This window comes from uncultured Sulfitobacter sp. (genome assembly GCF_964021855.1).
In the GTDB taxonomy this organism is placed as follows: domain Bacteria; phylum Pseudomonadota; class Alphaproteobacteria; order Rhodobacterales; family Rhodobacteraceae; genus Sulfitobacter.
In genome coordinates, this window is sequence record NZ_CAXHZD010000009.1 from 1 (window position 1) to 55243 (window position 55243).

General features: G+C 54.2%; 60 protein-coding genes and 1 pseudogene. 22 read left to right on the forward strand and 39 right to left on the reverse strand.

What is annotated here, in order from left to right:
• Positions 1-32 precede the first annotated feature (32 nt).
• From AADJ11_RS18625 to AADJ11_RS18635, 3 genes are read left to right on the forward strand one after another with little or no spacing between them, the layout of a single operon-like run.
• A complete protein-coding gene (locus AADJ11_RS18625) occupies positions 33-614 on the forward strand; it encodes a transposase (RefSeq protein ID WP_341235913.1) in 582 nt (193 codons plus the stop codon).
• Positions 601-2844, forward strand: coding sequence for a relaxase/mobilization nuclease domain-containing protein (locus AADJ11_RS18630; protein ID WP_341235914.1), 2244 nt, complete (start codon positions 601-603; stop codon positions 2842-2844). The genes AADJ11_RS18625 and AADJ11_RS18630 overlap by 14 nt, the downstream gene beginning before the upstream one ends.
• Positions 2845-2852: 8 nt before the next feature.
• On the forward strand, positions 2853-4829 hold the full coding sequence (locus AADJ11_RS18635) for a type IV secretory system conjugative DNA transfer family protein (RefSeq protein WP_341236001.1): 1977 nt from the start codon (positions 2853-2855) through the stop codon (positions 4827-4829).
• A gap of 107 nt (positions 4830-4936) precedes the next feature.
• Here the strand turns inward: AADJ11_RS18635 and AADJ11_RS18640 are convergent, their stop codons facing one another.
• The 5 genes from AADJ11_RS18640 to AADJ11_RS18660 all read right to left on the reverse strand — a co-directional run bounded on the left by AADJ11_RS18640 (position 4937) and on the right by AADJ11_RS18660 (position 8540).
• On the reverse strand, positions 4937-5692 hold the full coding sequence (locus AADJ11_RS18640; RefSeq protein ID WP_341235915.1) for a hypothetical protein: 756 nt from the start codon (positions 5690-5692) through the stop codon (positions 4937-4939).
• A 357-nt stretch (positions 5693-6049) separates the two neighbouring features.
• Positions 6050-6544: an SRPBCC family protein gene (locus tag AADJ11_RS18645; RefSeq protein WP_341235916.1), complete on the reverse strand. Its 495-nt coding sequence runs from the start codon at positions 6542-6544 to the stop codon at positions 6050-6052.
• 35 nt (positions 6545-6579) lie between these two features.
• Positions 6580-7047, reverse strand: coding sequence for an SRPBCC family protein (locus AADJ11_RS18650; protein ID WP_341235917.1), 468 nt, complete (start codon positions 7045-7047; stop codon positions 6580-6582).
• Positions 7044-7385, reverse strand: coding sequence for a metalloregulator ArsR/SmtB family transcription factor (locus AADJ11_RS18655; RefSeq protein WP_341235918.1), 342 nt, complete (start codon positions 7383-7385; stop codon positions 7044-7046). The genes AADJ11_RS18650 and AADJ11_RS18655 overlap by 4 nt, the downstream gene beginning before the upstream one ends.
• Positions 7386-7517: 132 nt before the next feature.
• The gene (locus tag AADJ11_RS18660; protein ID WP_341235919.1) at positions 7518-8540 is read right to left on the reverse strand and encodes a permease; all 1023 of its coding nucleotides are present in this window, start codon (positions 8538-8540) and stop codon (positions 7518-7520) included.
• Positions 8541-8625: 85 nt separating this feature from the next.
• On the opposite strand from AADJ11_RS18660, the gene AADJ11_RS18665 reads away from it, so the two are divergent.
• From AADJ11_RS18665 to AADJ11_RS18675, 3 genes are all read left to right on the forward strand, one after another.
• Positions 8626-9483 (forward strand): LysR substrate-binding domain-containing protein, encoded by an 858-nt coding sequence (locus AADJ11_RS18665; protein WP_341235920.1) that lies wholly within the window; start codon positions 8626-8628, stop codon positions 9481-9483.
• A 354-nt stretch (positions 9484-9837) separates the two neighbouring features.
• On the forward strand, positions 9838-10473 hold the full coding sequence (locus AADJ11_RS18670) for an SRPBCC family protein (RefSeq protein WP_341235921.1): 636 nt from the start codon (positions 9838-9840) through the stop codon (positions 10471-10473).
• Entirely contained in the window at positions 10473-10805 is a 333-nt protein-coding gene (locus AADJ11_RS18675; protein ID WP_341235922.1) for a metalloregulator ArsR/SmtB family transcription factor, read from the forward strand. Before AADJ11_RS18670 ends, AADJ11_RS18675 begins: the two co-directional genes overlap by 1 nt.
• A gap of 625 nt (positions 10806-11430) precedes the next feature.
• Here the strand turns inward: AADJ11_RS18675 and AADJ11_RS18680 are convergent.
• The 16 genes from AADJ11_RS18680 to AADJ11_RS18755 all read right to left on the reverse strand — a co-directional run bounded on the left by AADJ11_RS18680 (position 11431) and on the right by AADJ11_RS18755 (position 23217).
• Positions 11431-11598 (reverse strand): hypothetical protein, encoded by a 168-nt coding sequence (locus AADJ11_RS18680; RefSeq protein ID WP_341235923.1) that lies wholly within the window; start codon positions 11596-11598, stop codon positions 11431-11433.
• A 2-nt stretch (positions 11599-11600) separates the two neighbouring features.
• A complete protein-coding gene (locus AADJ11_RS18685; RefSeq protein WP_341235924.1) occupies positions 11601-12677 on the reverse strand; it encodes a type IV secretion system protein in 1077 nt (358 codons plus the stop codon).
• A gap of 12 nt (positions 12678-12689) precedes the next feature.
• A complete protein-coding gene (locus AADJ11_RS18690; RefSeq protein WP_341235925.1) occupies positions 12690-13103 on the reverse strand; it encodes a hypothetical protein in 414 nt (137 codons plus the stop codon).
• Entirely contained in the window at positions 13100-13303 is a 204-nt protein-coding gene (locus tag AADJ11_RS18695; protein ID WP_341235926.1) for a hypothetical protein, read from the reverse strand. Before AADJ11_RS18695 ends, AADJ11_RS18690 begins: the two co-directional genes overlap by 4 nt.
• Positions 13300-14286, reverse strand: a complete 987-nt coding sequence (locus AADJ11_RS18700; RefSeq protein ID WP_341235927.1) for an ATPase, T2SS/T4P/T4SS family — start codon at positions 14284-14286, stop codon at positions 13300-13302. The genes AADJ11_RS18695 and AADJ11_RS18700 overlap by 4 nt, the downstream gene beginning before the upstream one ends.
• 4 nt (positions 14287-14290) lie before the next feature.
• Positions 14291-15685, reverse strand: a complete 1395-nt coding sequence (locus AADJ11_RS18705) for a TrbI/VirB10 family protein (RefSeq protein WP_341235928.1) — start codon at positions 15683-15685, stop codon at positions 14291-14293.
• The gene (locus AADJ11_RS18710) at positions 15682-16377 is read right to left on the reverse strand and encodes a TrbG/VirB9 family P-type conjugative transfer protein (RefSeq protein WP_341235929.1); all 696 of its coding nucleotides are present in this window, start codon (positions 16375-16377) and stop codon (positions 15682-15684) included. The genes AADJ11_RS18705 and AADJ11_RS18710 overlap by 4 nt, the downstream gene beginning before the upstream one ends.
• Before the next feature lies 1 nt (position 16378).
• Positions 16379-17032: a type IV secretion system protein gene (locus AADJ11_RS18715; protein ID WP_341235930.1), complete on the reverse strand. Its 654-nt coding sequence runs from the start codon at positions 17030-17032 to the stop codon at positions 16379-16381.
• A gap of 115 nt (positions 17033-17147) precedes the next feature.
• Positions 17148-17963, reverse strand: coding sequence for a type IV secretion system protein (locus tag AADJ11_RS18720; RefSeq protein WP_341235931.1), 816 nt, complete (start codon positions 17961-17963; stop codon positions 17148-17150).
• Complete coding sequence (locus AADJ11_RS18725) at positions 17963-19051, reverse strand: lytic transglycosylase domain-containing protein (protein WP_341236002.1); 1089 nt, start codon at positions 19049-19051, stop codon at positions 17963-17965. Before AADJ11_RS18725 ends, AADJ11_RS18720 begins: the two co-directional genes overlap by 1 nt.
• Positions 19052-19106: 55 nt before the next feature.
• Positions 19107-19274 carry a hypothetical protein gene (locus tag AADJ11_RS18730; RefSeq protein ID WP_341235932.1) on the reverse strand — a complete coding sequence of 56 codons (168 nt, stop codon included), beginning with the start codon at positions 19272-19274 and terminating at the stop codon, positions 19107-19109.
• Complete coding sequence (locus AADJ11_RS18735; RefSeq protein WP_341235933.1) at positions 19271-21646, reverse strand: type IV secretion system protein B4; 2376 nt, start codon at positions 21644-21646, stop codon at positions 19271-19273. The genes AADJ11_RS18730 and AADJ11_RS18735 overlap by 4 nt, the downstream gene beginning before the upstream one ends.
• Positions 21636-21914: a VirB3 family type IV secretion system protein gene (locus tag AADJ11_RS18740; RefSeq protein ID WP_341235934.1), complete on the reverse strand. Its 279-nt coding sequence runs from the start codon at positions 21912-21914 to the stop codon at positions 21636-21638. The genes AADJ11_RS18735 and AADJ11_RS18740 overlap by 11 nt, the downstream gene beginning before the upstream one ends.
• Positions 21907-22200, reverse strand: a complete 294-nt coding sequence (locus tag AADJ11_RS18745) for a TrbC/VirB2 family protein (protein WP_072632276.1) — start codon at positions 22198-22200, stop codon at positions 21907-21909. Before AADJ11_RS18745 ends, AADJ11_RS18740 begins: the two co-directional genes overlap by 8 nt.
• The gene (locus AADJ11_RS18750; protein ID WP_341235935.1) at positions 22197-22817 is read right to left on the reverse strand and encodes a lytic transglycosylase domain-containing protein; all 621 of its coding nucleotides are present in this window, start codon (positions 22815-22817) and stop codon (positions 22197-22199) included. Before AADJ11_RS18750 ends, AADJ11_RS18745 begins: the two co-directional genes overlap by 4 nt.
• A gap of 43 nt (positions 22818-22860) precedes the next feature.
• Complete coding sequence (locus AADJ11_RS18755; RefSeq protein WP_284375923.1) at positions 22861-23217, reverse strand: hypothetical protein; 357 nt, start codon at positions 23215-23217, stop codon at positions 22861-22863.
• A gap of 145 nt (positions 23218-23362) precedes the next feature.
• Between AADJ11_RS18755 and AADJ11_RS18760 the strand changes: the two genes are divergently transcribed.
• Complete coding sequence (locus tag AADJ11_RS18760; protein WP_341235936.1) at positions 23363-23683, forward strand: hypothetical protein; 321 nt, start codon at positions 23363-23365, stop codon at positions 23681-23683.
• A 157-nt stretch (positions 23684-23840) separates the two neighbouring features.
• On the forward strand, positions 23841-24098 hold the full coding sequence (locus tag AADJ11_RS18765) for a helix-turn-helix transcriptional regulator (protein ID WP_341235937.1): 258 nt from the start codon (positions 23841-23843) through the stop codon (positions 24096-24098).
• 247 nt (positions 24099-24345) lie between these two features.
• Here the strand turns inward: AADJ11_RS18765 and AADJ11_RS18770 are convergent, their stop codons facing one another.
• The 3 genes from AADJ11_RS18770 to pobA all read right to left on the reverse strand — a co-directional run bounded on the left by AADJ11_RS18770 (position 24346) and on the right by pobA (position 26859).
• Positions 24346-24864, reverse strand: a complete 519-nt coding sequence (locus AADJ11_RS18770; protein WP_341235938.1) for a hypothetical protein — start codon at positions 24862-24864, stop codon at positions 24346-24348.
• A 340-nt stretch (positions 24865-25204) separates the two neighbouring features.
• Positions 25205-25456, reverse strand: coding sequence for a hypothetical protein (locus AADJ11_RS18775; RefSeq protein ID WP_341235939.1), 252 nt, complete (start codon positions 25454-25456; stop codon positions 25205-25207).
• Between the two features lie 233 nt (positions 25457-25689).
• Positions 25690-26859 carry a 4-hydroxybenzoate 3-monooxygenase gene (gene pobA, locus AADJ11_RS18780; RefSeq protein WP_341235940.1) on the reverse strand — a complete coding sequence of 390 codons (1170 nt, stop codon included), beginning with the start codon at positions 26857-26859 and terminating at the stop codon, positions 25690-25692.
• Positions 26860-26943: 84 nt separating this feature from the next.
• On the opposite strand from pobA, the gene AADJ11_RS18785 reads away from it, so the two are divergent.
• The gene (locus AADJ11_RS18785) at positions 26944-27822 is read left to right on the forward strand and encodes a helix-turn-helix domain-containing protein (protein ID WP_341235941.1); all 879 of its coding nucleotides are present in this window, start codon (positions 26944-26946) and stop codon (positions 27820-27822) included.
• 62 nt (positions 27823-27884) lie between these two features.
• On the opposite strand, the gene AADJ11_RS18790 is transcribed toward AADJ11_RS18785, so the two are convergent.
• On the reverse strand, positions 27885-28862 hold the full coding sequence (locus AADJ11_RS18790) for an AraC family transcriptional regulator (protein WP_341235942.1): 978 nt from the start codon (positions 28860-28862) through the stop codon (positions 27885-27887).
• Positions 28863-28922: 60 nt separating this feature from the next.
• Between AADJ11_RS18790 and AADJ11_RS18795 the strand changes: the two genes are divergently transcribed.
• A complete protein-coding gene (locus AADJ11_RS18795; RefSeq protein ID WP_341235943.1) occupies positions 28923-29648 on the forward strand; it encodes an alpha/beta hydrolase in 726 nt (241 codons plus the stop codon).
• A gap of 300 nt (positions 29649-29948) precedes the next feature.
• Here the strand turns inward: AADJ11_RS18795 and AADJ11_RS18800 are convergent, their stop codons facing one another.
• From AADJ11_RS18800 to AADJ11_RS18850, 11 genes and pseudogenes are all read right to left on the reverse strand, one after another.
• Complete coding sequence (locus AADJ11_RS18800) at positions 29949-30452, reverse strand: MarR family winged helix-turn-helix transcriptional regulator (protein WP_341235944.1); 504 nt, start codon at positions 30450-30452, stop codon at positions 29949-29951.
• Positions 30453-30474: 22 nt separating this feature from the next.
• The gene (locus AADJ11_RS18805; protein WP_341235945.1) at positions 30475-31653 is read right to left on the reverse strand and encodes an FAD-dependent oxidoreductase; all 1179 of its coding nucleotides are present in this window, start codon (positions 31651-31653) and stop codon (positions 30475-30477) included.
• Complete coding sequence (locus AADJ11_RS18810) at positions 31650-31973, reverse strand: 2Fe-2S iron-sulfur cluster-binding protein (RefSeq protein WP_341235946.1); 324 nt, start codon at positions 31971-31973, stop codon at positions 31650-31652. Before AADJ11_RS18810 ends, AADJ11_RS18805 begins: the two co-directional genes overlap by 4 nt.
• 11 nt (positions 31974-31984) lie before the next feature.
• Positions 31985-33208, reverse strand: a complete 1224-nt coding sequence (locus tag AADJ11_RS18815) for a cytochrome P450 (RefSeq protein ID WP_341235947.1) — start codon at positions 33206-33208, stop codon at positions 31985-31987.
• Between the two features lie 15 nt (positions 33209-33223).
• Positions 33224-33934 carry an ABC transporter ATP-binding protein gene (locus tag AADJ11_RS18820; RefSeq protein WP_341235948.1) on the reverse strand — a complete coding sequence of 237 codons (711 nt, stop codon included), beginning with the start codon at positions 33932-33934 and terminating at the stop codon, positions 33224-33226.
• Entirely contained in the window at positions 33927-34673 is a 747-nt protein-coding gene (locus AADJ11_RS18825) for an ABC transporter ATP-binding protein (protein WP_341235949.1), read from the reverse strand. The genes AADJ11_RS18820 and AADJ11_RS18825 overlap by 8 nt, the downstream gene beginning before the upstream one ends.
• Complete coding sequence (locus AADJ11_RS18830; RefSeq protein WP_341235950.1) at positions 34660-35613, reverse strand: branched-chain amino acid ABC transporter permease; 954 nt, start codon at positions 35611-35613, stop codon at positions 34660-34662. Before AADJ11_RS18830 ends, AADJ11_RS18825 begins: the two co-directional genes overlap by 14 nt.
• Positions 35614-35616: 3 nt before the next feature.
• Positions 35617-36477, reverse strand: coding sequence for a branched-chain amino acid ABC transporter permease (locus AADJ11_RS18835; RefSeq protein WP_341235951.1), 861 nt, complete (start codon positions 36475-36477; stop codon positions 35617-35619).
• Between the two features lie 55 nt (positions 36478-36532).
• Positions 36533-37705 (reverse strand): ABC transporter substrate-binding protein, encoded by a 1173-nt coding sequence (locus tag AADJ11_RS18840; RefSeq protein ID WP_341235952.1) that lies wholly within the window; start codon positions 37703-37705, stop codon positions 36533-36535.
• A 156-nt stretch (positions 37706-37861) separates the two neighbouring features.
• Positions 37862-38971 carry an S-(hydroxymethyl)glutathione dehydrogenase/class III alcohol dehydrogenase gene (locus AADJ11_RS18845; protein WP_341235953.1) on the reverse strand — a complete coding sequence of 370 codons (1110 nt, stop codon included), beginning with the start codon at positions 38969-38971 and terminating at the stop codon, positions 37862-37864.
• 355 nt (positions 38972-39326) lie between these two features.
• Positions 39327-40637, reverse strand: a pseudogene (locus AADJ11_RS18850) (IS3 family transposase).
• Between the two features lie 217 nt (positions 40638-40854).
• Between AADJ11_RS18850 and AADJ11_RS18855 the strand changes: the two are divergent.
• Positions 40855-41703: an ABC transporter substrate-binding protein gene (locus AADJ11_RS18855; RefSeq protein ID WP_341236003.1), complete on the forward strand. Its 849-nt coding sequence runs from the start codon at positions 40855-40857 to the stop codon at positions 41701-41703.
• A gap of 106 nt (positions 41704-41809) precedes the next feature.
• On the opposite strand, the gene AADJ11_RS18860 is transcribed toward AADJ11_RS18855, so the two are convergent.
• Positions 41810-42568 carry an IclR family transcriptional regulator C-terminal domain-containing protein gene (locus AADJ11_RS18860; protein WP_341235954.1) on the reverse strand — a complete coding sequence of 253 codons (759 nt, stop codon included), beginning with the start codon at positions 42566-42568 and terminating at the stop codon, positions 41810-41812.
• Positions 42569-42673: 105 nt separating this feature from the next.
• Here AADJ11_RS18860 and AADJ11_RS18865 point away from each other — a divergent pair, with 105 nt between their 5' ends.
• Genes AADJ11_RS18865 through pcaF form a run of 3 tightly spaced genes read left to right on the forward strand, consistent with a single transcriptional unit; the run spans position 42674 to position 45285 of the window.
• The gene (locus AADJ11_RS18865) at positions 42674-43393 is read left to right on the forward strand and encodes a 3-oxoacid CoA-transferase subunit A (protein WP_341235955.1); all 720 of its coding nucleotides are present in this window, start codon (positions 42674-42676) and stop codon (positions 43391-43393) included.
• Positions 43393-44085 carry a 3-oxoacid CoA-transferase subunit B gene (locus AADJ11_RS18870; protein ID WP_341235956.1) on the forward strand — a complete coding sequence of 231 codons (693 nt, stop codon included), beginning with the start codon at positions 43393-43395 and terminating at the stop codon, positions 44083-44085. Before AADJ11_RS18865 ends, AADJ11_RS18870 begins: the two co-directional genes overlap by 1 nt.
• Positions 44086-45285, forward strand: a complete 1200-nt coding sequence (pcaF, locus tag AADJ11_RS18875) for a 3-oxoadipyl-CoA thiolase (protein ID WP_341235957.1) — start codon at positions 44086-44088, stop codon at positions 45283-45285. It begins immediately after the preceding gene.
• A 6-nt stretch (positions 45286-45291) separates the two neighbouring features.
• Here the strand turns inward: pcaF and AADJ11_RS18880 are convergent, their stop codons facing one another.
• Positions 45292-46206 carry a LysR substrate-binding domain-containing protein gene (locus AADJ11_RS18880; RefSeq protein WP_341235958.1) on the reverse strand — a complete coding sequence of 305 codons (915 nt, stop codon included), beginning with the start codon at positions 46204-46206 and terminating at the stop codon, positions 45292-45294.
• A gap of 75 nt (positions 46207-46281) precedes the next feature.
• Here AADJ11_RS18880 and pcaD point away from each other — a divergent pair, with 75 nt between their 5' ends.
• The 5 genes from pcaD to AADJ11_RS18905 all read left to right on the forward strand — a co-directional run bounded on the left by pcaD (position 46282) and on the right by AADJ11_RS18905 (position 49897).
• A complete protein-coding gene (gene pcaD / locus AADJ11_RS18885; RefSeq protein ID WP_341235959.1) occupies positions 46282-47064 on the forward strand; it encodes a 3-oxoadipate enol-lactonase in 783 nt (260 codons plus the stop codon).
• Complete coding sequence (gene pcaC, locus AADJ11_RS18890) at positions 47061-47447, forward strand: 4-carboxymuconolactone decarboxylase (protein ID WP_341235960.1); 387 nt, start codon at positions 47061-47063, stop codon at positions 47445-47447. The genes pcaD and pcaC overlap by 4 nt, the downstream gene beginning before the upstream one ends.
• Positions 47440-48168: a protocatechuate 3,4-dioxygenase subunit beta gene (pcaH, locus tag AADJ11_RS18895; RefSeq protein WP_341235961.1), complete on the forward strand. Its 729-nt coding sequence runs from the start codon at positions 47440-47442 to the stop codon at positions 48166-48168. The genes pcaC and pcaH overlap by 8 nt, the downstream gene beginning before the upstream one ends.
• A 1-nt stretch (position 48169) precedes the next feature.
• Positions 48170-48769: a protocatechuate 3,4-dioxygenase subunit alpha gene (pcaG, locus tag AADJ11_RS18900; protein ID WP_341235962.1), complete on the forward strand. Its 600-nt coding sequence runs from the start codon at positions 48170-48172 to the stop codon at positions 48767-48769.
• A gap of 63 nt (positions 48770-48832) precedes the next feature.
• Positions 48833-49897 carry a 3-carboxy-cis,cis-muconate cycloisomerase gene (locus AADJ11_RS18905; RefSeq protein ID WP_341235963.1) on the forward strand — a complete coding sequence of 355 codons (1065 nt, stop codon included), beginning with the start codon at positions 48833-48835 and terminating at the stop codon, positions 49895-49897.
• On the opposite strand, the gene AADJ11_RS18910 is transcribed toward AADJ11_RS18905, so the two are convergent.
• Positions 49894-50022: a hypothetical protein gene (locus tag AADJ11_RS18910; protein WP_341235964.1), complete on the reverse strand. Its 129-nt coding sequence runs from the start codon at positions 50020-50022 to the stop codon at positions 49894-49896. The two genes, AADJ11_RS18905 and AADJ11_RS18910, sit on opposite strands and share 4 nt — an antisense overlap.
• 328 nt (positions 50023-50350) lie before the next feature.
• Here AADJ11_RS18910 and AADJ11_RS18915 point away from each other — a divergent pair, with 328 nt between their 5' ends.
• The 3 genes from AADJ11_RS18915 to AADJ11_RS18925 all read left to right on the forward strand — a co-directional run bounded on the left by AADJ11_RS18915 (position 50351) and on the right by AADJ11_RS18925 (position 55202).
• Positions 50351-51274, forward strand: a complete 924-nt coding sequence (locus AADJ11_RS18915; protein WP_341235965.1) for a tyrosine-type recombinase/integrase — start codon at positions 50351-50353, stop codon at positions 51272-51274.
• A gap of 347 nt (positions 51275-51621) precedes the next feature.
• Positions 51622-53556, forward strand: a complete 1935-nt coding sequence (locus tag AADJ11_RS18920) for an AAA family ATPase (protein WP_341235966.1) — start codon at positions 51622-51624, stop codon at positions 53554-53556.
• The gene (locus AADJ11_RS18925) at positions 53553-55202 is read left to right on the forward strand and encodes an ATP-dependent helicase (RefSeq protein WP_341235967.1); all 1650 of its coding nucleotides are present in this window, start codon (positions 53553-53555) and stop codon (positions 55200-55202) included. The genes AADJ11_RS18920 and AADJ11_RS18925 overlap by 4 nt, the downstream gene beginning before the upstream one ends.
• Positions 55203-55243 lie beyond the last annotated feature (41 nt).

Sequence of the window (55243 nt, forward strand, 5' to 3'; positions counted from 1 at the left end):
AAGGTGGCAGGAAATAGGGGGTCTTTCTTCGCATGTCTCGCTCAAAACGTCTCACCGATGCGCAACGCATGGAGATCGTGCGCGAAGCCGCCAACCGCGTGCCTACGTCCGTACTTGCACAGCGGTTCGGGGTGACAACACGGGCGGTGCAATACACGGTGAAGAGTGACGCAGAGCGCCAGCACGATACGGCGGTTCCGGTCTTGGCGGTGAGTGTGAAAGTGACCTCTGATGAGATGGCAGCGTTCGATGCGGTGCTGGCGTCAGCGGAGATCGAGACACGCTCGGAAGGGCTGCGCCGATTGATGCAAGCGGCAGGTGGCACCTTCGTTGCGGACGCCCAATTGGCGGCTGAGATGGCGCGCTATCGCGCTTCTTTGAATGACGTTGGAAACGGTGTCGCTCAAATCGCCAAGCAGATGCAAAAGGCCAATCGGGCGGGGCAGGGATCTGGCGCAGAATTCTCAGAATTGCGGCTTGCACAGATGCGCGGGTTGGCGCGGTTCATTCTCGACAGTGCAGATGAGATTGACCTGCTTGTGCGCCGCCGTCGGGACGCGATGCAACTGGAAGCGACAGCCGCGTTGAGGGAGTTTGCCCATGCGGCTGAATGATGCTGTAGACGCCGTCACGGGCGAGGTGTTTCGGGACGGGTGGAGCCGTATTCGTGGCTCAATGCAGGGCCTTTACGCGTCCAAGCAAAAGCAGATGGTGCGCGCCGCCGCAGGACACCGTGCGGCGGTGTTCAAAGCGATCCGGAGTGGTGGGACACACAACAAATCCCAGCTCGCAAATCAGCTTGAATACCTTACGACGAAGTCCACCCATATCGTCGACAGCAGCGGGTTTCTGGATGGCAAATCCAAGCTTGATCGTGGCGAGATCAAGGACCTGACCGAGCGCTTTGCCAAGCGGTGGGATGGCGGGTTTAAACCCAAGCTTGGCCAGACCACACACCTGCTGATGTCCTTCCCGATTGGCACGCGCGGAGAGGATGTACGCGACATCGCCACGGATGTGGCCGAGCGGTTCTTCCAAACCGAAGAAGGCCACTTCGACTATATCATTGCTGTACATGAGGACCGCGACCACCCGCATGCGCATCTGGTGTTGAACCGCCGTTCGCAAGAGGGTGAGTTCTTCTATTTGGCGCGCAATCATCGGTTCAACTACGACGACTTCCGGTTGGCGATGGTTGAAGAGGCTGAGACCTATGGCGTTCGGTTGGAAGCCACGCGGCGGGTGGATCGCGGCGAGGTGCATTACCCGGCCAAGACCCGCGAGGTCTATGCGGCTAAGGAAGAGGGCAGGACTCCCGTGGAGCGCGAACGGGTGGGTAAAGACCTGACCCGCACGCTTGCCGAGATCGCAAACACCAAAATCATGTTCCACTCGCTGGCTGCCGAGGCGTCCTCTGAGAACCGCGAAGACATTGCTGTGGTCCTGTTCCGTGCGGGCGAGGTACTGGCGAATGGTGGTCACGTTGAAACCGCAGGAGGCATTTACATGGCCGAAGACGAGTCTTTTGAGGATCTGCGCAGCCGTTACGCGGAAAAGGTCACAAACATCACAGATCTGATCGCTGCAAAACCGGATGCAGAGCGGCCCGCGCTGGAGAAGTCTCTCAACGCCATTCAAGCGCGGGTGCAGCATATGCAGCCGCTTGGGTTACGGTCCAACTCCCTCTCGGAGGTGCCATCAGAAGGTGGGGTCTATTCTGTAGCCAACATTCAGCAAAGCCAGCTGGAGCGCCTTGCTGAACCACGGGTGCGCGCCCGCGTCGATGCAGCACTACGCGGAACTGGGATCAGTACATCCGAGGTTGTGGCCCGCATGGAGACAGGGGCGCAAAACGCGGCTCTGGAACATCAATGGATTGCGGATGATTTGTCCAAGGTGGCCGAGGCGAAGGATTTGAACCTTGAGCGCCGCGCGGATTTGGAACAGGCGCGGGATATCCTCAATGATGTACATGTTCAGCTGGGGACCATGTTGGAACGGGAAGGTGTGCTGCGCCGTGACGGGGTCATTGAAGACGCCCGCGAGGTGCAGGCGCATGTCACAGAAAGTCAGATCGAAACCGCTGCGAATGCCGTGCGCGTCGAGACTGAGATTGAAGCTCAGAGTGAGGACCTTGATGAGGCTGTTATCGAAAGTCTCGCCGTAGAGCGTTTGGAGGACGAACAGCGGGACTATCTGCGCGACCATCCAGAGCTAATTGCGCGCCCGACTGATGTGATCCGGATGAGCGAGGAGGGAAGGGCGGTGATCGTAGATCAGGCCGCAGCAGACCGGATTATCATTGAAGTTGAGGCGGCGCGTTTGGGCGCGCACAGCAGCACGCCAATCTCCGTTTCCGTCGCGCGCGATCTGCAGACGCGATATCCTGATATGCCCGAACAGCTGGCGGAGGGTCTCGGCGACACTTATGCGCGCGTTTATGAAGCGCGTGGCGCGGAACGTGAAATACGCGTTGCTGAGCGCGAGACAGTCCAGAATGAGACGCCCGAACTGTCCCGTATTCTCGCCCATGAGCGGGCAGGGGAGCTGTCTTCGCCCTTTGAGACCGACCAAGAACGTGAGGCCTTCCGCACCGAGGTGGCGCGGGTTTTGGACGCGGCGCAGCTTGATCGCCTGAAGGAGGGTGATAGCGACGCTTTGGAAAATGTCATCGAAGACCGTCTTGATCGGCTCTATGCCGCAAAGGTCTATTTGCAATCGGATGCGGCAACGGCAAACTCGGATGGGTTGCGACAGGTTGTGGACGAGTTGGCAGACGTTGAAGTCGAGAGACACCGCACAGTGGACGTGGACGGCGAGACGGAGCGGGGCCAGATCCATTGAGCGGCTCCATGGGCAAGGCGTGGATAGCCATCGGGGTGGTTCTGGTCACTTTGGTGGCAGCTGCCATGGGCTACACCGTTGCTTCGGCTGTGCTGACCTTCAAAATCCTTGGGTTCAGCGCCGATATCGACTTTGGATATATCGCGCAGAGCTACCTTTGGATCAGAGATAGACGGCCAGATGATTTCCAACTGATTAACCTGATCATCGGCGGTGCTGCCGTCGCCGGGCTGATGATGAGCCTTGCCATGTCCGGCTCGGCCCTCACACGCTTCGGCCAGACCCATTGGCAAAAGTGCTCCGAGATGAAGGCCAACGGGTTCTTTGGCAAACCCGGCACCGGGTTTATCCTCGGCAAACTTGGCAGCCCGAAATCCCGCGCCCGCTACATCACCTCGAAGGTCTTTCCCCATGCGCTGATCGTGGCCCCAACGGGGCGCGGTAAAACCAGCGGCTTTGTGATTCCGAACCTGCTGACTTGGCAGGGGTCTGCCGTCACGTTGGATGTAAAGGGTGAGTGTTTTGAAGCGACGGCGCGTCACCGTGCGGCCCAAGGTGACAAGGTCTACCGCTTTGCGCCCACGGACTGGGAAGGCAAGCGGACTCATCGCTACAATCCGCTTTTGCGCATCTATGAGTTGGAAGACCCCGCGCGTCAGCAGATGGAATTGCAGCTGCTGGCAACGTTGTTTCTGCAAAGTGACAATGATCGCGTTCAGGGTCTTCTGAAAGGCGGGATTGATCTCTTCGTGGCCGCTGGCTTGCTGGCCTTCCAGCGCAAGAAGCCCAACTTGGGCGAAATCTACCGGATCGCGGCCTCGGGGGGCAACAAGCAGAAAGAATATGTGGCGCGGGGTCATGAGATCGACAACAAAGCTGCGAAGCTGATCTTTACGCGGCTGGCCTCCACCAACAACGACACGTTGACCTCCTATGTCTCGCTTCTGATGACCTCAGGTCTGGATCAATGGCAGAACCCCGCGATTGACGAGGCGACGCAAGTTTCCGATTTTGATTTTCGTACGATCCGCAAAAAGCCCTTCACGGTCTATCTGGTCGTGCAGCCTCTGATGGTGAAGCCGCTTGCGCCATTGATCCGATTGTTTTTCTCCGACCTTCTCTCGGCGATGCAAGAGAAGGAACCGGGCAAAGATGAGCCCTGGCCTGTGATGATCATGCTCGATGAGTTTAACCGCCTTGGCAAAATGCCCATTGTGGTCGAGAGCATTGAAACCCTGCGTACCTATCGCGGGCATCTGGCGGTGGTGACCCAAACTATCCCTGCCCTTGATGAAATCTATGGTGAGAACACCCGCCGTGCGCTGCAGGGCAACGCAGGTGTAAAGCTCTACCTTACCCCCTCAGATGAAAAGACCATTGAGGAGCTGAGCAAGGCCGTTGGCAAGACAACAAAGACGGTCATCACCCGGTCGCGGTCCATTGGCAAGAATCCGTTCGAGGGGCGCAGTCAGTCCACACGGACCGAAGAAACATCTCTATTGCCTGAAGATGAAGCGCGCCGGTTGCCGCTCGATGAAATTATCATGGTCGTGGATGCGCAAATGCCAGTGCGGGCGAAACGGATCCAGTATTTTGATGATCGGTTGTTTGCGGCAATCCATGGCGCGCAGAAAGGGGAGTTGCCGTTTCCGGTGATGGGTGGAGGTGGGGCAGGGGGATCAGGCTCTGAATCGGGAGGCTCAGGGCAGAATGCTGACCAAGACGGAATAGGCGCGAAATCTCATAAGCAAGATGAGCGCTCAAGCGGTCCGCAGGAGGTAGGCGCTGCTAAATCAGTCTCTCGCGCCAAGAAACGGTCGGGGGCAGTTCAGGTCGTTGTTGAAGAAGGGCAACGACAACAAGAAATGAACTTTGCAGATCAAGGTGAAATGCAACTTGAGGAACGCAACGATGGCGACCGAGATCGTCTTGACCTGGCAGTGGATGATCTGGGAGGGCTGGAAGACCAGCTGAAGCAGGGGTAGGGGGTTTCGAGTTGACGCGAAAACGGTGAGTTGGACGCGGCTCTGGACCAATTTTCATGAGATGTGCCGCCCCCATTCCAGCTTGCAGGCGAGGGGGCAGTGTCAGATTACATCATCAGTGCCTTGTTCAGCTTTGCGGCTTTGCCCTCATATTGAGTAACATCCACCCCTTGCTGAGACAGTGCCTCAGCAAGTTCAGCTTCGCTCAGCGCTTCGATCGCATGTTCTGTCATTTTCATGAAGTTGATCTTGCGCTTGTACGGCGGGTTCGTTGCCCCCAAAAAGCTACGGTTCTCAAATGCAAACTCGTCGGCGTATTTACGCATGAAGAACGACAGAAACGTATTGATGCTCGTCCGAATGCGCGGGTCATCTGCCATCAGATGCATTGAGGCATCCAAGGTCTCCAGCATGAGTTTGGACCAAAGCTCCGCCCCCTTGTCGTTCATCAGCTGCATTGCGTTGTGCGTATGATGAAAGTTCAGCCGGAACTCAGCACCATGGTAATACGGCCCGCCACCCATCACGTCGATCCACATCGATGCTTGTGTGTTGATGTGGTGGTTGATGCCTCCGACGCGCTCGAAAACAGATCTGAACCATTCGTCTTGTTCAAACACACGTTGATAGAAGTTCTGGACGATCGCGACGATAGGGTCCTGACCAAGCACAGAGTACAATTGCCAAAACTGGATCGGTTTTGACACATCACTTGGGGCCGTCAGTGACAGAATGTCAGCCATGCGATGCGCTTGTGCGGGCAATAGGTCCTTGGCCATCGAAGCCTGAATGTAATCCCGCTGGATTTTTTCGGTCATATAGCCGGGTTTTGTCGGGAACCTGGGAAGGTCAACATGTTCCATAATGTGCTTTCGTGGGATATTTCGCCCTCTATGATGTTGGATTGAATTTCACCGAGGCTTGGCTTGGTGGCGGACCGATAACGTATGAAGGGAACGCAGGACATTCAACCCTCGTGGCATTTGACGGGGCAATAGGTGCAAACAGGCGATCCTCCCTCGGAGAAGTGTTTTACGAAGTGTCCTAAGGAAACGTGCTGCGAGTTCTTACGCTGGCCAATCTGGGATCGAAAAATTTAAAGGATCAAGTCTTCCGGTGATGCAGACATTCGCTGCACGACGCACGAACTGACACAACGCGGGAATTGGTATTGTCCGCACGAATGGCCGCTTACGTGAGGCATGGGCAGCGAACAACTGTCAGCCTTTGACGACATAATTTGCGAGTTTTCCCAGCGTTTGCGCGCCAAATTCAACAGCACCAAACCCAATAACAATGGCGCGACGTTCTGGCGTCGGATGCATCTGACGTAAGGTGACAACAGTTTTGCCGTTATCCTGCTCATCGAAAGTAACTAGGAGCCTGAAGCAGTCAGGATCATTGTCAGTGTCCGCGCCATGGTTGGCTTCTATCAACACCGGTGCTTCGATGCGTAGAAACTCCATTCGATTGGAGAAACGGGTTCCGTCCGGCGCGACCATATCAAATCGCCATAGGCCGCCCGTGCAAATGTTGATCCCATGCGTCTCGATACGGAATCCATCAGGTCCAAACCACTGCACAATATGTGCCGGATCAGTCCATGCTTGGAAAACAGTTTCGCGATCAGCATCAATGACACGTGCTATGGCGATTTTGCGGCTCAAAGGCAACGATGCCCAGCCCGAAGTCTCTTGCTTGTTGTGTTCAGTCATTGAATTTCACTTTCTTCACTTTCTATCCGCCCTAACTATCCAAGCGTTTTTGCATACTTTTCCAGTTGAGTTGCCACAGTGCCCCATCCATCAAAGAACCCCATCTCTTCATGAGTTTTGCGGTCGTCAGATGTGCGGTGTCGCGCAGTTGCGGTGTAGGTGGTGCCGCCATTTCCATCGTCTTCAAACTCAATAATAGCAGTCATGAATGGATCGGCGGCGGGCTTCCAACCTTCACTGTAGGTATCGGTGAACACCAGACGCCTGCCTTTCTCAACTTCAAGATAAACGCCGTCATTTGCCATCTGTTTGCCGGCAACATTCATGAGGGTATTGAAGCGGCCACCGACACGCAGGTCGATCTCACATTCGTCAATAGAATGCGGTCTGGGAACGAAAAAATTTCTGATGTGCTTTGGTGTGGTCCAACACTCCCACACCAGAGAAACGGGCGCATTGATTATGCGGGTGAAGGTCAGATCGGTTTTGGGATCGAGGTTCATTTTTTGCGCTCTTTCATCAATTTAGTGACGTAATCATCTAGGCGGTCGAGCCGCGCATCCCAGATCGCGCTTTGCTCGCTCAGCCAGTCTTTGGCAGGCGCAAATGCATCAGGGGCAAGTTCGCAGGTCCGTGTTCGGCCTTGTTTTTTCGATGTGACGAGGCCAGCTGTTTCCAGTTTCTTCAAGTGTTCCATGAAGGACGGCAGTGCCATGTCATGCGGTTCGGCCAATTCGCTAACGCTCGCCTCACCGCGCGCGAGGCGCTCCAAAATCAAGCGCCGCGTCGGGTCACCGAGAGCGGAAAAGTACTGGTCGAGGCTGGGTTCATACTTAGACATATCCCTAAGTAATATCACGCAAGGGCGGATGTCAATAAAACTTAGGAAATATCCTAACTGATTATGTGCGGCCAATAGGACCAGTCTTTCGCTGCGGGTGTGCCAATGGAGGTTCTTGAATGATGCGGCCCTCTAAACTACCCACTCAAATGTATAGCCTGCTGCCAACGAGCCCAGAACAGCCAAGGCGAGATACAACAAAAAGGGTTTTAGCTTAAGAACCGGCGCAATGGCCATCGCCCCCCAGATGCTGACCACGCCTCCCGAGACCAGAAAGGCCATGGCTGCCCCCTCGGACATGCCGTTGTCGATCAGTCCGCGCGCCAACGGGAGCGCGGCATAACCGTCGACATAGGCCGGAGCGCCAACAAATACTGCGGCGGGGATGGCCCACCATTGGTCTTCGCCAACATAGGCCGCAAGCGCCCCCGGGGTTAGGGCTGCGTTCAAGGAATATTCGGCGGCGAATGCAGGGATCAGGCAGATCAGGATGAGCCGCGCGGTCGCCCAGAATTGAGCGCCAAATGATCTGCGACGCGCCTCAGTCCTCCAAACACATGGATTGAAGGTCTGAGCCGCTCCACAACGCGCGGCGCTCAGTTGTCGCGCGAGGCCGTTGTCACGTAGCGCATTCAACGCCCAGGTCTTCTTCGCAAACAGTCCGGTGATCGCGCCACCAAACACACCCAATCCAAAGGCCGCAAGCGTCTTGCCGATTGCAAAGCTCAATCCAAGCGTTGCAGCCGTGGTCGCAAGCATTGCTGGGTCTGTGATCGGGGATGATAACCAAAACGCCATGATCGGCGCCAGCGGCACGCCCGCTGCCAATAATCCAGCCATCAATGGCAACACAGTAACACCGCAGACTGGTGTGACCGCGCCAATCAGCGATGCAACCAGCACCGTTCGCAACGTCCTTCCTTCGAATGCGCCAGCGACGTGTGAATCCGCGCCACTGGCGATGATCCATGCCGCAAGAACAATGCCCGGAATAACGATAGGCGCGACGGCAACCAGCCCCCACACGACGAACATGGCGGCATTTGCAGCGTGTACCGGCCATGCCAGAACAATGCCCGCCAATAGGAAAAGGCACAGGCCCCACACAATGGTTTTCTTGTTTGATTGTTGGCGGGTAACTGACTGTTCGGACATAGCAGACTCCTCTGACCTTGAAAAATAGCAACTAGTAAGGCATGTGTGAAACGAATAGTTTCAATTTCTAGTATTGGAAAAACGAATGGAATGTTTGGATAGCGACTTACTGCGCACTTTCGTCGCCGTAACTGAAGCAGGCAGCATGACAGAGGGTGCCGCGCGCATATACCGGTCCCAATCCGCTACCAGTCTTCAGATCAAGCGCCTTGAAGCTATCCTTGGTAAATCGGTTTTCGAACGACACGGGCGCGGTGTCATCATGAGCGACACGGGACGTCAGTTGCTCCCGGCTGCAAAAGACGTAATCGCTCGTCTCGACGAAGTGCTGCGCGATATTTCTCAAGAGGCTGTGGCGGGCAAGCTGCGCTTGGGTATTCCTGATGATCACGGGCGTGCAAAGCTCGCTGGGATCATCGCGGCTTTCACCCGTCACCATCCGAAGGTCGAGTTGGATGTGACCTGCGCTTTAAGCACCGGATTCCCAGATGCCTTGGACAAGGGATTGCTCGATCTTGCGGTCTATGAGGTGGAAAACCCGTCGCAACATGAAGAAGTGCTGTTCGAAGACCCAACGTGCTGGATGTCATCGGCGCATCGCGATTTCTCAGCCGATGACATCCTGCCAGTGGCCTTGTTCGATCATGCTTGTTGGTGGCGCGATGCGGCTATTGAGTCTCTTGAAGCACGAGGAAAACCATATCGCATGGCCTACTCTTGCCAGAGCGTCTCAGGGGTAATCGCAGCTGTTGAAGCAGGGATCGCTATCGGTCTGCTGGGCCGCACGTCATTGCACTCTGGTCTGTCGGTTGTGGGAAGGAATCTTGGCTTCGGAGATACGCCTGCCTCGAAGCTGGTGATGGGGGCAAGTGAGTCCCAGCAGGATGGACCACAGGTCGCGATGAAAGAGGCTATCCGTGTCGCGTTTTCGGTCAAGCTCTAGAAAACCGACCATTCGTGCGCGTTGCAGCATCTGGCAAATTGGGCTCTGACCGAGCCCACGGCAAAAAAATAGGAATGGCTCCTGTTCTAGAGTGAACGGCGCGCGATCTTGGAGGCGATGCCGAAAAAGAATTTGTTTCGAGCAGCTTAACATAGAATCCCGCGGTTTTGGCAGACGGCAGATCTCAGATTGCTAGAGCATCGCCGATTGCTGCATTGGCATTGGGCGGCTCCGAGCCCAACATTACCGATGTTGCACGCTGCACGAATGTCGGCACTGGTGAGCGTCAACTTGATCATATTAGGGAAGCATGATATTAGTGACAACTAATATATGTGCGTTAGGAGTATGATTATGGATTTCAAAAGACCGATTGGTGCTCACATTCGCGAGGTCGGCAAAGGTGAGCGTGACGGTCGCCCCACGCACGTGGTTCGCGCCTCACGCTCCTATCGGACCAGTCAGGCCGACTTATGGACTGCAATCACCGAGAAACAGCGGATAGAACACTGGTTCGGTAATGTCTCCGGCGACTTCAAACCCGGTGGACGGTTTTCCATCGAGGGCAACGCAGACGGCGACATAATCTCCTGCGATCCGCCGCATACCTTGGCCCTCACTTGGGAGTTTGGCGGAAACAAGAGTTGGGTCACTGCGACGATCCAGGATGTGGAGGACGGCGCGCTGTTGACGCTTGAACACGAACTTCCGACTGACGAGGAAAGCGAAGCGCATTGGGAAAAATATGGTCCCGGCGCAACAGGTGTTGGCTGGGAAATGGCAATGCTGGGGCTGGACGGCCATGTGCAAACGAACGGCCAAAGTGTGATTGTGGCGGGTCAGGCATGGGCAGAAAAAGAAGACGGCAAGAGCAGGTTGCGTTTCTGGGCGGAGGCATGGGGGAAGGCCCATGCTGAAGATAGCACACCCATGAAGATCGCCATGGAAACTGCCGCTCGTACCGCAAATTTCTACACCGGGGAAGAGTGATGCACGCTTTCGATGTTCTGTCGGACCCCGTACGAAGACGAACGTTGGAGCTGATAGCCCAGAAAGAGCACGCATCAGGTGAAATCGTCAACGTCATCGAAGCTGAATTTGGCATTTCGCAATCAGCAGTTTCACAGCATCTTCGCATCTTGCGCGACGCCGGATTTGCCCAGGTTCGCAGAGAGGGTGCAAGACGGTGCTATTCGATAGATCCAACAGGCTTCGAGGATGTGCAGGCATGGCTTGATCAGCTTCGTCGCTATTGGGACTCCAAGATGAAATCTCTGGCGACCGAAATTGAGCGAGGCAAGCGTTCAGGCACGATAACGTAACTGCTGGTCGGCTCAAAAGCTACCATTGGGAGCACTATGCGGGACGGAAGCAAAGTCCGCAGTCTGTGAATTCGACCGCTGATCTTCGCTGCGGCCTGCATGAATGACCGGTTCTTCCGCCGCACGGCGGTATCAGATTTTACGCTCACGCAGCATTTTTCGCGCTGCGAGCGCTCGCAGCAAGAATTTGACACTTCTGGTGTGGGTTCTTCGGTAGCATTCGCTGCATCATGCACGAACGGCTGGGTTCGCTAAACTGTATGGTCCAGACCCTTTACCAGAGCAGACCCTATTGCGCGATTTGTTGTTAGGTGCCGCAGCTGCTTGCCGGTCAGTCAGTCATAGCTAGCCTGTTCGTATGACATGAGAAGGTCATCGTGTTAAAAAACATCATGTAAGCAACACATCGAGGTAGCCGCGTCACCGGAAGGTGTTGTCTAAGCTCGCTTACTTTACAATGCCATGTTGAAACCATTTAGGCGTAACGCCGCAAACGTAAGACACGGCTATAACCAAAAACAGGGTCGTCGTAATTACGCCCAGCCACTGCGACCAACCCGCAATCCATATTGGTATTGCCACTGTTGGAACTCCGATGACAAAGCCACCAAGACGATCTATTACTCTACGATTGTTCATTGTGTGTCACCTTTTTGGACTCTGATTTTGCAAGGCGCTCACGTTCCATTTGCTTGCCCCACTGTTTCATTTCGTCCGCATCAGAAAACCCATGCGACATGGCCCATAGGTCGGCCCGCTCCTCAATTAAGATTTCCGCGTCTGGATCAGACATGCTCATCTTCTCCCCAATCTGCCAAGCCTCGCCAACTGAGCCAGCATTTGCGATCCAGTCCCGGTCGATGGATTGCCCCCTGTTGGTGTCACATTGGCCATTCCCGGCCGTTGTGGCATTTGCTGCGCACCAAAGAACTGGCGGGCTCTTAGTGCGGCATATTCAGCCCCACTTGCGCCACCAACCAGATAGCGATTGTAAGCTTGTTGATTTCCCATGGCCGCCCGCATGAATCCATAGCTTCCACTAAGGCCGCCCGACAGCGCAGGCATCATGATATTCCCCGATATCGCCCGCACGATGAATGGCGTTGCGACGATAAATCCTTTGGCCATCAGAACCATCATAAAAAACGGGATGAGTGCACCGATGTTTGTTGCCCCTTCGGGATCGCCAAGCTCCCCGATCAATGCGGAGGCAACTCCTGTGATCGTTGCAAATACGCCCGCCACGACAATTGGATAAATGGCAAAGGAGATCAGCGCGGAGAGCCAACGCGTAAAATAGTCTTTGGTGACGTCAAACAGCGTTAAAAAGATCATGATCGGTGCAATCCCGATAAGAAGTGCGATCATCAGACGCGACGCGACCAGTATGAAGGCAGCCAGCCCACCGAGAATTGACAGCATGAGCACGCCAACGATGTCTAGCATTGCGCCCGCCATCCAATTGAGTTCCGATCCTGCCGCATTGAGATACTCGCCAAGCTCGGCAATGAGTCGGTCAAATTCTTCGGCGAATGTGCCCGAAGGGCCGGGCACGCCGCCGCCCACGGATGCGACAAGTGCGCCTGCAATACTGTCGATCCCTGCAAGGATCGCCGACGACAGTGCATTGAACTGAACCCAATTGGTTGCAAATATCCCGATGAGCCCGATCTTTATTGCTAGCCAGAACGCCGTTCGCCCGTCCATCGCTTTGTACTGATAGATCATGTTCAGAAAGACGAAGATCACGACGACCGTTGTTCCAAGGACGAGCAGCGTCCCAACCGTTGCGGCTACCGATCCGAATTGCGTTTCGGCTGCGGTATCGAGATAGCCTTGGGAGGTTTCAACGAAGTAGGTGACGACGCTCATTTCAGGATCTCCCTACCAATTGCCTGCGGCTTCGCAGACCGCTTGGGCTTGAGGTCGCAGTTCATTTGCACGGCGGTTGTAGGTGTCTGAGGCTTGCAGCATTTCTGAACGGTCCGCATCGGCATGGTTTTCTCGGAAGGTGCCTTCGGCTGAATCCCAAGTTGGGAAGCGCGTGGCGCAATCGCAGGATCCCGTCTCAACGATCCGCCCCATGCTCTGTGCCCGATATATGTCCTGGACCAAGACACGCTGGTAGGCGTCGCGCAGCGTGATGTTTTCCATCCAATCGGGTTCGTTTGGGCGCTCAGAGCAGACATCCAGACTGCTATCGAGGCTGGGGATCAAATTGCGCTCCGCCAGCAAGGGCGGCGCACTCAGTCCTAAAACAATCGTCAGCCAAGTGAGACGGACAACCCGATGTTTCATCGCGTGTCTCCAACATCTGCGGCCTCAGAAGTTTCACGTTTCAGAAAGGCCGTGTGCCCGATATTGGCAAATTCGGACGAGCTGATTGAGACCACCTCCCACCCGATTTGGCCCTTCGCATTCAACGCGGCCTGCATCTCGATCAGACTGGTTTTACGATCCATCGGGAACGACAGGATCTCGTATTCAAAGGTCTTCATGCGGGTGCTCCAATCTGTTCCATGCCGGGGAGGTAGAATTCGGTGATGCCGCGCGCGCCGTTGTGACGCCCGGTTTGGATAATCACGTCGATGGAATTTTCGATGTATCGCACCATGTCCGCATAGGTCATCGGTATTTCCGTCTTGAGGGCGGCGATCGCCAATCGCTGTACCGCCAGTTGCGGGGTCTCGGCATGTAGCGTGGTCATTGATCCGCCGTGACCTGTGTTGATGGCTTCCAAGAAGGTCATGGCCTCTTTGCCGCGCACCTCGCCGAGAATGATCCGATCAGGCCGCATGCGCAGCGTCGCGGTGAGAAGAACGTCTGCGGTTTGGAATTCAGCATCGCGGTTTGCGATCAGCGTCACCACGTTTGGTTGAGCGGGGAGTAGCTCGGCAGCCTCCTCTATGGTGATGATCCGCTCCTCGTCGCCGACATGGGAGAGAATTTTGCGGGCTGCCACGGTTTTGCCTGTTGACGTACCACCCGAGACGATCATGTTGAGCCTATTCTCAACGCAAAAGGCCAGCGCATCGTCAATCACGCCGGCTGCCACGACCGCGCGTAATTGTTGGGTTTTCTCCTGTCGCAGCTCTTCGAGCTTGCGTTCTTTGCCAAACAGAAACGACAGCTCAATTTTATTGAGGGAAAGGCTTGAGAAGAACCGCAAGCTGATCGACATGGCCGACATTACGGCAGGCGGCGTGATGACTTGCGCGCGGATCGGGCGATCTTTGTAGGCAATCGAGACCGATACAATGGGCCTGTCCTTGCTCATGGTGGTGTTTGAGCTCGAGGCAATCTGGTTGCCTAAGTCTTTAACCTCAGTTTCCGTTAGCGATTGATCCAGAAGGCGCATGAAGTGATCGCCCTGGAATTCGCCCCAGCAGGTGCCGTCGGGGTTGATGCAAATCTCGATGACATCATCGCGGGACGCGGCGTCCAGCTTATCAAGCGAGGTTTGAAGATAACTCAGCGACATGGGATCAAAAGATCTCCAAATCACGGTCAACCATGACGGTGACGCGGGCACCTTGGTCGACGTAGATGACGGGACCGATGGAGAGGTAGTCGCTGATCACGCTGTCAGTCGCATCGGCCAGATCATCGCCCACATCTTCAAGAACGCCAGCGGCGGTTTCGTCTTCGACAGAGGCTGCCGCCGCACTCGGGGCCGCCGAGATGAGCGAAATCAGAGCTGCCGAGCCAAACCTTTCTGCAAAGCGCGTATCAACAAACCCGGTCACGCCGGAGCGTCCCAATTCGTCGCCGCCAAATGAACTGATCTGGATGGTTTGATTGTCCGGTAGGATGATCCGGTCCCAAGCGATGGTGACGCGCTGCTGTGCAATATCTAGCCCCGAGCGATAGCGACCAATGAGGCGCGATCCGCGCGGGATAAGTAGGCGCGATCCGTCAAAGCTGAAGACATCTTCGGAGACGACTGCACGGGTTTGGCCGGGTAAGGAGCTGTCGAGTGCCGTTTCCATGACAGCCTGAATCATCGTGCCTTGAATGATGGTGTTGGAAGGATTGGCGATCACCTGTGCTTGGGTGACGGCGGTCGGCAGCGCACCGTTCAGGACAAAGTCTGTGACGTCGCCGAATGTGCGCTCGGCAAGCGGTGTTTCATTCGCGCCCGACGTTCCGCCAAATGCAATCGTAGGGGATGCGATGCGGCGATCCTGAAACGCACGTTCTTCTGCCGCGCGGCGTTCAAGATCTGCCATGCGGCGTGCCTCCTCTTCGCGGCGCAACCGTTCTGCCTCTCGGGCAAGGAGGTCTTCTTCGGACGGTCCGATAGGAACTGGCGCAGGCACTGGCCGATTGGCCTCCAGTTGGGCCAGCTCCAAGTCCATACGGATTTGTTCCAGCTCGCGATCACGCGCCGCCAATTCGTCTTGAAACAGCTGTTGGGCTGCCTCCGATGCAGTTTGCAAGGCTGCGATCTGAGCTGTAAGCCCATCAATGGCGTCCGCAGCCGCGGTATCTTCCTCGACAACAGGTTCCGGCGCATTGCGCAATTCCTCGATCTGGGCCTGAAGGGCAGCCAGTTGCGCGAGAAGCTCCGCGTTAGGCTCGATAGGTGCAGCCGGGGCCACGACAATTTGGGTTTCCGGGGCAGGGGGCGGAGGTATGGCTTCGATCGCGCCAAAGCCGTCACCCTCATTTTGAAACACATCAGGTGTGGCTGTTGGCAGAGCCGTTTCCTCATCTGATCCGGAAACCATATAGAGAACGGCGCCACCTGCACCAACGAGTGCGACGACGATGACGGCCAGAAGGGGCGATCTTCTAGCCTTAGGTGAACCCCCGCGAATTCCGCCCTTTTCCAACGCGGCGAGGCGTTTTTCGAGCTCTGCGTCTCCCGTATCGCTCATGATGACGCCCCCGTGGGCGGTGTCGCCTGAATGCAAACCACATCATCACCGAGCCGCAACACCCACTGCGTGTTCACGCCTGAGACGCGGATCACCCCGTCCTCGATGGCCTGCGTGTTTACAGTGCGCTCGCGGCCACTGGAATACCGGAAGATGGCTGGCACCGGTGCGTTTCTGGGAAACTGGAAATACGTAAAAGTCCCATCATCCCAAACGCGTGTCGGGGTGAACTCGGACTGCGTGCTGGCCCCGTAATTATAGTTGGGGGCTTGCTGGGCAATTGCGCGGGTTGGTGTCGCGTCGTCATCAGGATAGCGGAACTGGACCACATAGAAGGTGGGGCTTTGAGTTTCTTGCACGTTGAAGTAGTAGCTGCGGCGATTGGTATAGACCGTCACATTGGTATGGACGCCGCGCGCGACGGGCTTGATCGCGAAGGCTTGCCCGCCGGGGACACCATCAATCTCAAAGCCTTCTGTGTCGCCGGCAATGATCGAACGGATGCTTTCCCCCTCACCAAATTCAATGGTGGTGACATGTGTTAGTGATACGTTCAGACGATAGACTTGAGCCTCTTGATAGGTCGCGACGCGCACACGGCTATCATTGGGTCCGCGCCTTGGAATAGCCTCCGCAAGAACGAAAGATGGCAGCAGGGCTACGAGGAGTGCAATTTGAAATACTCGATACAAGTTAGTTCTCCAATCTGTCGGAGCGGATGGAATATTCCACCACGGTGAAGCCAAAGGGATTGGACCAAACCTGATCGATGGACCGGCTGGCCTCAGGGCGGAACTCGAACAACAGCGTGGCGGTGAAGAGGCCGGTTTGAACGCCGTTGATAGAGTTGAGGCGCTTGCGCAGGCGGACTGTGGCACGATTGATGCCGATCCGGTTGATGCTCAGGACTTCGACATCCAACCGACCGCTCGTGCCATAAAGCGTGGGCGGGTAGTCCGCATTGGCGCTATTCCAGATTTGACGCAGCGAAGCTTCAGCTGCGCCGTCGGATCGCCGCAAAACACTGCGGACGCGCACGTCATTGTCGAGTTGGTTGTAGACTTCGCGATCACTGATGTATCGAAACACTTCCGCCTCTATAATGGCTTGGTTTTCCGTAACTGTGGTGGCTCCGACAGAGACCTCGGGAAGTGCAAAGCCGGTCGCAGGATCATAGGGCACGACGACGGGTGGTGGATCGACGTCGAGCAGGGCAACAGCCGCTGCACTCAGACAGCCCAAGATACCAAAGATCAGGCCCATAAGGCCGAGCCGTTGCCACGTCCGCTCACGGCGAAGGGCACCGTAGACGAGTTCTTCTTCAATGATTTCTTGTTCACTCGCCACGTATCACTCCTCGGTCTTGGCGTTTCGAAACAAGCTGAATCGGTTCTTCGCTGCCTCTCGCTTCGCTCGAACGCGAAAACCGATATTTGATATTGCTGGTCAATTTCGAAACGCCTTAATCAGCACTGAGATCGGGCAAGGTGAAATCCATGAACCGCTGCTCTTCGGCGATGGTGGCGGCATCGATCACACCACCGGTGCCGTCACCGACGGTTTGAATGGCTTCAAGCTGCCACATGGCAACAAGTGCAATCGCAAGTTCTGCGGTCACGCGCGTGTTGAGATCGACGCTTTCCTTCAACTCATCCATGTCGTCGATCAGACCCACCAGCCGATCAACGCGCTCAAGTGATTGGCCTGCATCGCCATAGCTGTTTTGGGCTGCGGCTGAGACCAGCGCGCCAGTTGTGGCTTGGGTCGCAATCCGGTTGGCACTCGCGTTCCCGCTACTGGCCATTTCCGAGAGCGTATCGTCGTCAAATCCAAGGTCGGCCAGAACGCGGTCCATCTGGGTTTCGATTTCGCCTGCGCCCGACCCGGACAGGCCAGAGAAATCCCCGCTCTTGATGGCTTCGATGGTCGCGATGATATCGCCAAACTCTTGGTCCAAAAGACCGTTGAGCTCATCCTCCATCTGCGTGCGGATGATTTCTGGCAGTTCGGCGAGACGGGTCAGGGCCTCATAGGTGCGTTGCAACTCAGCGAGTTGATCCGTGAGAGTGGCGAGTTGTTCGCGCAGTTGCACCAGCTGCTCGTTCTGCAGGATTTCGTCTTCGATCATCTGCCGGAGTTGCTGGATGTTCTGGGCGATATTCTGGTTGTCGACGACGGGAACGCCTTGCGCGAGGGCAGGGGCAGGTAACGTTGCGTGAACTCCGAGGGCAAGCGTGCCAACCAAAGCAGTCCTCAAAAGCAATTTGGATCTAAGCATTAGTCCAGCTCCTCGATTGTAAAGTTCATAAAGTTGCCTTCGGCCATGCGGGCGGAGGCTTGGGCCAATTCAACCGCGCTCAAGGCCCTTGTTCTTGCCGCTTGCAGGCGAATGCGCGCGGCCACGAGGCGCACGAGTTCAGCGCGGGCGTAGGTATTAAGTGCCATGCTTTCCTGCACATCCTCCGTCTCGGAAATCCGCTCGACGATGTCACGGATCCGCAGGGCGGCCTGTCTGATCGCAGTAGGAGAGTTGTTTCCGTAGAAGGCAGCGCCATGCCCCGTGATCGAGAGATTGGCATTGGCCAGAAGGGATGGATCGATTGTTCCCAAGGCTTCGATGCCACCGATCCGGCTCAGATAGAGATTATAGCGTTCTGGGATGACGGTGACGTAGTGCTGGGTTTCTCGGAATGGGGGCACACCGCTGTACTCAAATACACGGCCCGGCCCTGCATTGTAGGCGGCAAGCGCGTTGATGATGTTGCCGTCAAATGTGTTGAGCTGCGTGGCCAGATATCGCGCGCCGCCATGTACCTGCAAATATGGACTGTCATAGTAGGCAGGGTTGATCCCAAGATCGCTGGCGGTGCCCGGCATGATCTGGGTGAGGCCGAATGCGCCCACAGGAGAACGTGCGCCAATCGTGAAGCGGCTTTCCTGCCAGATCAGGGCTTGAAGAAGGGCGCGCCATTGGACCACAGATAGCCCGGCGCGCCCGACACCCGCAAAACCACTGGTCTCTTGGGCGACGCGGATAATGAGTTGTTCGATATTCTGGGCCGCATCACCAAACATCTGCGTGCCACCGGGATTAGGATCAATTTCTCCCGAGCCATAAACGGCTTCCACCGAGCGTGCAGGATCACCACTGCCAGATTCTAAACCGGACACCATCGCGGGCAGGCCTTGACCTCCAAAGCTTGATTGGGTGTCGAGGATACGCGCCAGCGTTTCCAATTGGTCGCGCTCGATCTCCGAGATGAGTTCCTGCACAGTAAGTTTGTCGGCTTGGGTCGCCAGATCGACGTCTCGATCGCCCGTCTCTACGATGTCGCGTACTGTCAGCCCACTATCATTGGTCGGCACACCTTGAGCATGCGCGATGCTGACTGCTGTTGAGAGCAAGAACAGAAGGGCAAAACTAGACTTCAACGTCATCCTCCGACCCGTTGATCGGGGTAAAGGTGCAGTCTGGCTCGACTGGTGCGACGGCGGCCAAGAATGTGAAGCAGTTCGCTTGGGGCTCTTGGTATTGTGCGCAGGATGCGAGCACACCAAGTGCGCAGATCAGGATCAGTGATTTCGTCATGTCAATCTCCAGAAATCAGGGCGGTCGCGGTAGTTAGCACCGACAAGGGCTTCGCCCTTTTCCATGCCGCCAAGGATCGTGAGGTTGGGGCCGAGCGCGCTGAGATCAGCGTCGACAACGATTGATCCTTGATCGTCGCGAATGAGCGCCAAGCGCGAATTGCTGCCTGTGTTCAGCAACACGTCGAGTTCTTTCTCGAAGAGGTTCAGCATCGCGTAGTCAGACGCATGGGCGCGGATGTTGGGCAGCAAGATTTGTGTCGGGACCGCCTCGACAATGGTTTTGCCGGTGCGTGTGCGTTCCAACTGGCTCGCATATTGCGTCATCATCACAGCAACGGTATTTTGCTTGCGCGCCGTCACCAGCCAATTTGAAAGGCGTTCGGCAAAGTAAGCGTTGTCGAGGGCCTTCCAGGCTTCATCGATGATGATGATCGTAGGGCGGCGGTCTTCGATTTCACGTTCAACGCGGCGGAACAGGTAGCTGAGCACGGCCATCCGTTCTTTCTCGGACTCAGAGTCTAGGATGCCCGTCAGGTCAAACCCGACCACATCGCCTTCGAGAGAAAACGTGTCTTCTAGCGACTGGCCAAATATCCAGCCATAGCGACCATCACTGGTCCACTCGAGCAGGCGCTGGTGCAAATCACCGCCATCATCGGTGGAGACAAAGAGCGAGGCAAAGTCTTTCCAGTTACGCAACGCTGGATCAGTGGCGTTCGCGTTCTGGCGTACGACCTCTTGGATACGGTTGGTTTGAACGGGCGTTAGCGGCTTGTCCGCGCGATAGAGCAGGGTGGCCAGCCAGTCTGAGAGCCAAGCCGTGCCGCGATCGTCCACTTCGGTCCAAAGCGGATTGAGGCCGGTGGCTTGTCCAGCCTTCAATGCCGCATAACTTCCCCCGTTGGCGCGGACCGCCATCTCCATACCTAAACGGTAATCAAAGACGAAGATCCGCGCGCCCGCCCTGCGGGCTTGGGTCATGAGGAAGGCGGAAAGGACGGATTTTCCAGATCCAGGCCGTCCCATGATCAAGGTGTGTCCGCTCGTCGGCTCTTTGTCTGGGCTGCCTTGCTCGTGATAAGAAAACCGATAGGCACTTTGCTCGGGTGTGGGGAGCATGGTGATGACTTTGCCCCAAGGCACGTCACCCGCCTCTTTGCCGAGCTGCGTGCGGTGGAACGCGGCGAAATCCGCAAAGTTGCGATTGGTGATGGCACTGGCGCGAACGCGCTTGGGCTGGTTGCCGGGGTGCTGGCTGAGGTAATGCGCTTTCGCCGCAACCCGCTCGCCGATCATCTTCACGCCTTCAGCAGCGGCAGCGTTGACGATTTCGGCGCTCAAGGTCTGCAGCTCATCCAGCGTGTCGCAGAAGATGGTTACGACCATGTGGTGCTCGCCAAAGCTCTGACGTTTGGCTTCGAGATCATCGGCAGCGATGTCGAGCGCTTCCATCAGTGAAAGGGCAGCATCCTGCGAGGCCTGCATCTGCCGTTTCTGGCGCTTGATCCGTCCGGCCATGAGGTTGGAATTGATCGGTGTGAACGAATGGGTGACGATCATGTCGACTGGCAGATTGAGCATGTCGAACATCGTGCAAGACGTGGCCTCAGAATATTCGCCGATGGTGAAGCTTTTGCCGTAGCGGTGGCCGACAACGCCTTCTGATAGCTCAAAATGATCCTCAAGGAATGTCACGCGGGTGTTGGCCACGTTGAACGACAGGAAACCGTAGGTGCTCGCCGGATAGAGTGGCAATTCTTGGCCCGTATTGAGCGCCCCGAGGAAACCAACCAGCTCGCCAGACTTCGCAGACAGTATTCGCGGTTTGAGATCGGCCAGCCCCGAGGCAAAGACATTCACGGCCTCGCTGAGGCGGCGCAGGCGCTTTTGGGTCGCTTCCTTAAGTCGTTCCGGTGCGCTGCGATTGAGAAACGGCAGAAAGCTCTTGGACGGCGGACGGTGAATGACCGTGAGTGTCAGTGTTTTGTCGCGCAGTCCGCTGGTCGCCAGCTTCTCACGCCACTGGCGATCCACTTCGCCAGCAAAAGTCTCGGCCCGTACTGGTTCAAGCTCCGGCGCAATCGCCTTAGACACCTTATGCAAATAATAGCTAAATTCTGGACCCAGCTGGGCGACAATACGGGCAAAGAGGGAGGTGACCTTATCGAGATAGGCATCATCAGTTGTGTAACTGTTGACCCCGTCTAAGCGGATGCATTGGAACAATTCATTCACCCGCGTGCGCACCGTTTGGTCATCGACCAAACTGACATAGGGCAGCATATGCGCGAGGCGCGTTTCCCTCGCGTACCAGTCTGGCGTCAAAGTGCGGGTATCGAGGGTTTCGTCGCCGGTTTCATCACGGGGCATAGCTGTCCCCGCCATGAACTTGCCGGTTTCGTGTCGGTGGGGTTTCTTGCAGGGCCGTCATCATCACGTCGATGAAGCGCGGATCCCAATCTGCCGCCTTCCAAAGGATGGGATACAGCACGATCGCAACCCCAAGGATCACGATGTGCTGGACCCAGACGAACAGCAGTACCGAGCCAAAGAGCCAGACCATCGCATACATGATGGGCAGGCCCAAAAGCTTGGGTGGGCGCACGAGGCCTAGGAAGAGAGGCGAGCGCTCAGCCACCGGCGAAGACCGCAGCAACAATCGTGGGGGCAGCCGCAACACCGGCGATGCCTACGAGCACCCAGAGCGCTTGGCGCAGATCGATGATGTTGAAGAACCAGCTTAGAAAGACGCCTAAGACAGCCAGCGTGGCAATCACGACTCCAAGTGGGCCCGTCAGAGCATCGACGATGCCCTGTAGCAGACTTTGAATGGGGGAGAGATCGATGCTTTGCGCAAGCGCAGGGTCTGCAATCAGTAAGAACAGCGCCAATGATGCCGCGAAAAGGGATGTAAAATGTCTCATGGGTTTGTTCCTTCCAGTCGGGCGACCACCGCCATGACGCGGGCCACATGAATTTGGGTTTCTCGGTAAGGGGGTATTCCGCCATATTTGAGCACAGCGTCAGGACCGGCGTTGTAGGCTGCCAAGGCCAGCCGTGGATCGCCAAAGAGCTCAAGCATCGATGCAAGATAGCGCGCCGATCCGTCTAGGTTCTGTCGCCAGTTGTTGGGATCTACGCCAAGTGCGCGAGCGGTGTCCGGCATGAGTTGCCCGAGCCCAATGGCCCCGGCGTGGGAGACGGCGCGTGGATTATAAGCGCTCTCGATCTCGATATTGGCGCGATAAAGGTTCAGCCAATCCGTGACGGTAATGTCGGCGGCACGCAGTCCGCGGTGGCTGGCATAGCGCAGCCCGACCTCTTGGATAGCAGCAAGAATGTCAGGGCGGGGCACAGGCGCACGTTTTGCAAGTGCAGCGATACGTACCTCTTCGACCGGGTCAGATTCCGCAGTTTCGCCGAGGATACGCAAACTATCAGATGCGAAGCCTTGGCCGATCCCGTCATTATAGTTGCGCGAAAAGGCCTGTTGGGATTGCGACGGCGAGAGCGAGCCATCGCTCTCCATCACCAGCACCATCTGTGCCGATGCAGGTAACGTCAGAAAGCAGAGAAGAAGGGCGCTAAGCCCGGCTGGCCGTAATCTCTTCGCTTGAGAGTTTATGGACCGTGCGCTTGCCTTCGAGAAGCGGAATGTCCGCGTGCGAGAAGCCGACCCCTTGCAAGAAGGAGAGGACGCCGGTGACGGTCTTAATCTCGCGGATCTTGATGTCGTTGCGTGAGGTGCGGGTGCGCGCCGTAACGAGAAGCTTTTCGACGCCCTCATCACTGACGGCGCGCATGATCCAGGCCCCATGCCAGTTGGGGCCTTTCTTGTAGGCGTCTTCCTTGCAGACGACTTCCACACGGTAGCCGCTCGCGACAAGATCGCGGAATCTCGGTTCAGTGACCACATTTGGTGCTTCGTTACTTAGGTCTATCACCCGGCTTACGCTTTCTGTTCAAAGGCGCAGGTCCGGACTTCGTTACTTGAAGTCCAGACATACGATGCTATATTATCGACCGCAAGTATATATTTACGTTTTTGCGGCTGTATGACGGTTCCACAAAAGTTAGGCATGTCTGATGAATTCAATCAAGGTAACAAGGGGTTTCAGCACCCTGAGGTTGAACCGCGCCATCGGCGCACAGGCTATAATTTTGAGTGTTGTTTTGGCACGAAGTGCTGCTGCTGAGTCCTGTTATCCGCCGGCGCGCCCCTTCGTTCCGAACGATCCGCAGGCTGCGCGCGAATACTCTGATCTCATACGTGGCGACTTTGAACTCTACATCCGCGACGTACAAAGCTACTTTCGCTGTCTCGACGAAGAACGTGCACGCGCCTTTGAGGAGGCACACGAAGTGAGCCAAGAATACGGGCGGTTTTTGCAGACTGTCGGGGACTGATTGCCGGCGACCATGTCTGAGAATGCATGCAGGCTCAGAGACAGGTTCGTCAACGGCATCCCAATGTTCTAAGCTCAAACCCATGTAAACTCTCAAATATCTACTTTTTAGATAATCTAACAAGTAGATTAGCCCAGTCACAAGGGGTTTGTGACACGTGGCAAAGACAATCAGGAGTTCAGGACATGAGGCGCTCCGCGATGCATTGATCGCGGCAAGGAAAGATGCTGACCTGACGCAGGCCGAGCTTGCCGGACGGCTCAAATGCCATCAGTCATTCGTCGCACGTGTCGAAAGTGGCGAGCGCAGAATTGACGTTGTTGAATTGGTTGTACTGTCGCGGGCCTTAGAGGTCGACGCGGCTGTTCTATTGGCTGTCGCTGAGGGCGCAACGGACCTCGATCACAAAATCTGAACTGCCATTAGAAATTATGGATGTGCGCGCGGAGTGCGCATAACAATTAGTCTTGGCATCAGTCGACAGACCCAATTGATCGAATGGTTCTACTGATTCGGCTTGGGTACCCATTGCAAAGGTATAGTATCGTTGACTGCAATATTGATGGGCCGAACGGCAAACGCGCGGTGATTTAGCATAAGGGCTCTCCGAAAGCGTTGAAACGAAACCTGCGGTCTGGATTACAAAGCTATCGTTGTCTGACTCAATAATTGACCTGCTCAAACCCGTAATTGCCTTCATAGTCCTGCCAATCGACGAAGACGGATCGGTGGTGTATGCTGGGACAGTTTTGGCCCCAGCTCTCGAGGCCGACGTGTGCCGCGGGCAGGGCGGTTAGTGCGGATCTCGCCCAGGAGAAATCACCTTGCGTTCCATAGGTTCCAAGAACGACCGTCGCGCTCCGATTGCAGTCACCATCACGTCCGGATTCGTGCTGGCGTGCGTAACGCACATCATAAACGCGGATTGAGCGTACGAAGTTGAATTCTGGGCCGCTGATGTCGATGTCGGCCAGGTCTTGGACCAAGCGCGGGGCGAGGCCATTTGGCAGCTCTCCGGCCTGGGGGCTTATTGTACGAAAAACAGCGGCCGTAAGCAGATCGGTGGGCTCAGTCGGACTCTCCGGATAACTCTGGGGCAGGGGGCCTGCGTCGTCGAACAGGATGTCGTAAGCGCGCAAGGTTGAATTAGTATTCTGGTCCAGATGGTAGGAAGCGCCCATGGGGCAGCGCCAAATCTGTAGCGGCGGTTCAACAGGCCAAGGCGTGATCCGCCGTATGAATTCAGCACGGGCTCGCGCGCAGGGCACCGAGGCAGGCCAGCCGCCGGAAAGGCAGAGCAGGATTGCGCAATCAATTTGGTAGGTTTGGGCCGCGGCCCTGTTTGGTGTTCCCGTCAAAGACAGTGTTGCGACGGTCGCAGCAAATGCGAGACGAGCGAGGAAATTGGACTTCATTTGGCACCCAACAGTCTGCGTGATTCTAATCAATATGCGTCAAAAATATACTTTAGTCACGCATCATATATCAGCATGCCGCGATTCCGACGCTGGACCCGGATCCTTAACGCGGGTTTTTTTTGGGTTGGTCCAACAAGGTCTCCAAGAGATCGGTAATGGCATCGCGGGTTACAGCTTTGGCCAAGGCTAGGGTTTGCAAACAAAGAGGTGGCTCAATGGACTTGGCGGGGCCGCCCTTTTTGATCCAGAGAATAGTCAACTCCGAAGTATTCCACTGATAGACCCAGCCGATGGTCTTGCCCATATCGTCCAGCACTCTTGCGATCGGCGCTGCTTCTTCCTTACAGTGTTTCACCGTTTACTTGTCTTTCGCAATCGTTGACCGGGCGTCCTTGCGACCGGGTCAGGTTGTGGTTTCAGGCGTCAGGGAAAGTCCCGCGGGGTCAGTGTTGAAAGGCGGCGGCACCGGCTAGACCGATGCCGCCAGTGGTTCGCCCACAGGGAGGTAGTAGAGGGCGAATTCTTGTTATAAATCAGAGGTGTAGAAAAATTCGCATAATAAGGTTTATGTTAAAAAAATTACGACTGCTAATATGGCAATCCAACATAATTCTCTGCTAATACTGATTGAGCAGATTCATTATCGCGCAAAAAGTCTAATTCTGTTGCCTGCATTTTTAGGTCAAAATCCGTCTGGTCAGGAAAGCGGTGTAGCAAACTGGTCATCCACCAACTGAATCTTTCCGCCTTCCAAACTCGTGCCAGTGCTTTTTCAGAATACAGTTCAAGGCCAGCATCGTCTCGTTCCTTATAATACTGAACCAAACCAGCAAAGAGATAATGAATGTCTGACGCTGCCGTATTGAGCCCCTTTGCACCAGTCGGAGGCACAATATGGGCAGCATCGCCACAAAGGAACAATCGCCCCCACCGCATGGGTTCGGAAACAAACGAACGTAAGGGCGCTATGCTTTTCTCAATTGTAGGCCCTGTTATCAACGTATCAGCAATATTCTCAGGCACCCGGCGTTTGAATTCATCCCAAAACAAATTATCGGACCAATCGACAATTTTGTCTGTCAACGGAGCCTGAATGTAGTATCGGCTGAGGTTGGCATTTCGCATCGAGCACAACGCGAACCCACGATCGGAGTTTGAATAGATCAACTCGTGGCTAACCGGTGGAGTCTCAGAAAGCACGCCGAGCCAACCGAATGGATAGACCTTTTCGAACTCTTTTCGAACAGTGTTTGGAATGGATTTCCGAGAAACGCCGTGGAACCCATCACAACCAGCGATAAAATCACAATCAATGCGATGCTCGATGCCATCAAGTTGGTAAGTAACATATGGGGATTCAGTTTTTGCATCGTTAATGACGACATTTTCTACGTTGAAAATTGTTTTGCCGCCGCTGTGTTCCCGCGCATCATATAGGTCTCGGGTGAGTTCGGTTTGACCATATACAATCACTGGAGTGCCGGTATGTTTTTTGAAGTCTATGCGGAATTGATCGTTATTATTGCTAATAATTGTACCTTCATGGATGAAACCCTCTGCATCCATACGGTTTGCAACACCTGCTTGCCGCAACAAATCAGCCATCCCCACTTCAAGAACACCCGCACGGATACGGCCGAGGACATAGTCCCGTGTCTTTCGTTCCAAGACGACTGCATCAATGCCTTGTTTCAAAAGCAATTGCCCCAACAACAACCCCGACGGGCCACCCCCAATAATACAAACCTGTGTGCGCATAGCGATCTCCCTTTTCACATATTGTGGTGTTGTCATGATCATTTGGGAATGGCAGATTGCGGCCAAGTCTGGTACTTTACGTACATGACACATCCGAACCAGTCGCCGCATTTTGTGATACCGTCTTTTAGCCTTTTTGGAGAAGATGGCCTATTCCCTGATATTCTGCATTGTGAACGGATTATGGATCGCGCAGCAGGGCATGCTTGGACTATCTATCCACATAGGCACGCACATCTGCATCAGTTCTTTTTGGTTAAGACCGAAGGCGCGGTCTTACATGTTGACGGCCAAATCCAGCAGATGGAGCCGATGGCAGTCGTTAGCATTCCACGTTGGACAGTGCATGCGTTTGATTTTCCCGTAAACACCGATGGTTACGTCCTTAGTATTCCTGTCACGGAATTCTCAGAAGTATTCTCAGACGAGAAGACAATGATCCCAGGAATGAACCAATGGGCCAGCATTCCAGGAGATGCCCAAGTAGCCGAATTGTTTGAGAGTCTGTTTGAGGAATTTTCCCGCATGACGCCCCAAAGGCAGCTTATGCTTCGGAGCATTGCTGGGGTAATTGCGTGCCATGTATCTCAACGGTTACAAAATCAGATTGAGAATGCTGATCCTAGTAGGGCATTAAAAATCATAAGTCGCTTCGAGAGCCTCGTTCGCAAGAGCTTAGGTGGACGGAAAAAGATCACATTCTATTCAAATGAATTGGGCATTTCATCGACACATCTAAACCGAATTATGCGACGGGTCACGGGGTACTCGACGCTAACATTTATTGAAGTCTGTACATTCAACGAGGCCTGTCGGCAAATCGCGTATACTCGTAAAACTATTGCAACAATTGCGTTCGAGCTTGGATTTCAAGACCCATCGTATTTTTCACGTGCTTTCAAGCGTGTCCACGGCTCGTCCCCAAATGCCTATCGAAAGAGAACGAATGGAAATGAACGTTAGAAACGCCCTTGGGATAAGGGTATATGGAAGAAATATATGAAATATTTTCATTCGTATGGTCGCTAAGGCATCTGTTTTGATCTTCGCCACGCTCCAGGAGTTTGGCCGAATTTTTCTCGAAAGACACGCCCAAAATGTGATAAATCTGTAAAGCCTGCATCATATGCAGCACTAGAAACCGGAGAATGTTGCCTCTCGGCGCTCAACAAATATAGCTTTACCAATCTCAAACGCTCGTCCAATAGCATTTTTCCAAACCGTTGTCCTTGTGAGGCGCATATTTGATGAATGTAACCTCTCGAAAGGGAGGTGAATTTGCTACACTGGCCAATTCCGAAATCGGGGTTCGCACAGTTTTGTCGCAAAACACGCCTGATTCTTAAAAATTGTGCAGAGCTCTGACTTGTTTGATCACGGGGATGTAATGACGTCTGGCTCGCTAGTGGTACGAGCCCCTGAATCACTTTAGTTAGGTGGTCCAAGTCAACATTTGCTGCAGTATTAGCAGACTGCGCCAGTGTCCTGATGCACTCGATAAGAAGGTCCCCGTAGATAGGGTGTTGAGAAAGAAAATTGGGTTCTTCCAAATTAACACCGGGCAAATTAATTTTTGGGATAACGAGTGATGCTACCCCAACCGATGCGCAGTCTAAATGCTGCATTTCGAAAGACTTTGAACTATCAAATATATATACGTCTCCAGCCTTAGGCGTAATAGTTGTGTCTTTTTGGCTGACGGCGCATTGACCAGAAATTTGGAGATTTAGGTAGAAACAGTCTAATGGAGATGACGAGATTTCACTTTTACCTCTGAAAACCGGATGGGCATCGGCAAAAACTAAATTAAGAACACCTCCAGTTAGTTGATGAGACCTTACCTTAGCTCGGAATGCTCCGCGCTCTTCCAGACTGAGTTCGGGACGCAGAGGCATGAACGCCGTGCACAACCCTTCTCGATAGAAGTCGAAGGCATCCGTAGAAGAGACGGTGGAGGTATCCCAAATCTGGGTATTGGTATAGTTTACCTCACTCTGAGCCATTGTTTTGCAGTCCCAGTTAAATACCATTTCAAGACACAATTTTAGAGGGAGGAACCAAAATTGTCTACATTTGTTCTAGTTCACGGAGCTTGGCACACGGGTGATTTGTTTGAGCCAGTAGCTCAACTAATTCGCGACGCAGGCCACACAGTATATTGCCCGACCATTGCAGGAAATAGACCAGAAGATTCGCGTACCATGGGTCTAGAAGATGCAATTTCGTCGATAGTTGATTTTTTGCACGAAAGTGATCTTCAGGACGTTGTCCTTATGGGGCATAGTTATGGAGGTATGATCATTTCTGGCGTTGCTGACCGTTGCCCGGAGCGCTTGCGGCGGCTAATTTATTGGAATGCATTTGTTCCAAACAATGGTGAAAGTGTGAACGATTTGGTTCCGCCCCACTACGTGAACATGTTCGACGCCATCAATTCCGTAGCACCGGATCAAGGTGTAATGCTACCCTTCGCGGTGTGGCGAGAAGCCTTTATTAACGATGGATCTGAAGAATTGGCACGAAAATCATACGACCAGTTAAACGCTCATCCATATGCGACTTTCACCGACAAAATAGAGTTGAAAAAGAACCTCGCAGAGATGGAAATCGGTAAATCCTATATTAACGGAACCGAAGACACTGCGATGCCGCATAGTCTACCATGGCACCCTCGACTTTCAGAAAAGTTGGGCCTGTTCCGACTAGTCCAAATCGCAGGAAGTCACGAAGTTTGCTTCACCAATCCGGGAGCGCTGTCTGAAGCGATAATTCTCGCGGGAAGAGATTAATTTTTCACATTGAAAATATGAAAAATTGCCTGGCGGAAGCTTCGAAAGAGATCGGCAGGCAAGCTAGAAAAATTACTTTAACGCAGGTAGGTTAACAGTTTCAGTTATGTAGTTTTGTATGTCTTTTGATAGTGATGTCGAAACTTCACCGTGGAAATGACAGCAGCAGAAACAACTTGTCAAAGCTCTTATAACTAAGCCAAAATTGTTGATTTTGAGCACTAACACTCCAGAAACCCGATCCGAGTCAGAAGTTCCAGCTTGAAAATTAACCTGTGGAATTTCAATCGACAGATGCGACTAGTCGCTGATCTGAAATGAGTCGAGATTTTTCAACAAACGACGCGCGATTGACAGAAATGTCTTCAGCTCATCATTGGGCACCCCTGCTACTAACTCTGCATCACACCTGAGGGCAATATCTAGAAAGGCATCATGAGTTTGCAATCCTTTTTCAGTCAGTACCCAATGCCTTTTTCTTAAGTCTACATTCGAAGATTCTGAAAAAACATTACCGCTTTCTGCGAGTAAACGTAGCGAGCGGCTCACAGCAGCCTTATCTATGCGAATTACCTCACAAATTCGATTTGCAGTAATATTGGGCTCTATGTTGAGCATGGCAACAACACGCCAATCAACAATGCTCAACCCAAACGATTTGCGGTAGATAGCAGAAGTCTTGCGTTGCCACGCACTACTGATTGCATTCAATAGAAATGGTGCATAGTGTTCGATATCAAGAACCGTTTTCCCATCTCTTAATTTTGTTGGGTTTGGATACCGAACATCGTTCTTCTCGACCACTTGTGGAAAACTCCTTTAGCTTCTACTCCGCGATCAACATATAGTTCTGCTCAACCAGCTTGTCACGAGAGATCGGTACGCTAGATCCTAGCACTCGACGTGCTTGCATGTGAACTTTGGTGTTATTGATTGTTTCAACGGCGGTAAGCAGATTATTTGAAAACCGCAACACAGTGTCATCGCCAACAGCGACACTATCATCTTCTTGAGTGGCAAGCCCAACTATCTGAAGTTTGTACTCAGCCTGATCAGACCAAAACCAAGGAACCGCCTGATATACTTCAGAACTACTTTGTGCAATTTGTTTTGCTATTAACCGGGCGTGGTCAGAAGCAGCCTGAACACTTTCCAGTCGTACAAGATCCCCTCCCCTTGGGTTTGGGAATGAAGCGCAGTCTCCAAGCGCATAGATGTTAGGGTCACTGGTTCGTAGGTGAGTATCCACAACGATGCCGTTTTGCACCTCCAAACCCGCTTCGGCTGCTAGTTCGGAATTAGGTACAACACCGGCTGCAAGTAAAACAAGATCAGCCTTTATGGTAGAGCCGTCCTGAAGGGTGACATCAGCCTCCGACACATCAGAAGCTGCGTGGCCAAGGAGTAGACGGTTGCCTAAACGCTTATGTAAATCGGCAAACCTATCTGACATCTGAGGTGAAACAACACGGCTCATTAACCGAGGAGCAGCCTCAGCGACTGTGATTTTGTGTCCCAATGTGCTAGCAACCGCCGCAAACTCCAACCCAATAAAACCACCACCAATAACGACCACATGTTGTGGCACGTTCAGTGCTGCTCTGAGTCGTCTTGCGTCTTCAAGTGTTCGCAAGCCTAATGTGCGCTCAACACCTGGAATTGGTGGTATCAAATTTCGTGTACCGGTTGCAATAATTAGCTTGTCATAAGACACAGGCCCATTGTCCAACCGAACAACTTGGGCAGATCGATCGATAGCCTCAACGGTATGGCCAGTTAAAAGTGTTATTGTCTGGGTTTCGAAAAACCCCTCGGGTCGAAGTGTCAGTTTGTCCAGCTCACCGTTTTTCAAAAAAGCTTTAGACAAAGGTGGCCGCTGATAAGGCAGACCAGGCTCCGAGCCTATCAAAGAGATCTGTCCTTTAAAACCTTCTTGGCGCAAGCTGATTGCGGCCTGAAACCCACCCTGCCCCGCGCCAACAATAACAACCCGCTCGTTGATCATAATTGATCCTCTGGTAAATGGATGACCAAACCTTCGAGTTCAGGTGTCAGTTTTATTTGACAAGATAAGCGAGATGTTGCGCGAACTTCTGATGCCGCACATTCTAACATATCACCCTCACCATCGATTTGAGGTCCCGTTTTGTGGGCCCATGCCTCATCGACGTAGCAGTGACAAGTTGCGCACATCATAGAGCCACCGCATTCTCCGATGATGCCCTCTACTCCTTGTGCAATCGCAGCAGCCATAATGCTATCACCAGCTTCTCCTTCAACGGAGGTTGTAGTTCCATCTGCAGCAATGAAAGTAATTTTAACCATTTTGAAGTCCCTTATTTTTGGATTAATTTGAGTGGCAGCTTGTCAAGAGCATGAATCGCGTTATTGGGTCTCCAGACGGGATCCCCGGCTGGTTCGATCCTGTCAATCTTGGCGAGCATTGCACTGAGGATCGCTTCTAATTCAGCTCTGGCAAGATTTTGTCCAACGCAGCCGTGAATACCCGCGCCAAATGCAACGTGGCCTACAGGTTTGCGATCAATTCGAAATACTTCGGGATCGCCCCATTTTTCAGGATCCGAATTAGCTGCTCCCAAAACACACAAAACTTTGGTTCCTTCTTGAACTGGGAAGCCCGCGATCTCAGTGTCGCGGCCTGCTGTTCGCGCGAAAGTGTGGACTGGTGAAGTAAAACGTAAAACTTCTTCAAACGCCGGCCTGAATAACTTTGGGTCGGCCTTGAGCTTTTCCCATTCTGCCGGATTTTGGGATAAGCACCACAGGGCGTTGCCAATGCCAGTAACTGTTGTATCTACCCCTGCGGACAAAAAAGAACGAACGAGCATTGCAGCTTCTGCGTGGCTGATTTCACCGTTGTCGGCATCCGCGTAGATCAAGGCGCCGAGCCCATCTTCGGTTAATCTGTCGCGGGCGCAAGCATTGGTAATCCAAGGAACTATCTCGCTAGCTTTGGACATAGAGTTACGGCGCAATGCATTATCCGGTCCAACACCGTTAAAAACCATTGCTCCGTAGTCGACAAGAAAGCGAGCGTTCACATCCTTCATACCTAAAACCTTCGGAAACACTGTTGTGGGAAAGATCTCGGCTAATTCGGTTACTGCGTCGATGGTTCCTTTTTGAACGATACCGTCCACAACTTGTTCTGCAATTTCATTGAATAGACTTGCCAATGCCTTCATTACTTTTGGCGACAAGGCACGAGCCATGACTTTCCGAGTTTTTGTGTGTTCAGGTGGGTCAACCTCAAGAATAATTGACGGTTCCCGCCACGGTTTTCCAAGCTTAAAGTCATTTAGCCCGACGCCGCGCGAAGAAACGAAATTTTCATGATCGCCAAATATTTTTTGGGTAATCTTGTGTCGCCCAACAGCGAGAACACTATAGCGCGGGATATATACTACATCGCCTAATCGGCGAAGTTCAGCATAATACGCTTGTGGATCACGTAAAACAGATTCGTCGTAGGGGTCGATGTCCCAAACTGGGATACCCGCCGCAGGAATAATGGGCTCGTGGCCTTCGATCAAAGTCATAGTCTGCCTTTCATATTATGAGGTGAGCCCGACACCGACATGGCGGTGCAACAAGGACGGGTCCCTTAAAAGACCCTCGGCGGGACCATCATGGACGATCGCGCCATTGGCCATCAAAACAGCCCGGGTCGCAAAGGCGAGCGCCGCCTCGGCATGTTGTTCAACAAGCACGACCGAACGTTTCGCGTCGCTCGCAAGGTTTTCAAACACCACCATCAACTGTTCGCAGATAACCGGTGCCAGGCCTTCAAGGGGTTCATCAAGCAGGATCACATCAGGGCGCGTCATCAGGGCGCGGGCGATCGCCAGCATCTGCTGTTCGCCACCCGAAAGTTGCATGCCGCCGTTGCGTCGCCGCTCTTTGAGCCGTGGGAACATCGCATAGGCTTCTTCAAGACTTGCATCACCGCGCATCGCCGATTGCAGGTTTTCTTCAACTGTGAGCGAAGGGAAAATATCGCGGGTTTGCGGCACTAGGCCCAAGCCTAAGGCATTGCGTTTAAAGGGGGGCAGCGCGCCAATATCTTTGCCGTGCAAAGTGACCTTGCCCTTATGAAGTCGCGTCAGGCCCATGAGGGTGCTCAACAGCGTCGTTTTGCCCGCACCGTTCCGCCCGATTACCGCCAGCCGCTCACCGGGGTTGATGGTCAGGTTGATGTCGCGCAGGATATGCGTTGGGCCATAGCCCGCGGTCACATCGGTAAGGTTGATAATTGGATCAGCCATGTCCAGCCCCCAGATAAAGTTCGCGGACCTTGGCATTGCTGGCAATTTCCTGCGGCGTGCCTTCGGTTAGGATGCTTCCTTGCACTAAAACCACAATGGAGCGCGCCACTTTGAAAACCAGATCCATGTCATGTTCAATCACCAGAACCGCAAGGTCATCAGGCAGATTGGCGATGGCATCGGTGATAAGATGAGTTTCGCTCGATGGAACACCGGCGGCGGGCTCATCAAGGATCAACACGCGCGGCTTTAGCGCCAGTGTCAGCGCCAGTTCGACAAGGCGCTGCTGACCATAGGCGAGATCGGCAACCTGCCGATCGGCTAGGTCTTTCAGATCGAATTGCTCCAAAAGGGCGGCGACCTCGGTTTCAATTTCCGCCGAACCAGTGGCACGGCGAAACATCGTAAAGCCAAGCCCCTCACGCTCTAGCACGGGCAGCCGCAGGTTCTCGCGGACTGTCATTTTTGGAAATAGCGTTGTTACCTGAAAGGTCTTGGCAATGCCGCGTTTGACCCGCTGGGCCTCTCGCATCGGGCCGATATCGTGGCCGTCAAAGTGGATCGTGCCGCGCGTTGGCATAAGGATGCCGGTAACCAGATTGGCAAACGTGCTTTTCCCGGCGCCATTGGGGCCGATCAGCGCTTTGCGATCCCCCGGTCTCAGGTCAAAATTGATATTATCTGAAACGACCAGCCCGCCAAAGCTTTTCGACAGGCCGCGAACTTCAAGACCTTCCATTGCGACCTCCCTTAAGAAGACGTGACAGGGATGTTGGCATCGAGATCAAACCAGATGGTAAGAAAAACACAACGACCAACACCAAAGCGCCAATGACAAAGAGCCAGTTAAACGGGTCATTTGCCGCCGCCGTATGATGGACCCACATAAAGACAGCAGTGCCCAGAACCGCACCATAGAGCCGCCCCATGCCACCGAGGATAAGCATAATCACGGCCTCGGCAGAGAGGGCAAAGGCAAAGGTTTCCAAGCTGACCAATTGGCTAATCTGTGCGGTGAGGGCACCGGCGATCCCGGCGATTGCCCCGCCCAGCACATAGGCCATAAGCCGACGCCAATAGACCGGCGCACCGATGGCGGCCATGCGTTCAGGGCTTTCATGAATGCCACGAAGCCCAAGCCCGAAGGGGGAGCGCACAAGCATGAACAGAAAGGCAAACACCACAGCGGCCACGCCGAACGCGTACCAATAGCCAGCGATTCCGATAAAATCGAATTCGTACAGGCCAAGAATAGGATCCATTCGAATACCGCGCAGACCGTCGGCACCGCCAGTGATATCGCGGGTCCGGTTGGCGATCTCGTGACAGATTGAGGCCACGGCGATTGTCAGCATGATCAGCGTCAGCCCCGCAGCACGCATCAGCACAAAGCCGGAGATCAGTGCGATCACCGCCCCGGCAACTGCGCCCGCAACAAGGCCAGCAAATGGATCGGCCCAGACATGGATGGCAAAAAGCCCGGCGGCATAGGCTCCGGCACCATACATGGCACCTTGGCCAAGCGTGGGGATGCCCGCATAGCCAAGCACAAGATCCAAGGACAGCACAAAGATGACCATGATGACCATGCGTGTCGCGAAGGCGAGGTTATAGGGAAATAGATAAAACAGGGCCACGCCAAGTAAGATCAATCCAAGGGGAGCAAGCAAATGTTTCATGGATCAGACCTTTCCCATTAGGCCCTGCGGGCGGATTGCCAGCAGCGCGATAACAAGGACAAAGAAAACAATTGTTGACCATTCAGGCACCAGATAGCGCGTCGCGGTTTCTAAAATGCCCAAGCTAATGGCGGCCAGAAATGACCCCAAGATTGACCCCATGCCGCCAACGGCAACCACGATCAGGAAAAGCACCATGTAACGCAGCGGGTAGTAGGCATCGATGGGAAGCAATTCCGCGCCCATGATCCCGCCAAGCGCGGCAAGCCCCGCCCCAAGACCAAACGCGATCATATAAATCCGGTCGGTGTTTATGCCATGTGCCGAGGCAATGGCACGGTTGTCGACAGCGGCGCGCAGGCGTACACCAAAGCGAGTCCGCTCTAACAAAACCCAAAGCCCGACAATGACCGCCAGGCCAAGAACGATAACCGCAATGCGATGCGCGGGCAGGGTGCGGAACCCCAGATCAACTGATTGGTTCAAAAGGTCGGGCATCTGCACGGCCAGAAGCGTGGAGCCAAGCAACCGGTTTACAGTCGCAATCATAATGAAGGTTAGCCCGATGGTGGCCAACACTTGTTGAAGCTCGCCAAAACCATAGATGCGGCGGTAGATCACGCGCTCAAGCGGCAAGGCAATCGCGATAGTCCCCGCAATGGCAAGCAGCAGGGTTGGCGCAAAACTTAAGCCCATTTGCGTGCCGAGAACATGCGCAAGCGCGCCTCCGATCATCGCAAACCCACCATGGGCCAAGTTAACAACTTGCATCAACCCCATTGTGACCGACAGGCCAACGGCAATCATGAAAAGAATCATGCCATAGGCAAGGCCGTCTATTGAGATATTTAAGAATAAGTCCATCGGTACATCCTTCGGAAAAAGGTGGACCGGCCGAAGCCGGTCCTTTGTCGCCCAATTATTCGGGCCAGCCGAGATCACCAACTGTGGCAATCACGCCTTTTTCGACATTTTCTAAAAGGCCAGTATCTGCGTTACGCTCAACTTCTCGGATATATACATTCTGAATTACGGTCCGCGTAATTGGATCCATCGTCAAAGGTCCTCGCGGACTTTCCCAATCCATCGTAACGGCCGCAGCAACTGCTGCTGGACCATCAGTCCCAGCGGCTTCAACCATCTCGTAAATTAGATGAACACCATCATATGCCCCAACCGATGCCCAATTGGCGACGGCACCAGGATGCAACTCTTCCAATTTGGCAAGAAACATTTCGTTCATGTCCGATGGATGGGCCGCCGAATAGTGGTATGCAGTGGTCATGCCGACGGCGAGTTCGCCTAACGACTGAAGGTTGGTTTCCTCTGTTTCAGCAGTGCCAAGAAACCTAATTCCTGCTTCCTCGAGTCCATTTTCGTTGTAGGTTTTAGTATATGTGAATGTAGGTGGGCCTCCGGGTAAGAACGTAAATACCGCATCAGGCGAAAGACTCTTTACTCGTTGAATGAAGGGGGTGAAATCTGTAGTCGAGAGCGGCATGCGTACTGAATCCAAAACTTCGCCACCTTTGGCTTCGAATGCTGACCTAAACGCATTTTCAGCGTCGATACCGGGCCCGTAATCGCTGACCGTGGTCGCGACGCTTCGAATACCTTGATCGTAAGCCCATTCGGCCAATGGTGCCGAGACCTGCCACAATGTGTAGCTCGTACGCAGAAAGAAGTCACTTTCCTTGGTAATGAGTGAGGTGGCGGCATTAAAGATAACAGTCGGTGTTTCAGATTGTTGAATAACTGGGCCCACGGCCAATGCGTTTGGGGTAAAAGTAAACCCAGCAAGATAATCAACCTGGTCCCGAATCAAAAGTTCCTGAGCAAGACTCCGTGATTGGTCAGGATTAATTCCGCCAACGTCTTTGTAAATGAACTCGATTTCATCGCCACCTACACTGGTGCCATGTTGTGCTTGGTAAACCTCAATTGCTTGCTGGTATTGAATACCATATTGAGCAAATGGGCCCGAAAACGGAGCGATAACGCCGACCTTTATCTGGTCCGCAATTGCCCCCGTAGCCGCCAACAGCCCTGCTGATAAACTGAGACAAATGCCTAATGATGTGATTTTTTTCATTTTCTTCCTCCCTAAAGTGCGGCCTGTCTTAATCAGTGCCGCGGTTGCCCCCCCTGAAAGAGGGATAGTTACATCTTCCCCGTCTGACCGCGCCTCCTCGCGCGTCCAGCATCACAGTTTGTGACTAAAAAGGTGAATGTTAGCAGCTCAGAAACGTCAGAAGACGACAACCGAACGAATAGACTTACCCGCATGCATCAGGTCAAAGCCTTTATTTATTTCCTCTAGTTTGAGAACGTGCGTAATCATTGAGTCGATCTCAATTTTGCCATTCATGTACCAATCAACGATCTTAGGAACGTCCGTACGGCCCTTTGCGCCCCCAAAAGCGGAGCCTTGCCAAATACGCCCTGTTACCAATTGAAAGGGCCGAGTAGAAATTTCCTTACCGGCCTCAGCCACACCAATCACTGTAGAAACACCCCAGCCACGGTGGCACGCTTCAAGCGCTTGACGCATTACGGTGGTGTTGCCCGTACAATCAAAAGTGTAATCCGCTCCACCATCAGTCAGTGCAACAAGGTGTTGAACGATATCACCTTCGATCTTCGTCGGGTTTACAAAATCCGTCATACCGAACTTGCGCCCCCAATCCTCCTTAGAGTCATTAAGATCAACGCCTATAATTTTGTCTGCGCCTACCATGCGTGCTGCTTGGATGACGTTTAAACCAATCCCACCAAGCCCAAAAACGATAACGTTCGAACCCGGAGTGACCTTGGCCGAATTGACCACCGCACCTACCCCTGTGGTAACCCCACAACCGATATAACAGGAAGACTGAAACGGCGCATCGCTACGAACTTTCGCTACGGCTATTTCTGGGAGAACCGTAAAATTTGAGAAGGTGGAACAACCCATGTAGTGATGTATAGTTTCGCCCTTATAACTAAAGCGCGAGGTTCCATCTGGCATAAGCCCTTTACCTTGAGTTTCTCGAATTGCCGTACACAAGTTCGTCTTGCCTGAAAGGCAACTTTTGCATTGACGACACTCCGGCGTATACAATGGGATCACATGATCGCCGACATTAACTGAAGTTACACCGCGACCAACTTCACGCACGATTCCAGCGCCCTCATGCCCTAGGACGGACGGAAAGAGACCTTCACTATCCAGTCCATCAAGGGTGTAGGCGTCTGTATGACAAATCCCAGTAGCCATGATCTCAACCAAAACCTCACCATCTCTTGGCCCTTCCAGGTCCAATTCAACTATTTCCAGTGGATGTTTGGCCTCAAAGGCAACGGCAGCGCGCGTTTTCAATGCATTCAGTCCTTTTTTAGCTCACGAAACCAATTCTCCAAGAGCTGGAGCGGGTATGTTTCGTTAAGATAATACAAACCAGTTGATTAATCAACTGGTTTGTATTGCCTAGTTTGAATAGCCCCTTATGTATCGGAAGTTTGCTATCTTTATCCCGATCCGGCGCTTTGCAAGATACCGGATCGGGAAGGTGTACGCCGTTAGCCCCTTGTGGTGCGACCACGTAATCTAGAGGTGGTCGCAAGGTTTCGGACCAGTAGTTAAGGTGGATCAACGTATGAAAGAAGTGATCCCAAATGACGAAACGAAAGAACCATGAGCTACTCCCCATTAGTTGGACAGTATCTGGCGTAACTTAAGCTACTCTTTGCACCTGCTGATCGGGGTTGGTTGTTTCAATCCTCTGCCAATAGACCACAGCGGGCGGCTTGCCGCCATGGGCAGAATGCGGGCGCTTGTGGTTGTAGAACTCAATCCATTTTCTGACGCCTTCTCTGGCCCCTGACCCGGTCTCCCAGGCATGCAGATAGACGCATTCGTATTTCAGGGATCGCCACAGCCGTTCGACGAAGATGTTGTCGAGGAAGCGGCCCTTGCCGTCCATTGAGATGCGCACGTTTGCGTTCCGCAACCTGTTGGTCCAAGCGAAAGACGTGAACTGGCTGCCCTGGTCCGTGTTCATTATGTCTGGCGGGCCGAACTTGTGGATCGCCTCACTCAGCGCATCAACCATTGCCGGCAGGCGATTGCAAAGCAATCTGCCGAGAGGGCAAAAGCCAGCCTCCAACGTGTTCGAGATGCGCCGCGCCAGAACCTTGCGCGTATGCCAATCCACTCCTCTCAGCGTTTGCTGCGCAAAAGCCTGTCGGGCAAAGGATAGCCACCAGATAAAGGAAGCCGCGCCGCATCGGTAGATATGTGATGTCGGCGCACCCGCTGCCCGGCAGCACATGTTTACATGTGCGAGAGGAGAACTTGATTTGGTCGATCCACGCGTAGCCCCCGCAGCAGGTAGGGGTAAATCTTGTGGCCCTTCGCCGCTTTGCTCGTGTTGGGTTTCTGGTAGATCGGCATGAGACCCATCAACCGCATAAGGCGGCGGATGCGCTTTTCGTTCACCAGTTGCTATTCATTGCGCAGGTGCCACGTCATTTGGCGCACACCGTAGAACGGAGTTTCCAAGAACTGCTTATCGATGACGCGCATCAGATCGAGGTTCATCTCGCTCTCACCCTTGGGTTCATAGTAAAATGACGACCGCGAGATCGACAGCAGGGAACATTGCTTGCCAACGGACAGACCTGGAATGTTCGGCTCAATCATCTTGCACCTCACTTGCCGGTCCAGGGTTTGAGCTTTCTGGCCAAAGCTAGGGGGACCGTGGCCCCAGTGGGGCCGCGCAAGCCCCCGTACCGTTGGCGACGGCCAACTCCCCAATCTTGGCATGCGGGTCTTTGACCTGCTCTTCATCGACTTCCGGTGCCTTCCGGCTACCTCGCTCGAACACACCAGATGCGCCCTCAAGCAATGCACGTTCCCATTGATGGATCATCGTCGGGTGAACCCCAAACCGACTGGCCAGCTCGCTGACAGTCTCTTCGCCTTTCAGCGCTTCCAACGCCACCTTGACCTTGAATTCTGGATGATGTTGCTTCCGTTTCGACATTCCTGATCTCCTTCGTGTTGAAGATCAGCAAACTACAAATCGCAGCTTACGTCAGTGTCCGGATTTCGGGGGGTAGCTCATAACACTGAAATTATAACGCGCAATAATTTGGCGCTGAGTATCAGGCCACTTACGATGATGGGGCCGACCCTGTTAAGGGGCCAGAATATGCGCCGCGTGGCAAAACCGTGTTAGACGCGTTCTTATCGATGGCGGCATCGAGGTTTCTTCGGTTGTTGCCCACGGTTCTGGCTATCTTTCACAGCAGATTGTCGCAGGTAACAGAAAATTTGCTCTGATGGGTGCCGCCGATGCCGTAGTCGCGTTCAACCGCCGTGACGACATTCGGGTGATGTTTTGTAACCAGGTAAAGAATGTCTACCGCATTGTTGCGCGCGCAGATTCTGGCATCACTTCGATGGCTGGCCTTGAGGGCCATGCCCTAGGCTACACTGAGCCCGGTGGTGGTGAGAGTCAGCTTGTTGCTGCGGCGATTGCCGAAGCGGGACTGGTGGTCAACCAAACGATTGATCTTCTTCCTATTGGTTCAGCTGGCCCCCAGTCTTTGGGCGCGCTGCAAAATGACACGGTTCAAGCCTATAGCTCGAGCTTCCCAGATGTAGCGGTGTTGGCGGCTTCGGGGATCGAATGGGTCGACATCACGCCTGAAACATACTCGAATGTTCCGGGGACATGTATGGTGACGACCGAGGAGGTTCTTTCCACAGAAGACGGCATGCGTGAAGCAACTGCTCTTTCTACGGCTTGGGTCAACGGGCAGTACTATACTATCGAAAACCCTGATGCGGCCCTTGATTTGGTTTGCGAAACTGTCGAGTCTGCTTGCGAAAACCAAGAGGTCGCGGCGGCTCTCTTTGTGGAATCGATGAACCTGATCACACCACCTGAAGGCCAGCGTCCGGGCGAGCTCAAACTTTCGTCTTGGCAGACTGTTGTGGCCATCCTCGCCGCAAGCGAAACGGTGGATGCAGATCTCGATGTTGAACCGTTGATCTCTGGCGACAATGTGCAAGCCGTTGTCGAAGCGGCATACGCTGGAAGATAACATTAGGCCGCTTTCAGCATTTGCCTGAATTGTGCCCGCGACGCTCTGGTCAAATAGACCGGGGCGTTTTTTATTGGGTCGCGGATTTGTCTTTATCTAGGGATAGCTACAGGACGCGCTTTAACCCTGACTGCACGCTTAATAGCTTAGGCAGATAACTTGAAATTGCCGTTTGCGCGCGCGCAGGCGTTGCGGCCATCCCTGTGTTCAAGGCCGCTAAGACCTTGCCACGGTGATCAATCAGTGGTACCGCAAGCGAGCACAGCCCAATTTCAACCTCTTGATCAATAAAGACGTAACCCGTGGTTCGGGCCTGATCGACGCGCGCCATGATTTCGGCGGGGTCGGTGATGCTATGAACGGTGCGCGGGGCAAGATCCGAGGCGTCAATAATCGCGGCCGCCTCGGGGCGCGGCAGATTGGCCAACAGCACCCGCCCCATCGACGTGCAATGCGCCGGCAAACGCGAACCGGGCATAAGACCAATGGACATCACCCGCTTCTGCGCGGCGCGCGCGAGATACACAATCTCCGTGCCATCAAGGATCGACACCGAGCAGCTTTCGCCAATTTGCTCGGTTAGTTGATCAAGCCATGGCTGCACAAGTTGTGGCAAAGGCAAAGAGGCAATCGCCCCCAAACCAAGCCGCAGCACACGCGGTGTCAGGGTGAAATATTTTCCATCGTAATCGGCATAACCTTCAGTGTGCAGCGTCAACAGACAGCGGCGCGCAGTGGACCGATCCAGCCCCGTCTGCTTGGCGGTGTCAGTGATCGAAAGTTTAGGCGTGTCCTCACCAAAACATTCAAGCACGCGCAAACCTTTGGCCAAGGAAGAAATAGTGTCTGAAGGTTTGTTCGTCATGCGCACTAGTATGTTCATATATTGAACAAACATCAAGATGCGAACAAATTTGTTTCGCAGCACGCTGGTTTCAGTCTACATCGGAACCAAGCAAAGGAGTGTCTCATGGACAAAACCGTCTCTACCTTAACCGAAGCAATTGCCGAAATTCCAGACAACGCACAAATTATGATCGGTGGTTTCGGCGGTTCGGGTGCGCCCATCGAACTGATCCACGCTTTGATCGACCGCTTTCGCGCGACTGGTAGCCCTAAAAACATCACGGTGATTAACAATAATGCTGGCAATGGCCTTATTGGTATTGCTGCAATGATCAAGGCTGGAATGGTCGGGAAAATGATCTGTTCATTCCCGCGCAGTTCGAACGCTGAGGCGTTCAATGAAAGATACCTGTCGGGTGAAATCACATTAGAGTTGGTCCCGCAGGGCACATTGGCCGAACGTATTCGTGCAGCGGGTGCGGGCATCCCTGCATTCTACACCCCGTCCTCCTATGGGACTGAATTGGCCGAGGGCAAACCGACAGAGCAATTTGATGGCAAAATGTATGTCCGCGAACGCTGGTTAAAGGCAGATTATGCCCTGATCAAAGGTCAGAAGGGCGACACCGTTGGCAATCTGACCTACCGTCTTGCAGGTCGCAATTTCAATCCGTTGATGGCAATGGCCGCCAATAAAACTATTGCGCAGGTATCTGAATTGGGGGCCGCGGGCAGCATTGATCCAGAACAAGTTATTACACCCGGTCTCTTTGTCGATGCCGTGATCGAAGTCGTAAATCCGCAACAAGAAGAAGTGCTCGTGCGCACAGGAGTGGTTCACTAATGTCTGATTTCAACATCTCCGAAGTGGCCCTGTCCAACGCACAAATTGCGTGGCGTGCGGCACAAGATATCGAAGACGGGTCATATGTGAACCTTGGCATCGGCTTTCCAGAGATGATCGCCAAATTCCAACCCGAGGGCCGCGATGTCACCTATCACACCGAAAACGGCGTGTTGGGTTTTGGCAAAGCCCCCGCAGAGGGCGCCGAAGACTGGGACCTGATCAACGCGGGGAAAAAGGCGATAACGCTGAACCCCGGTGCTTCGTTTTTCCACCATGCGGATAGTTTCGCGATGGTCCGTGGGGGTCACCTTGATCTTGCGGTTTTGGGGGCCTACCAAATCGCACAGAACGGCGATCTTGCGAACTGGCGCGTCGGGTCCAAAGGCGTGCCTGCGGTTGGCGGTGCCATGGATTTGGTGCATGGCGCAAAACGTGTGGCGGTTGTTACCGATCACGTCACCAAGGACGGCAAACCCAAACTGGTTGAGGCCTGTTCATTCCCGTTAACGGGTGTCGCATGCGTCACGCGCGTCTATACCTCGCTCGCGGTTGTGGACATAAAGGATGATAAATTCATCCTACGGGAAAAACTGCCCGCGATCACGATGGAACAATTGCAGGCGGTTACAGGGGCGAAGCTCCACACTGACGGCGATGTTGCCGACCTTATTGTGCCGAAGGATTTGTAAATGACTGACGTTTATATCTGCGACTATATCCGCACACCCATCGGGCGCTTTGGCGGTGGTTTGGCAACTGTGCGTGCCGATGATCTGGGCGCTATTCCGTTAAAGGCATTGGCCGAACGTAACCCTGATCTGAACCTATCCGCAATTGACGAGGTGATCTTTGGCTGTGCCAACCAAGCGGGCGAAGACAACCGCAATGTTGCGCGTATGTCGTTGTTGTTGGCCGGATATCCGGACAGCGTTCCGGGCACGACGATGAACCGGCTTTGCGGCTCTGGCATGGACGCGGTGATTACCGCCGCACGCGCGATTAAGGCTGGCGAGGCCGATTTGATCATCGCGGGCGGCGTCGAATCTATGTCGCGCGCGCCGTTTGTGATGCCCAAGGCCGAAGCCGCATATTCGCGTGCAAATGAGGTCCATGACACCACCATCGGATGGCGGTTTGTGAACCCTTTGATGAAAAAGCAGTATGGCGTGGATTCCATGCCCGAAACCGCCGAAAACGTCGCCGAGGATTTTGGCATTTCGCGCGAAGATCAGGACCTTTTCGCAGTCCGCTCTCAGCAAAACGCGGGCACTGCGATGGCGAATGGACGATTGGCGCGTGAGATCACACCGGTCACAATCCCGCAACGCAGAGGTGATGCGATTGTTGTATCCGAAGACGAACATCCGCGGCCTTCTACGACTTTGGAAGCGTTACAAAAACTCAGGACGTTTGTGAAGGCGGACGGAACGGTCACGGCGGGCAATGCCTCTGGCGTGAACGACGGTGCGGCGGCCCTTATCCTCGCCAGCAAAGAGGCCGCAGAAAAGCACGGGCTAACCCCGATCGCAAAGGTATTGGGTGGCGCATCTGCGGGTGTCGCGCCGCGCATCATGGGCTTTGGCCCCGCGCCTGCGTCGCATAAATTGATGGCACGGCTTGGCCTGACAGCGGCTGATTTTGCGGTGATCGAATTGAACGAAGCCTTCGCCTCGCAAGGCTTGGCCACGCTGCGCGACCTTGGCATTGCGGACGACGATCCACGGGTCAACCGGAATGGCGGGGCGATTGCGCTTGGGCATCCATTAGGCATGTCGGGCGCACGGATCACGGGCACCGCGATGTTGGATCTTAAGTCTGGCGAAAAATCGCTCTCGACCATGTGCATAGGCGTCGGCCAAGGCATCGCGATTGCGTTGGAAGCGGTTTAAGTTCAATCAGTGGGCGGTGTTTTTCGCTGCCCGCTGATGCGATAAAGTCGCCAAAAGGTTGGTTAGGTTGTTTTGGTCAAAGCCTGTTTTGCGGGTCAGGCCAACAGCACCTGACATGTAATCCGCTTTCATATCCAAGGCGACTAGACTGCCGTCTTTCACCTCACGTTCTACGACACCTCGCGAGATAAACCATAACATATCCGAGCTTTCCAACATCGTGAGCGCTACTGGCAAAGCCACGGTTTCGAATGCGGGGCGCAAACTCGACAGCCCCAAAGCCGACAAATATTGATCGACAGACTGACGAATGATCGCGCCCGGGTTAGGCAGGATCAGCGGATATTCCGAAAGTATTTGCGCAGGGTCCAGTCCAAGAGCAGGATGACCAGCACGCGCAACCAATTCAATTGGCTCGTCATAAAGATGCTCAAATGCCAAGCCGGGCATATCCTTTGAACCTGGTATCCGCCCAATCATAAGATCAATTTTGCCTGACCGCAGCAAGTCGATCAAATAGCGGTTTGGGCCGGTCATCACCCCAATGCGCGCATCGGGTCGCTGGTCGTAAAATTCCAATGCGACCGACGGGAAAAACCCGCCAGCGACGGTTGGCAACACCCCCACTTTTACCAAATCCGTGTGCGTTGGCGCGCGTAGAACACGGCATCCCGCCTCAAGACTTTGTAGTGACGCCACCGCATGACGGCGAAAAACCTCGCCGCCGGCCGTCAGGATCGCACGTCGTCCTGTGCGCTCGAACAGCGGGGTTCCCAATTGCGCCTCAAGATCGGACAGTGTTTTGGACATGGCCGGTTGCGACACATTCTGCGCCCGCGCAGCAGCAGAAATCGTTCCTGTCTCAGCCACGGCAAGAAACGCCTCAAGATGGCGGAGCTTTAGGTCTTTTGGTATATCCATTTGGTTATAGTTCTAGTATATTTTTGTATTTTATCAAAGGTTTTAATTATGCCAAATTACCTAAAGGAGGACTCTATGCAGGCACTAAAATTAGACTGGGGCACGATGCACCTTAGCCATTCGAACGGTGGCGGGCCTGCACTTGTGTTTCTAAACTCGCTCGGCACGGATATTCGGATGTGGGACGCAGTTTGCGCCCGTTTACCCGCTGATTATAATATGCTTCGGATGGATAAACGCGGTCATGGTCTTTCTGATACGGGGCTGGCTGGCTATGGAATCCCCGAACTTGCGAATGATGTTTTGGCCGCGATGGATCACGCTGGTCTTGATCGCGTTATCCTTGTCGGCTGCTCGATTGGCGGATTGATCGCACAACATATCGCCTTGATGGCTCCGGAACGGGTCCTAGGTTTGGTGCTGTCCAACACTGCGCCGATGCTGGGCGCCGCCGAAGGGTGGCTGTCGCGGATAGACGCCGTGAAGCAAAACGGCATGGCCGCGATGGCCGAAGATATTTTACCACGGTGGTTTGGCCCTGACTTCTTGGAAACACCAGAGGCCGCGCTTTGGCGCAGCATGTTAGCCCGCACGGATCAACTGGGGTATATTGCGACCTGTGGCGCGATCGCCGGCACCGATATCACCACGCGCTTGCCCGAAATCACAGCCCCCGCATTGGTTTTTGCGGGCAGGCACGACCTGGCCACGCCGCCAGCCGTGGTTGAGGCATTGGCCGCTGCCCTGCCCCAAGCCGAGCTTATTATGTTTGAAACAACGGGGCATCTGCCCGCGATTGAGCTACCCGTGGTCTTTGCCCAAGAGCTTATTAATTTTGTCAAAAGGATCACCGCATGAGTGGAAAATTCGATCAAGGGATGACGACCCGCCGCGAAGTATTGGGGGACGCCCATGTTGACCGCGCCGAGGCCGCTAAATCAGAATTTGACCTTCCTTTTCAAAACCTTATCACCGAAAGCGCGTGGGGCACCGTTTGGTCATCGGACAAAATTAGCCGTCGTGAGCGGTCAATGCTGACCATCGCATTGCTGGCCGCTACCGGAAACTTTGAAGAAATCCCGATGCACATCCGCGCCACTGCGCGCACGGGTGCATCAAAAGACGACGTGGCTGAAGCCCTACAACATGTCGCAATTTATGCGGGTGTTCCCAAAGCAAACCACGCGCTGAAACTCGCCAAACAAACATTTATTGAAATGGAGGAAAACAACGATGACTGATCTAGGTCCATTGATTCCGCGCAACCGTGCGGTCCATCCTGAACCCTACGACCCCGGTTACAAAACGAGCGTCGCGCGCTCGCCAAACCTGCCGCTTTTGTCGATGGAAAGCGGGTTGTCCGAAGAAACTGGACCAACCTTTGGCCACGGCCAACTGGGCGCGCTGGACAACAATTTGATCCTAAACTGGACCAAAGGCGCGGCTCCTGCTGTAGGTGAACGCATTTTGATGCATGGCCGCGTGTTGGATGAAAATAACCGTCCGGTGCCGCATACTTTGGTCGAAATCTGGCAGGCAAATGCCGGCGGGCGCTATCGTCACAAAAAGGACACCTACTTTGCGCCGCTTGATCCAAACTTTGGCGGCTGCGGACGCACGATCACTGACGAAAACGGCTATTATGAGTTTCTGACTGTGCGCCCTGGTGCCTACCCGTGGCCAAACCGCGGCAATGACTGGCGGCCGATGCACATCCACGTCTCGGTCTATGGCCATAGTTTTGGTCAACGCCTGATTACCCAGATGTATTTTGAAGGTGATCCGCTGATCAATCATTGTCCGATTGCGGCGACGATCAAAGACCGTAGCCACCTTGACCGGCTCGTTGCCCCTCTCGATTTCTCGAAATCGCGTCCGTTGGATTTTCTTGCGTATAAATTCGACATCGTGCTTCGTGGACGCCGCCAAACAATGTTCGAAAACCAGTTGGAAGGCATGTAAAATGGTACAGTCACTTAACACATTACAAGAATCTCCATCGCAAACCGCTGGCCCTTATGTCCATATCGGATTGATGCCAACCTATGCGGGCAACGCTGGATATTACGACGAAGAAATCGGCACATCTCCAATCTCGGACAACGTTAAGGGTGAAGTGATCGAGATCACCGGCTCTGTTTTTGACGGGACTGGTTGGGCAATGCGCGATGCGTTGATCGAAAGCTGGCAAGCCGATGCCAACGGCAAATTCGCAGGCCAAGAAGGCGCGGACCCCGCCGTTTCGGGACTTTGTCGTTTTGCCGCCGACGCCGATAGCGGCGAGTTTACGTTGCGCACAGTTAAACCCGGTAAAGTGCCTGCGCGTGGGGGTGGCAAAGATGCGCCGCACATCTCGCTTTGGGTTGTGGCGCGGGGGATTAACATCGGCCTGCAAACCCGCATCTATTTTGAGGATGAGGACAATTCAGCTGACCCACTATTGGGGCGCATCGAACAACGCCCGCGCGTTGACACTCTGATCGCTAAAAAGACGGGCGAAGGGAAATATCGGTTCGATATTCGCCTTCAAGGCGCTGGCGAAACGGTGTTTCTTGATATCTAAACCTGCACACATCTGATTGAATGGGGCGCATACCGCGCCCCATTTCTATGTTGAGGATATCCCATGACAATCTCTGCTTTTGACCATCCTTGGCTGTCTGGACTGTTTGGTGATCCTGTCATGGCCGAGGTATTCTCGGCGCAAAAACAGATGGCGCATATGCTCGCCTTTGAGGCCTCTTGGTCGCGAGCCTGTGGCAAGTTTGGGCTGTTTGACGCGACAAAGGCGGCGGATGCTGCCCACGCCATTGAAACCGCCAAGATTGATTTCGCCGATATCGCGAAGGGCATGAGCAAAGATGGCGTTCCCGTGCCCCGGTTGATCAAACAATTGAAGGCGACCGCCCCCGCCGAGGCCTTACACAAGGGGGCCACGTCCCAAGATGTTGTCGACACCGCGTTAGCAATGACCCTGCGCGAGGCTTCGGATTTGATCGCGGGTCGGATGTTGGACGTCGTAAACCAGCTCAAGACATTAGAAGTACGGTTTGGGGGCAATCCGCTTATGGGCCGCACACGTATGCAAGCCGCAACTCAGATCACTGTGCGGGATCGTATCCTGACTTGGCATCTGCCTTTGGCGGGGCATTTAGAGCGGCTGGAAACGCTTCGTCCAAAGATCGAAAAGGTTCAGATCGGCGGCGCCGCTGGGGACCGTAAGGCGCTCGGGGATAAGGCCGATTATGTGGTCGGCGAAGTCGCCAAATCCCTTGACCTCGCGCCAACAGGCAAAGCTTGGCACGCGATGCGCGAAGGCGTCGCAGACTACGCATCGTTTCTATCGCTCGTGACGGGTAGCTTGGGGAAAATGGGCCAAGACATCGTGTTGATGTCGCAGCAAGGGATTGAAGAAATCACACTCTCTGGTGGTGGCGGGTCATCCGCGATGCCACACAAACAAAACCCAGTCGCAGCCGAGCTTCTGGTCACGCTGGCACGGTTTAACGCCACGCAAGTCTCGGCCATGCATCACGCAATGGTACACGAACAAGAACGCTCTGGCGTGGCTTGGAGTTTAGAGTGGATGATCCTACCGCAAATGGCGATGGCAACCGCGCGTGCGCTTGCCGTGGCCCTTTATCTAACCCAGAATGTTACGCGCATAGGCGCCGATGGAGGCAGCACCTAGAACGGTAACCCAACGTAGTTTTCCGCTAAGTCACGTCGTGCCGTTTCCGAAGCGGCAAGATGGGCCAGTGTCGCTTTGCGCATTTGTTCGGCAAAGGCATCTTCGCCATCAAAACGGTGCATCATTGTCGTCATCTGCCAGCTAAACCGCATCGCCTGCCAAATTCGCGCGAGCGCACGGGCGAAATAATCGTCGTTGCCAGTTCTTGACCAACCTTTAACTTGCGTTTTTTGACCGTACTCACCCCCCCTTTAAAGCCGGTCATTTGGCATATGGCGCTCATCGAAGCGGTCGCAAGCACCGTAAGATATCCGATATGTTTCGATCCCTGACCCACGAACTAGCCATTCGGGTAACGATAACTAAGAATTATCGTTACCGCCTGAGGGGCCCCGATTTCGCCGATCCCACGGACCGTGATGGACTGGCTGAACACCTCAACAGGAGTTCAACATGCCCCATCTCGATCACTCAGCCTTCGTCAATGCCCGCCGCGATGAACGCGGCCTCGGCCACCACACGCTGCGGGCTTACGCCCAGGATCTGCGGACCTTCACGCGGTTCACCAAAGAACACCAACTCGTCGATCCGTTCTCAAAAGACGACATGCTCGCCTATCACCGCCACCTACGCGACGTGCTGTATGCCAAGCCCGCAACCATCGAGCGGCGTCTTGTGACCCTTAAGTCGTACTTCGCTTGGCGCGCAGATCGGAACAGCGCCATGCCCTCGCCGTTTGCAGATGTTCGAATCTCGGTCCGGATTCCGCGGCGCCTGCCCCGGCCCATTGAAAGGGACATCCTCAAAGCCGTTTTGAAATCACCCGTTGGTGTGGCCGATGCCCCAACTGCCAAAACAACGCCGTGCGCGATGCAGGACGTCACCATACTGATGATCAAGCTGCTGATTGTGACAGGGCTGCGGATCAGCGAGCTCACCAACCTGACGATCCGCGATGTCTCCACCGACGCTTCCCAAATGATCGTGCGCGGCAAAGGCAACAAGGAGCGGATTGTGTTTGTGCCAAATGCGGAGTTACAGGTCGCGTTTCAACGGTACTGCATGTTTCGCGCTGAACACGGGTCCCTGAAATCGCCGCTCTTCCTGAATGCGGTGGGCCGCCGGCTCCGGTCGCAAACGTTTCGTAAACGCCTGCGGGTGCTATCCCATCGCTTGGGGATCGCGCCGCATTTGACCCCGCACCGGTTCCGGCACACAGCGGCGACACTGCTAATCGAGGAAGGTATCGATATCCTTATGGTTCAGGCCCTACTTGGGCATGCAAACCTTAAGACGACTTTGATCTATGTGAGGGTTTCGAATCATGCCCTTCGACAAGCCTTGAAGCGGGTCGATGTGCTTGGCGAGCTGGGATAATAAACGCCCCAAGGTGGCCACTAGATTCTCGATTGGTCAATGGAGGCTTTGCACTCTACCTGTCGGTCACCTACGTGTCGGTCCCAATTTCCCGAAAGCGGGCCATAGTGGGCCAGCACAAGCATGACCGCTTCATTGGGAGTACTCGAACGAATGGCATTAAAGGGTGCCTCGCAGATAGCTACCCTTGATGCGGCTCCGATAGCATTTATGCCCAGTCCGTTTGTTCGAAGTAATGTAAACAGAGCGGAAAGTCAGCTTTCCAAATGACCATTTACAGAAGATGATTTATTGAACAGCCGAAGCAGTAATTTAAGATGGCATGATTTGCCAGTGGAGAAGGCACCATGAAAATCACGCTTTTGCGTATTTGCAACTTCCGATGCTTTGGGGGCGTCGAGACAGAAATCGCGTTAGACGATACAACATTCATTCTTGGACCGAACGGCGCCGGTAAGACAGCGGTGCTGCAGGCACTGGCAAGGATGTTCAGTCTCGATCCCGCACAGCGTAAGATCAGAACCTCCGATTTTCATATCCCCGCCGACGAGGCGCACGATGCGGCACCAGAAGTGCGCAGTCTTTGGATCGAGGCCGATTTCGAATTTCCAGAGCTTGAGTTGGAAAACGTCGACATGCCCGCGGTGCCCGGCAACTTCGCGCATATGCTCATGGTGGACAATGATGAGGTCGTCCGCGTCCGCTTCCGTTTGGCAGCAACTCTCGATCAGGACGGTGATATCGAGGAAACCTTCACCTACGTTACCGAAGCTGACGAGGACGGGTTGCCCGTAGAGGAAAGCCGGGCCTCCAAGCAAGATCGCAACGCCATTCAGGTGCATTATCTCCCTGCTCGCCGCGATCCATCGGACCATATCTCTTACTCCGCCAACGCCTTAGTGGGCCGGGCATTGCGAGCCGCCGACTGGAGCGTCGAGCGCACTGAGGTCAATGATCTTACAGCGCAAATTACCGATGCCCTAAGTGGGAACGCGGCCATTGAAGGCATCAGCGACTCGCTGACCGACATCTGGGGCCAGCTTCACAGGGGCGAATTTTTCGCCAACCCGTCAATCTCTTTTGCGCAAAGTGAGGTCAACGCGCTTCTCCGCCATCTGAGCCTTACCTTCACGCCAGGCCACGGCGAGTCGCTCGTCGACTTCTCACGACTAAGCGACGGTCAGCAATCCTTGCTGTATATCTCTCTGGTGCTAGCAATGCGCGAGATCGGCGACAAGGTGCTCGCCGGTGAACTAGAAGCTTTCGACATCGACAAACTGCGGCCTGCCATCTTTACCTTAATCGCGGTCGAAGAGCCGGAAAACAGCCTTTCACCGCACTATCTGGGGCGCGTAATCCGCGCGATTTCCGAATTTGCAAACGGTCAGAATGCACAGACCCTGGTGGCTACGCACGCCCCATCACTTTTGCGTCGCGTCGCCCCTGAGACTATCCGCTATCTGCGGTTAGACGGCGATCGTCGAACGGTCGTCGCTCGAGTTGTTCTCCCGGAAAATGAGGACGCGGCAAAATATGTGCGTGAAGCCGTACACGCCTTCCCTGAATTGTACTTTGCCCGGTTCGTCATTCTGGGTGAAGGCGACAGCGAAGAAGTCGTTCTGCCGCGGATGCTCGCTGCACGCGGCGTTCTCACGGATGATGCATCGATCTCGGTTGTCCCTTTGGGCGGGCGCCACGTCAACCATTTCTGGCGGTTACTGCACGGGCTGGGCATCCCGCACGCGACTTTGCTTGATCTCGACCTTGCCCGCTTTCAGGGTGGCTGGGGCAGGATCAAATACGCTGCGAAGCAACTTCTGAAATATAGCGACGTGGAGAATGCGGGCATTGACGAAGATGAAATAGCAGCCATTCCAGCTTGGAATAGCGAACAAGGACTTTTGATCGATGACGATGATTGGTTCGAGTATTTCAACGAGCGCGGCGTCTTCTTTTCGTCGCCGCTTGATCTCGACTTTATGATGATCGAGGCGTTCGCCGAAGTCTATCGAGTTGAAGATGACGAGTGCGAAGAACCAGATGAGACAACGCTCAAGGCTGTCCTCGGCAAAAAACACGATACCGTGGCAGGGCAATATACTGACGACCAGCTTCAGCTGTTCGATGCCTACCACCGTCGCTTCAAGTTAGGCAGCAAGCCAGCTTGGCATATCCGGGCAATGGCAGCGATTGATGATGCAGAAATTGCTGCGGACATGCCCGCGGCCATGACCGCGCTAATCGACTATGTCGAAACCGAACTCGAAGGCTTACCTGAATGATTGCAGTGGAACGATGGTCGCCCGTGGATGGCTTAACGCTTGAGCCGAACGCGTTGGCTGCTGCAACAGAGATTGCGCGCAATTTGGCCCTCACCGCGGGTCCCGGCGCTGGCAAGACTGAAATGTTGGCGCAACGTGCCGACTTCCTGCTTCGCACTGGAACTTGCCGTTACCCTCGCCGGATCCTCGCCATATCGTTCAAGACTGATGCTAGCCACAATCTCAAGGCACGCGTCCGGAAACGCTGTGGACCTGGGCTGGCTGCGCGATTTGATAGCCACACCTTCCATGCCTTCGCTAAACGGATCATTGACCGGTTTCGCCCGGTGCTGAGCGGACGCGATGCGCTAAACCCTGATTATTCGATTGGCCCGCGCCGTGTGCAACACCAGTCCATCACGTTCGCCGACATGGTGCCGCTCGCTTGCAAGATCATCGAAGACAGCCTAGCCGCCAGAAATGCGGTGCGACAGACCTATAGCCATGTCTTCCTGGATGAGTTTCAAGACTGCACGGATGAGCAATATCGCCTGATACTCGCTTGTTTCGGCGACACCCCGACAATCCTGACGGCTGTTGGCGATACCAAGCAAAGCATCATGGGCTGGGCCGGAGCGCTCGAGGGTATCTTCCATACCTTTGCCGACGCTTTCCATGCGCTGCCGCGCAATCTCTATCAGAATTTCCGGTCCGCACCCACGCTCCGACGCATGCAAAATGCGATGGTCAAAGTGATGGATCCGCCAGCCGCGCTCGAAGATGCGGATATCGTCGGCGACGAGGGCGAAATCAGTATCCTTCGTTTTGAAGATGATGACGACGAAGCCAGCGGCTTGGCAACGCATATCGGCAGGCTGATCGAAGATGGAAGCGAGCCTTCCCAGATCGCAATTCTTGTCAGCAAACAACAAAACCTCTATTGCCAGCGCCTCGTAGTTGCTTTCGAGGCAGAGGGGATTCCGTTTCGAGAAGAAGACACAAAGCAGGATCTGGCGTCTGAGCCGGCTGCCTGTCTGCTGATCGACTTTCTTTTGATCGCGAGCGACGCGCGGCAACCTGCCGCTTATCGTCGATTGCTTGATCTAGTTGTGTTCAACCATGGCTATGATGAGGAACGCGAATATCAGTTGCGGTCACGCTGGGATCGCTTTGTCACCGAAACCAAACGGCAGGTCGCTGCAAACGAGATCAATCTTCGGCAGATCAACGATCTGAAAGCTCTTACTGTCGCGCTCGTGGACGTTGTCGGGCGTGACAGTCTCGTCGCTTTATCACCGGACTATCAACACGGCGATCGCCTCGATCAACTCATCAACCAAACCCTCGAGCATGCGCATTTGCTGTTGCAGGGCCATGTGGACACGGCAACTGCTTTAGCTTCATTTTCTGGTGACAACGGGGTTCGCATCATGTCGGTGCATAAAAGCAAGGGACTAGAATTTGATACGGTCGTCATTCTTGGGGTCGAGAAAGAGACTTTCTGGGGCGATCCGTCAGCGGAACGTGCAGCTTACTTTGTTGGGATCTCACGCGCCAAACGACGGCTGCTGCTGACCGCGTGCCGTCAACGCCAACGTCCGAGTGGAGCGAACCGCTGGACTAGCAAGCGTAACGAGTATGATGAATTTCTTGCTTACGTGCCATGACCGCGCTTAAAAATCCGCTGGTCGAGCCCTCCCCGGAGCCT

What these genes read in the sequence shown, in the direction of transcription:
- AADJ11_RS18660 (WP_341235919.1), bottom strand. Translation starts at nt 8,540, where the DNA reads ATGTCCGAACAGTCAGTTACCCGCCAACAATCAAACAAGAAAACCATT.
- AADJ11_RS18770 (WP_341235938.1), bottom strand. Translation starts at nt 24,864, where the DNA reads ATGGGCGCTTCCTACCATCTGGACCAGAATACTAATTCAACCTTGCGC.
- AADJ11_RS18760 (WP_341235936.1), top strand. Translation starts at nt 23,363, where the DNA reads ATGAATTCAATCAAGGTAACAAGGGGTTTCAGCACCCTGAGGTTGAAC.
- AADJ11_RS18730 (WP_341235932.1), bottom strand. Translation starts at nt 19,274, where the DNA reads ATGACGAAATCACTGATCCTGATCTGCGCACTTGGTGTGCTCGCATCC.
- AADJ11_RS18635 (WP_341236001.1), top strand. Translation starts at nt 2,853, where the DNA reads ATGGGCAAGGCGTGGATAGCCATCGGGGTGGTTCTGGTCACTTTGGTG.
- pcaH (WP_341235961.1), top strand. Translation starts at nt 47,440, where the DNA reads ATGACTGATCTAGGTCCATTGATTCCGCGCAACCGTGCGGTCCATCCT.
- AADJ11_RS18745 (WP_072632276.1), bottom strand. Translation starts at nt 22,200, where the DNA reads ATGAGACATTTTACATCCCTTTTCGCGGCATCATTGGCGCTGTTCTTA.
- AADJ11_RS18790 (WP_341235942.1), bottom strand. Translation starts at nt 28,862, where the DNA reads ATGGCTCAGAGTGAGGTAAACTATACCAATACCCAGATTTGGGATACC.
- AADJ11_RS18695 (WP_341235926.1), bottom strand. Translation starts at nt 13,303, where the DNA reads ATGAAGACCTTTGAATACGAGATCCTGTCGTTCCCGATGGATCGTAAA.
- AADJ11_RS18630 (WP_341235914.1), top strand. Translation starts at nt 601, where the DNA reads ATGCGGCTGAATGATGCTGTAGACGCCGTCACGGGCGAGGTGTTTCGG.
- AADJ11_RS18625 (WP_341235913.1), top strand. Translation starts at nt 33, where the DNA reads ATGTCTCGCTCAAAACGTCTCACCGATGCGCAACGCATGGAGATCGTG.
- AADJ11_RS18690 (WP_341235925.1), bottom strand. Translation starts at nt 13,103, where the DNA reads ATGAAACATCGGGTTGTCCGTCTCACTTGGCTGACGATTGTTTTAGGA.
- AADJ11_RS18910 (WP_341235964.1), bottom strand. Translation starts at nt 50,022, where the DNA reads ATGATGCACCGTTTTGATGGCGAAGATGCCTTTGCCGAACAAATGCGC.
- AADJ11_RS18835 (WP_341235951.1), bottom strand. Translation starts at nt 36,477, where the DNA reads ATGGACTTATTCTTAAATATCTCAATAGACGGCCTTGCCTATGGCATG.
- AADJ11_RS18810 (WP_341235946.1), bottom strand. Translation starts at nt 31,973, where the DNA reads ATGGTTAAAATTACTTTCATTGCTGCAGATGGAACTACAACCTCCGTT.
- AADJ11_RS18840 (WP_341235952.1), bottom strand. Translation starts at nt 37,705, where the DNA reads ATGAAAAAAATCACATCATTAGGCATTTGTCTCAGTTTATCAGCAGGG.
- pcaG (WP_341235962.1), top strand. Translation starts at nt 48,170, where the DNA reads ATGGTACAGTCACTTAACACATTACAAGAATCTCCATCGCAAACCGCT.
- AADJ11_RS18680 (WP_341235923.1), bottom strand. Translation starts at nt 11,598, where the DNA reads ATGTCTGATCCAGACGCGGAAATCTTAATTGAGGAGCGGGCCGACCTA.
- AADJ11_RS18865 (WP_341235955.1), top strand. Translation starts at nt 42,674, where the DNA reads ATGGACAAAACCGTCTCTACCTTAACCGAAGCAATTGCCGAAATTCCA.
- AADJ11_RS18830 (WP_341235950.1), bottom strand. Translation starts at nt 35,613, where the DNA reads ATGAAACATTTGCTTGCTCCCCTTGGATTGATCTTACTTGGCGTGGCC.
- AADJ11_RS18925 (WP_341235967.1), top strand. Translation starts at nt 53,553, where the DNA reads ATGATTGCAGTGGAACGATGGTCGCCCGTGGATGGCTTAACGCTTGAG.
- AADJ11_RS18870 (WP_341235956.1), top strand. Translation starts at nt 43,393, where the DNA reads ATGTCTGATTTCAACATCTCCGAAGTGGCCCTGTCCAACGCACAAATT.
- AADJ11_RS18825 (WP_341235949.1), bottom strand. Translation starts at nt 34,673, where the DNA reads ATGGAAGGTCTTGAAGTTCGCGGCCTGTCGAAAAGCTTTGGCGGGCTG.
- pcaF (WP_341235957.1), top strand. Translation starts at nt 44,086, where the DNA reads ATGACTGACGTTTATATCTGCGACTATATCCGCACACCCATCGGGCGC.
- AADJ11_RS18915 (WP_341235965.1), top strand. Translation starts at nt 50,351, where the DNA reads ATGCCCCATCTCGATCACTCAGCCTTCGTCAATGCCCGCCGCGATGAA.
- AADJ11_RS18670 (WP_341235921.1), top strand. Translation starts at nt 9,838, where the DNA reads ATGGATTTCAAAAGACCGATTGGTGCTCACATTCGCGAGGTCGGCAAA.
- AADJ11_RS18920 (WP_341235966.1), top strand. Translation starts at nt 51,622, where the DNA reads ATGAAAATCACGCTTTTGCGTATTTGCAACTTCCGATGCTTTGGGGGC.
- AADJ11_RS18785 (WP_341235941.1), top strand. Translation starts at nt 26,944, where the DNA reads ATGACACATCCGAACCAGTCGCCGCATTTTGTGATACCGTCTTTTAGC.
- AADJ11_RS18675 (WP_341235922.1), top strand. Translation starts at nt 10,473, where the DNA reads ATGCACGCTTTCGATGTTCTGTCGGACCCCGTACGAAGACGAACGTTG.
- AADJ11_RS18685 (WP_341235924.1), bottom strand. Translation starts at nt 12,677, where the DNA reads ATGAGCGTCGTCACCTACTTCGTTGAAACCTCCCAAGGCTATCTCGAT.
- AADJ11_RS18905 (WP_341235963.1), top strand. Translation starts at nt 48,833, where the DNA reads ATGACAATCTCTGCTTTTGACCATCCTTGGCTGTCTGGACTGTTTGGT.
- AADJ11_RS18860 (WP_341235954.1), bottom strand. Translation starts at nt 42,568, where the DNA reads ATGACGAACAAACCTTCAGACACTATTTCTTCCTTGGCCAAAGGTTTG.
- pcaD (WP_341235959.1), top strand. Translation starts at nt 46,282, where the DNA reads ATGCAGGCACTAAAATTAGACTGGGGCACGATGCACCTTAGCCATTCG.
- AADJ11_RS18815 (WP_341235947.1), bottom strand. Translation starts at nt 33,208, where the DNA reads ATGACTTTGATCGAAGGCCACGAGCCCATTATTCCTGCGGCGGGTATC.
- AADJ11_RS18700 (WP_341235927.1), bottom strand. Translation starts at nt 14,286, where the DNA reads ATGTCGCTGAGTTATCTTCAAACCTCGCTTGATAAGCTGGACGCCGCG.
- AADJ11_RS18640 (WP_341235915.1), bottom strand. Translation starts at nt 5,692, where the DNA reads ATGGAACATGTTGACCTTCCCAGGTTCCCGACAAAACCCGGCTATATG.
- AADJ11_RS18735 (WP_341235933.1), bottom strand. Translation starts at nt 21,646, where the DNA reads ATGCCCCGTGATGAAACCGGCGACGAAACCCTCGATACCCGCACTTTG.
- AADJ11_RS18650 (WP_341235917.1), bottom strand. Translation starts at nt 7,047, where the DNA reads ATGAACCTCGATCCCAAAACCGATCTGACCTTCACCCGCATAATCAAT.
- AADJ11_RS18750 (WP_341235935.1), bottom strand. Translation starts at nt 22,817, where the DNA reads ATGGTGCTGGTGATGGAGAGCGATGGCTCGCTCTCGCCGTCGCAATCC.
- AADJ11_RS18665 (WP_341235920.1), top strand. Translation starts at nt 8,626, where the DNA reads ATGGAATGTTTGGATAGCGACTTACTGCGCACTTTCGTCGCCGTAACT.
- AADJ11_RS18805 (WP_341235945.1), bottom strand. Translation starts at nt 31,653, where the DNA reads ATGATCAACGAGCGGGTTGTTATTGTTGGCGCGGGGCAGGGTGGGTTT.
- AADJ11_RS18655 (WP_341235918.1), bottom strand. Translation starts at nt 7,385, where the DNA reads ATGTCTAAGTATGAACCCAGCCTCGACCAGTACTTTTCCGCTCTCGGT.
- AADJ11_RS18820 (WP_341235948.1), bottom strand. Translation starts at nt 33,934, where the DNA reads ATGGCTGATCCAATTATCAACCTTACCGATGTGACCGCGGGCTATGGC.
- AADJ11_RS18880 (WP_341235958.1), bottom strand. Translation starts at nt 46,206, where the DNA reads ATGGATATACCAAAAGACCTAAAGCTCCGCCATCTTGAGGCGTTTCTT.
- pobA (WP_341235940.1), bottom strand. Translation starts at nt 26,859, where the DNA reads ATGCGCACACAGGTTTGTATTATTGGGGGTGGCCCGTCGGGGTTGTTG.
- pcaC (WP_341235960.1), top strand. Translation starts at nt 47,061, where the DNA reads ATGAGTGGAAAATTCGATCAAGGGATGACGACCCGCCGCGAAGTATTG.
- AADJ11_RS18720 (WP_341235931.1), bottom strand. Translation starts at nt 17,963, where the DNA reads ATGCTTAGATCCAAATTGCTTTTGAGGACTGCTTTGGTTGGCACGCTT.
- AADJ11_RS18705 (WP_341235928.1), bottom strand. Translation starts at nt 15,685, where the DNA reads ATGAGCGATACGGGAGACGCAGAGCTCGAAAAACGCCTCGCCGCGTTG.
- AADJ11_RS18645 (WP_341235916.1), bottom strand. Translation starts at nt 6,544, where the DNA reads ATGACTGAACACAACAAGCAAGAGACTTCGGGCTGGGCATCGTTGCCT.